Genomic DNA, 57,671 nt, shown 5'->3' with positions numbered 1-57,671 from the left:
AGCACCTGGCAGATACGTTCGGCGGAAGCCTGCGAAATAATGCACATCACGAAAATCATGGAAAGCATCATCATAGCCATGAGGATCTGCATGGCGTAGGTGACCAGTGCGGTCAGATCGCCGGTGGTCAAGCCTAGGGCTGCATTGTTGCCGGACGCCACGATCTGCCGGGCGCCCATCCATGCGATGAGCAGCATGGACACGTACACGCACAGCATCATAAGCGGATTGTTGAAGCTCATAATGCGTTCGGCCTTGGTGAAGTCCTTGAAGATGCGCTGCGAAATGCGGTTGAACTTTTCGGTTTCGTGGCTTTCGCGATTGTAGGACTTGACCACGCGGATGCCCTGCAGGTTCTCGTCGACCACGTTGTTGAGCTTGTCGTATGTGTGGAACACACGCTCGAACACCGGGTGCACCAGCACCGCCAGGCCACACAAGCCGATGGCGAGCACCGGAATGCAGGCGAGGAACACCAAAGAGATGGAGGGGCTGATGCGGAAGGAGAAGATCCACGCCACAATCACCATGATCGGAGCGCGCACACCCATGCGGATAATCATCGAATACGCGTTCTGCAGGTTGGTCACATCGGTGGTCAGTCGTGTGATGATCGAACCGGTGGAGAAACGGTCGATATTGGTGAAGCTGTAGCCTTGCACCTTCTCAAACTGATCGTGACGCAGATTCTTCGCGAATCCGGCACCTGCGATAGCCGAGAACTTTCCAGCCAAAAAGCCGGATGTCAGCGAAACTACCGAGCAAATCAACAGAATCAAGCCGAATTTCAAAATCGCCGGCATGCTGCCACCGCTGATGCCCTCATCAATCAGCGATGCCATGACAGTCGGAATAAGGATTTCCAGCACGCTTTCCACGGCTACAAATGCCGGGGAGAGCAGACTGACTTTTTTGTATTCGCGCAGGGATTTGCCCAGTGTGCGAATGACATGCTGCTTTGGTTTCGGCGTTGCGGACGCCGTTGCGTTTGCCGTTGTCACTACTTGCCCTTTCCTTTTATTTTTACCTATGACGTGTGTTACTTGCGATTGCGCGCGATCGCCATTTCCTGCGATATCCGCAGTACGTGCGAGACATACTCATCACGAGCATCGCGATTATTCGAGGCATAGTCATCGCATGTTTTTTGCGGAACCTGCGATTCTTGCGGAACTTGCGATTTGCTTGCGTCCTGTTCCTGTATTTCCAAACTTGGATATCGACTTTCGTCTCCGATCAAACCTGTTTTCACCAAATTCGTCTGCATGACGTCGAGCACGTGCATGAATTGGCGGATCTGATCGTCTTCAAGGCCTTCCAGCAGGATTCGTTCCATGTTCTTCGCATTGTCCCGCAAGACTTCGGCGATATGCCTCGATTTGTCCGTCAACACGATTTTTTTCAGTCGTGCGTCGCGTTTCACCGGTTCGCGCGCGATCAGGCCCTTCTGCTCCATCAGCCCCAGCACCCGGCATGATGTGGATCGGGTCACGCCAAAGCGTTGCTCAATGTCTTGAGGAAAGATTTCCTCGTTGTCATGCCGTGCGAGATACACGATGACGTCAACGTTGCCGTTGCTGATGTCTTCCGCCGCTTCAGGGCGGGTGACGCGCAGATACCGGTTGACCACGTTGTGCAGCGAGCGAATGGCCACGCTGGGGGGCTTTGCCAAGCCGCTTTCCCAGACTTCGAAGAGTCGTGAGCCAGTCGGTTCCTTGTATTGTTCGTTCGTCACTTCCGTCACAGCATATATAGTAAACCGTTGTATATACAACTGTTGCATATGCAACAATTGGCATGTCGTACGTATCCGTTTGCCTTGAAAATCGTCATAAAGCAACAATCCCAGAGCAACCTTCCAACAATGCAAAGGCCGAGGAATCAGGTCCGCACCGGTTCAGAGTAACGGATCAGATTCCCCGACCTTAAGTCTTGAATCCCGCGAAACTACTTGGTGAGTTCAGCGTATTCGGCAAGCATGTATTCGAAGATCTGCTTGCCATCGGCACCCATCAGCACCGACATGCTGTTGATCGGCATGGAGTCGAGGAACAGACGGGTCATGTCATTGTCGGGCACGATCGGCATACGGCCGGCTTCACCTTCGGCACGCAGCTTCTCGAGCACCTTGGAACCGAGCGGATCCTTACGCCATTCCATGAAGTTGGACCACTCGGTGAGCGGCTGGGCCTTACCGTCGCCATCGAGCTCCACTACCGCGGAACCGGCGATGTCACGGCTGGATGTGCCGACTTCGATGGCGTATTCGCCGCTCTCCACATGCCAGTCGTTGAACTTCTCAGACCAGTAGGCGAAGGCGCGATCGTCGAGATCGAAGGAGACTTCGGCGGATTCGCCGGCTTTGAGGAACACCTTCTTGAAGCCTTTGAGCTCGTGCTTCGGGCGGGCCACGTCAGCCTTGCCAGGAGCCACGTACACCTGCACGGTTTCGGCGGCGTCAACGTTCGAGGTGTTCTTGACCACTGCGCTGACGGTTGCGGTGCAGGCACCGGTCTTGACGGCCTTCACGTCGCTCACTTCGAACGTGGCGTAGCTCAAGCCGAAGCCGAACGGGTAGTCGACGGCCTTGTTGTAGGTGTCGTAATAGCGGTAGCCCACAAACACGCCTTCGCCATAATCGACATGCCCCTCTTCACCCGGCCAGTTGATGGTGCTCGGATCGTCGTTGATGTCGAAGGGAATGGTCTGCGCAAGCTTGCCGGACGGGCTCACCTTGCCGAACAGCACGTCGGCGAGCGCCGGACCGCCGGACTGTCCGAGCAGCCAGGATTCGAGGATGCCCTTGGCGTTCTTGGCCCATGGTGCCACGGTGACGACGGAGCCGTTGGAGAGTACGACCACAACGTTCTTGTTTTCGGCTGCGACGGCTTCGAGCAGTGCGATCTGCTTGGCCGGCATGTCGAGGGTCTCACGGTCGAAGCCTTCGGATTCGGCCGCTTCAGGGAGCCCTAGGAACATGAGCACCACGTCGGCGCCCTTGGCAGCTTCGACGGCTTCGGCTTCGAGTGCCGGATCGGCCGGTTCGAGGTCGAGGGTGAATCCTGGGGCGAACTTGGCATCCACGCCGCGTTCGGTGAGGGCGTCCAGGAAGCTGGTCATCTTGGTTGGGGTGATGTGCGAGGAACCACCGCCCTGGTAGCGCGGGGTACGTGCGAATTCGCCGATGACGGTGACCTTGGCATCGCCAGCGACTGGCAGAATGGCGTCATCGTTCTTGAGGAGCACCATGGATTCGACGGCGGCCTGATGTGCGACCTCATCGTGGGCTTCGATGTCGAAACGATAGTTTTCGACGCTCATGGCTGCGCGGGTCTTGTTGACCAAGTCGATCATGCCTTGTGCCATGCGGTCGAGCTGTGCCGGCTGGATGCGGCCGTCGCGTGCGGCGTAGACGATTTGGTCGTCGGTGTAGCTTGGCGGCATTTCGAGGTTGAGGCCCGCATTGAGGGAGGCCACGCGGTCGTGGTCTGCGCCCCAGTCGCTCATGACGATACCTTGGAAGCCCCATTCGTCGCGCAGCACGTCGGTGAGCAGCCAGCGATCCTGGGCGGCATGCACGCCGTTGATGCAGTTGTATGCGCACATGATGGTCCACGGCTGGGCTTCCTTGACGATGTGTTCGAATGCCGGGAAGTAGATTTCGCGCAGCGCACGCTGGGAGATGTTGGCGCTGATGCGCAGCCGGTCGGTCTCCTGGCTGTTGGCGGCGAAATGCTTGAGCGAAGTGCCCACGCCCTTGGACTGCACGCCTGCGACGATGCCGACCGCCTCATGACCCGCCAGATACGGGTCTTCGGACCAGTATTCGAAGCAGCGGCCGCCAAGCGGGTTGCGCTTGATGTTCACGCCGGGACCGAGGATTACGGCAACCTTCTCCTGAATGCATTCTTCGGCCATGGCTTCGCCGACCTGGTGGATGAGTTCCGGATTCCACGAGCTGGACAGGCCCGCGGCCGGCGGGAAGCAGGTGGCGGGCACGGAGTTGTTCAGATCGACTTCGCCGGTGGTGGCCGAGTTGGACTTGCGCAGACCGTGGGGTCCGTCGGTGATCATATAGCCGGGAATGCCCTTGGCTTCAACGCCTTGCAGATGCCAAGCGTCGCCGCCGGAAGTTAGGGATGCCTTTTCTTCAAGCGTCAGGTCATTGACGGAAGGATAGGTGTTTTCGCTCATACGTTCCTCTTTCGCATCGTTTTCTTGAGTTCGTATCGGTTAACCGGCCTATGGAATCTCAACCCCGAAATCTTTACTAACCGGTCGGTAGGTACTTTATCAAAATCAACATCACAACACGCCAATCTTCTTTGAAAAATCAGTTAACCGACCGTAAAGTAACTGCAAGTATTTACCACTTGAGAGAAATGGCGATTCATAAGCATTGCAGCGCACATGAATCGCCATTCATGGAAGGCAGGAGAGGGAATCATCATGGCCAACGAAGAAGTCGACCGAAGAGCGGAGATTCTCAATGCGGCCGTCGAACTGTTTGGAACGCTCGGCTATTACGGCACTTCCCTGCAGAAAATCGCCGATCGCGTAGGACTCACCAAGGCTGGCGTGCTGCATTATGTCGGCAGTAAGGAAGGACTGCTCACAGCCGCGCTGGACGAAGTCTACGATTCCGAAACGGAAGACATTCTTACCGACATAGTACGTGAGCCACGCCCGTTGATCGCCGACATGTGGCGCAGAATCGTGGCGGTGAACGCACGCAGACCGATTCAGGTGCACATGTTTTCCACGTTGAGCGCCGAAGCGATCGACCCGAACCACCCTGCGCACGAGTATTTCGCCAACCGTGAGCTGCATAATGCCGACACCGCACTCAACATCCGTTGGCAAGTGCCTGAAGGTGTTGATACGCGTCGGCTGCTTAATGCGGGATTCGCCATGATGGATGGCGTGCAGCTGCGTTGGCTGCGCACGCCCGGCCAGGATCTGAACGCCATGTGGGCGGAATGCGAAGACGCCCTGTTCCCCCTGCCCATGTGGGAGGGTTACCGCTAAGCCTCTGCCCCGGCACTGCATTAATGTATGGATGCAGACGTAAAAGGAGGCATGTATGCGGATTCTGCTGGCACCGGACTCGTTCAAGGAAGCCGCTTCGGCTGAAGCAATCGCACAGGCGATGGCTCGCGGCATTAAGCGTGGCAATCCGCAGGCGGAATGCCGGCTCATGCCTCTTTCCGATGGCGGCGAAGGATTGACGCAAGCCTTGGTTCATGCCACCGCCGGCACGTTGCACAATGTTGAGACAGTTGATGCGATCGGCCGCCCGATTACCGCTCAGTTTGGCTTTCTTGGCAATAATCGTGCTTCTTGTATTCTCCACACCGCCGTGGTCGAGTTGGCTTCGGCAAGCGGACTTGAACGGGTCTCCCCCGCCGACCGTAATGCGTTGTCTTCTTCCACGTTCGGCACCGGCTTGCTGATTCGTGCTGCGATTGACGCCGGCGCGAATCGTATTGTGCTTGGTTTGGGCGGCAGTGCCACTACGGATGGTGGCACGGGATTGGCTCGCGCGCTTGGATTTCGTTTTCTTGATACGGCAGGTCATGATATTCCGCTTGGTGGCGGTTCTCTTGTTGATTTGGAGAGGATTGACGATTCGGAAGTTCCCGATTTTGTAAAAAATGTTCCGATTGTTCTCGCCTGCGATGTCACCAATCCTTTGACCGGACCGGAAGGTGCTGCGCATGTGTTCGCTCCGCAAAAAGGCGCGAACACAGCACAGGTCGAACTCCTCGATCAGGGACTTGCGAATCTCGCACACGCGATCATGCAATACAATGGCCGCGATATTGAGCGCATTCCCGGTACAGGCGCCGCAGGCGGTACCGGCGGCGGGATGCTCGGCCTGTTCAATACAACAGTACGGCCGGGAATCGAACTTGTGCTCGATCTTACGCATGGTCGCGAAGCATGCGCATGGGCCGACGTCATCATCACCGGCGAAGGTTCCATCGACAGTCAGACACCGTACGGCAAAGTGCCGAGTGGCATTGCGAAACTGGCGCAATCGCAAGGAAAACCAACTATTGCCATTGGTGGAACGGTAACCCGCGATCCACACACCATCGAAGCGTTGAACGAGACCGGCATCGTCGCAACGTTCGGCATTGCGCCCGGGCCGGCGGATCTTGCGACGCTGATCGCCAACACGGAACGCAATGTCGAGATCACGTGTGCCGCAATCGCCGGCACACTGCGCGTTGCTTCGGCTACTGCAGTAACTGCAGCTACTTCACCTTGCGAATCAGCATGATGAACACCGTGCCCAGTAGCGCCGCAACCACAGCGATCGGGAACAAAGCCGTAAACCGCCAGTGGCAAGCACAATCGTGCCGGCAAGCTGCTGTATGGCGTTCATCACCGCGGAACAGTCGGCGTTCATTGACGATGGCAACTGGTTCAACGCATGCGTCTGATCAGGCACCAGTACGAATCCGGAAGCAGCCATAAACAACGCGTATGCCACGGCAATGGTCCATTCATGCGAGCCGCCCACGATCGGCATTTCGTAGGCGGCTCATATCAGACTAGCGTGTCGATTATTAGGTTCTGCGACACGGCTTATTTCGTTTCGCTTTTACGCGACGGTGAAGGTGGTGCGCTTCAAGTGTTCGCGACGGCTGGAATGGCCGATAAGCACTTCGAATTCGCCCGGTTCGACGATTCGGTTGGCTTCCGAATCGACGATGGTGCAATCGGAAACCGGAATGTCGAAGGCAACGGTCTTACTTTTGCCTGGTTCGAGTTCCACGCGCTGGAATGCTTTGAGTTCACGATCAGTCCAGCTGTAGGAGGTCACGATGTCGCCGATGTAGAGCTGCACTACTTCCGTGCCCTTGCGATCGCCCGTATTGGTGAGGGTGATTTCGGCATGCACGGTGTCGGTTTCGGTGAATATGCCGGATTCCGGAACGTTGGTGATGGTCGGATCTCCGTATTCGAACGTGGTGTAGCTCAGACCCTCGCCGAATGCGAATGCCGGATTCTGCGTGAGGTCGGCGTAACGGTTGCCGTGCTGGCCTCGAATCTGGTTGTAGTAGACCGGCAGCTGTCCTGCGTGACGCGGGAAGGTGATCGGCAGGCGTCCGCTCGGTTCGGTTTCGCCGAGAATGATTTCGGCGATGGCCTGGCCGCCCTTCATGCCCGGGCTTGGAGCCCACAGCAGAGCCGAAGTACCTTCGGCTGGAGTTTCGTCAACAATCACGCCGTTGGTGCCGATCACGGATGCCGGCAGCACTTGCGGCTTGGAGCTGACAAGCACCACCACGAACGGCTTGCCGGTTTCGCGAGCCACGTTCGACAGTGCATCGATCAGCGTATTCTGTCCGCCGAGCAGTTCAAGCGTGGCGGTGGAGCAGCCTTCGCCAATGGCCTGGATCACATCGCCCACCACGGCCACGATCAGGTCGCTTTTGCGTGCGTTTTCCACGGCTTCGTCAAGCAGTGCGCGATCAATCTTGGCGGAAACGCCGATCTTCGGGCGAGGCTGTCCATCCGGGTAGAACTCGCCTTCCGGATCGGGCACCAAATCCACGATGTTGGCACCGCGAGAGTACACGACCTCGCAACCTTCCGGAGCGAGCTGCTTGAAACCATCAAGCACGGTGGTGATCATTTCACGCGGGTGGCCGTCAGGCATCCAGTTGATCTGGCCGGAGCTGCCTGCCCAGTCGCCCAGCTGGGTCTGGGCGTCATCGGCGAGCGGGCCAACGACCGCGATACGCTTCGCACCGGCCACGTTGAACGGCAGTGAACCGTCGTTCTTCAGCAATGCCACGGCTTCGCGAGCCACTTCAAGGTTGAGCTGCTGATGCTCTTCGGAACCGATCACTGCATCGATACGCTTCTGGTCGGGCAAGCGTGGATCTTCGAACAGTCCAAGACGGAACTTCAGTGCGAGAATACGAGCCACGGCGGCATCGATCAACGATTCGTCAAGCAGACCGGTCTTCACGGCTTCGATCGCACCCTCGTAGAACTTTGGCGTGGTCATCACCAAGTCGTTGCCGGACTTGACCGCATCGGCAGCAGCCTGCACATAGTCAGGCTTGACCTTCTGCTCCCACACGGAACGGCCGACGTTGTCCCAGTCGGTGATGAGCGTGCCCTGATAGTTCCAAGCGCCACGCAGTTTGTCGGAAAGCAGCCACTTGTTGAAGGTGACCGGCACACCTTCGATGGATTCGTAGCCGAGCATGAAGGTGCCGCAGCCTTCCTTGGCCACGCGTTCAAACGGCGGCAGGAACCAGGATTCCAGCTTGCGGTGGCTCAGGTCGGCTTCGGAAGCGTCACGCCCTCCCTGTGTTTCGGAATAGCCTGCGAAATGCTTGGCGCATGCGAGGATCGCGTCTTTGGCGAGCGGCTCGCCCGCCTTAGCTCCACCTTGATAGCCCTTGACAATGGACGATGCCATTTCGCCAATCAGGTACGGATCTTCGCCAAAGGTTTCGCCCACGCGGCCCCAACGGGTGTCTCGCGCGATGCACAGCACCGGGGAGAACGTCCAATGCACGCCGGTGGCTGACACTTCCTCGGCGGTGGCACGGCCCGCGGCCTGTACCTTTTCAGAATCCCACGTGGTTGCCATGCCTAGCTGTTCCGGGAAAATGGTGGCTCCCGGCCAGAAGGAATAGCCGTGAATGCAGTCGTCGCCGATCACCAGCGGAATGCCGAGACGGGTTTTGGCGTTCACCGTTTCCACGGCTTTCGGCAGATCGGAAGGCGAGGTGTGCAGAATGGAACCAACGTGCTTGTCGACGATCAGATCGTCCAAATCGCCGCTTCGCGCGTCAAGCTGCATCATCTGTCCGACTTTTTCCTCAAGGGTCATTCGACCAAGCAGATCGGCGATGCGTTCCTCAGTAGGAAGTTCCGGATTCCTATAAGGCAGATTTACAGTATTTTCAGTGGTTTCGGTCATGGATTGCTCACTTTCCTCATTGAAGCGATTTTCTTTAATTACCAATTGGTAGTTTAGTATATCATGTGCACATCCGCAACTCGACATAAACCCGTCAACGCAAAAGGCGAGGGACCATCAGACCCTCGCCTTTTCGCACGCGCATGCAATGCCAATCTCAACAAGTATTCAAAATCAACGATATGCATCCCACAACGGGGATGGAAACAGCATGTTTTCCATCTGAGCCCACTCTTTGCATAAATCAACTTCAGGCTCGCGCAACCACCATAATTGCACACCATCCATGATTTCCATGGCCTTACGCACCACCGGTCGCATGCTCGACTTCCATGAACCCAATTGCGGAGGAATCAGCCAAGGATATTGCGAATAGTTCTCCCAAATATCGTCCATACGAGCAGTGAATTCATCGTGCAACGGATGTTCAGGATTCAACGATTCCACAGAAAGCACGGTAAACTTTGAAACAGACACCCCCAAGTATGCCAAAACCAAGCGTCACTATATGTGGACGCAGCAATGAACAATTCCCCTATGACAACTAGCATGGGGAGACATTATTTGTAAAGCATAAAAGAAGGTCCATTCAAATGGAGAAGCCGAACGATATTAAAAGAGACTCCATATCAGTGAATTACTTTTTGAATACTGCTGCGTACAGCGGTCTCTTCTCCCTTCTTTCGGTTATTCTCACCGGCCAAGTTTCTGCGGCGTCATCGCTATATGTTGGGCTGGCGCTCGGAATTTTATCTCTTTTTTCTAGAGGCAGTACTGTTTTTATAGGTAGCCTGATTGAGCGTTTCTCAACGGTATCCCTCACCGAGACCGGTTTCGGATTCATGGTTTTTTCACTTTTGCTGCTACAACCGGCAATGGGTGGTTTTATCGGCTTCCTTTTTGCGGATTTGGCTTTGCTGGGACTCGGTCTTTCATTGGTTAATTTTGCCCTACGAGGGCATATCATCGCTACAGTAAAGGATAAAAAAATTCAGGCTTCTTTGTTTGCTTTAGTGACCATGGCAGCCAATCTTGGATCCGCGATTGGACCTCTGGGTTCGAATTACATATATAAGGCTTTCGGACAAACGCTCTTTATTGCAATCATCGTCGGACTCTATGCTTTTTCTGCTTTACTAGCTCCAATAGCGCTGACTCATCATGTCTTCATACGCAATGAGAAAAGCGGCGAGGAAAACACTTCCTCCATCGTGAAGACCATTACAGACTCGCTGAAAAGTCCCGGTACGGTTCTTGCCATCCTGGCGGTGTTCGTGGGCAGTATCATGAATGGTCAGCTTTTTGCCGGAATGTCATTGGAATTCCACTCGTTATCCGATAGTCCAGTCATAAGAGGATTGTTCTATTCCATTGATGCCATATCGGTCATAGCACTGCAAATGCCGGTAAGTAAGATCATCTCGCGCAATATGACCAAAGAACATAATGCCACCTCATTCATAGTCAAAAGCCTGGGGATTTATGGAATTTCCTTCGCACTATTCGCCTGCGGAGTCTCGTCGTACTGGTGGATATGCATCATTTCCTTGGTTGTGTTCTCCATTGCAGAATGCATCTATGCGCCATTAATCAATATTGCTCTGGTAGAGGCACAGCCAGATAAGCCTTTGGTGGACATTCTGAACTATCGGCTGATAATTGCAGCCATTGGTGAATCGGCAGGCTCATTCCTTGGCGGTTGGATCGTTCCGGCACTACGTCCTGCAGGATTGACGGCTTGGTATTGGTGTGCACTGGCGTTAGTGGGAATAATGCCTGCAGTCGTCACTAATCAAATTAGAAAACGTGGACAAAGAGTCATTCGTCATTGAAAGAAAAAGTCTTGGTGAGTACACCGGAAGGGGAATGACATGAAAGTATTATTGCTGCAACAGCCCAAATCTTTCTCAAATTATCCTAAATGGATTGAGGAAATCCAAGAACGTTTCAATTGTTTAGAAGTTATGGTCTTCACCTCGAACGATCGAGCCGCACACCATAGTTGGCCGAGCTCCGTCATCAAGGAAATCGAGGTTTCCGATTATTCCTCTGATAGCGCTACCGCAAAATTCTTTGATATTGTCAGGAAATTTAAACCAGATAGGATAGTTTCCAGCTCAGAGGAAGACGTACTGAGGGTTGCAGAGGCGAGAAGTTTATTTGGAATTCCCGGTTTACAGCATGAACTGGCGTTAAGCTGTCGAGATAAAGTCACGATGAAACAATCGGCCCTTGATGCCGGATTAAAGATTATTCCCCATACCACCTGCCAAGGCTTTGGAGATATTATTTCGGCGTTCGATCGTTGGGAGACGGTTGTTCTCAAACCTCGATGGGGCGCAGGGTCTGCAGGCATTACGATATTGCATTCGAAAGATGACCTGCCCGCTTTAGCTACCAAGCCGGAATTCATACGAAACGTGCATTCAAACCAGTATTACTTAGAGGAATATTGTTCCGGTTCCGTCTACCATGTGGATGTAGTCTATATCAATTCCGGTTCGATTCTGATCTCACCATCACGGTATCTTGTCCCGCCACTGGATTTCGAGAAACAAAACACCGGTTCCGTGATGTTGGATGAGAACGGTGCCGACTATTCCGAGCTGCTCCGACTGACAAAGCAATTAATTGCATCTTTCAACGATCAGACGATTCCGAATGTGATGCATATCGAATTCTATAAGAATGAAACCGGTGATTTCGTATTCGGGGAAATGGCGGCACGCAGAGGAGGCGGTCTCATCAAGCAGGAGCTGGCAGCCGCCTATGGCATAGACCAAAGCAAGGCCAACTTCCTATTGGAACTTGGTCTTGTCGATGCGGATGCGAATATTACGCGATCATCTCAGTATGGCATACTGCTGGAAACCGCTGGATTGAACTGGCCAAAGGAAAAAGAAATCCCGGATTGGGCGGTTTTGGAATCTGTGGGCAAGAAAAAAGGTATCGCTCATAACTCTGTTGATTCTGACAGGAAATTTCTTATTTCCGGCAAGAATGAATCTGAGATTATTCAACGTTCTAATTATCTTATAAATAGTCAATATAATGAGTAAAATTAACTTTTTACAGAGGGACAATTGTAACTAATTCTGCAGCAGGTTCTATATATGACGAATTATTATGTAGAATTGGTAATTCTACTGAATCTAGACTCTTCCGTAAAATAATGATACTAGTATCGCTAGGGATGTTGGGAGCCAGCATTGGCGTCTATACGGGAAGCGCAGCAGGTAGTCTGACTGCATCAAAATGGTCGACATCTCAAGAAACCAGCATGTCTCTTTCAGCAAACTTTTCAGGCACTACCACAATAGAAGATAAGCAAAATGAGGGTGGCCGTCAGGTCACCCCCGAACGTATGCGGAACACACATAAAATCAGCGGCATGCATCCCAGAGGGGCGCGGGAAACAGCAGATTCTCCATTTCGGACCATTCCTCACACAAGTCCACTTCCGGTTCGCGCAGCCACCACAGCTGAATGCCATCCATGATTTCCATGGCTTTGCGCACCACTGGCCGCATGCTGCCGGCCCATGCGCCCAATTGCGGCGGAACCACCCACGGGTATTTCGAGTAGTGTTCCCAGATGTCCTCCATGCGTCCCATGAATTCGTCATGCAATGGGTGATCCGGGTTCAGGGATTCCACCGACAGCACGGTGAACAGCTGCACCATCATGCGGCGGCGCGAGTTGTGTTTCACCAGGTAGCGCAGATACGCAGGAAAATGCGGCGCGGACGGGTCGCTGCCCGGCATGCCCGAAGAGAAGAAGTCCTCCGGCGTGCCGGTCTGCCCGTAGTATTCGTCATATACCAGCGCCAGCATTTTGTCTTTGTTGTCGACGTATCGCAACACGCCTTGTTTGGAGATGCCGACCCTGTCGGCCACGTCTTGGATGGAAATGCCATTGAACCCACGCTCGCTAATCAGCTGGACAGCCGCATCCAGCACTTCCGCTCGACGCTCCTGTGGTGATTTTCGGATACGTTTCGAAGTCTCTTCCTCTGCCATGATTCCGAGTCTAATGCACCTTGCGTCGATTGCCGTTGATTGACTGCCTATGGCACGTCATCGTGAGGGGTATCCGCCAGAATCCATCCATGACGCCATACGCGAGTCAGATCCCACGCCTCAAGATTGCCGCCGTTGCGAGGGTCCCGCGGCGGTCTCCCTTCGCCACTGCCCGGTTTCGCGGAGCGCGCAAGCTGGTAGCTCCAATAGATCTGCCCCGCCGACACGTCCCATGCCGCGCGTTGCAATCGTGACACTTGGCGGTATGCAGCCGATCGGTTTTGGCTGTGTAGGGCCCACTGATTCTCCACACACCACTCGCCCACCAGCACGGGAATACGACGGGCCGCCGAACGGATGACGATGCCACTCGCACCCACCAGCATCCGGTACAGCCATGGCAGTTGCCGCGATCGCAGGTACAGCCGGCGTGCCGGTCCCGAGAACAGCGGATCCTCCATCGCGATGAGATATTGATGGGTGTCGAGTATGACGTTGCGCATGCCAGCACGACGAAACCAACCGCCCCAGCGAAGTAGTCGGAAACCGTCATGGAATACGATCACGGTTTCCGGACGCAGCACGGCGCGCAACCGGGCGTAAGCGTCGCGGTAGAAGCGCTTCAGAAACCGCAGTGAGACATACGTGCTACCGGAAGCCTCATGAGAGTCTTTCGCCGTGTTCGACGTGCTATGGAACACCGACCAGCTCACTGGTTCGTTGAGTACTTCGATGCTGTGCAGGGCCGGTTCGTCGCGGTATCGGCGAGCCAATCGCTCCAGCACGTTCAGCGTGTACTCCACCAAGTCCGTATTCTGCGCCCATTTGCACACACCCGTCAGACCGCCGTTGTCGAAACCATTCTGCGATTCGGGAACGGTATGCAGGTCAATCATAATCTTCAATCCCGTCTCCCGCGCCCAACGGAACGCGCGGTCGAGGTACGTGATGCAGCCCGGATGCCCGGGCCAGTCGCCGAAGATGAAATACGGTATGGGAATGCGTACGAGGTTGATTCCGTGACCGACGATAATACGGAAATCCTCCAGGGTGATGTAGGTTTCGCGGTGCCGGCGCAGTTCCTCGGCGAGATTCCGTTCGGACCAGAGGGATACGTGCGTGCGGTGCATCCAGATTTCATCGTCTTCGGCGCTGCGGGTGAACGGTTTCGGATCCATCCATTTCTCCAGCACCAGCCAGTTGCCGAGGTTCACGCCGTCGATTCGCTCATCGATGCCTAGCACCATGCGTCTCACCGCCCTTACGCTCGGGGGTTGCCCGACTTTTCGTTTCCGTCCATCACAACCCATGGCAAAACCCATTCGGCCCAATGGGCCAAGGAACCGTGCGTCATTCGCAACATTCCTTGGTCCATTGTATGTGCCCCGCGAGCGGCCACACGGCCGCTCGGAATCGGATCACGACCGGATCAGGGTCGTTGAATGATCGTGGTGGCCGCCCGGGCGGGATCAGTCGACAGGCTTCGTTTCGTCCGCCTCATAATCGAAGAAATCAAAATCGGCGGTCTTCTCATGCAGCGAAGCATCAGTGACGGCAATACCGACCATAGTGCCGGTGAACTCACCGAACTTGCAGTATTCGTCAGAGAACGTGGTGGTATCGAAATCCGGACCGATCTTGGTCCAATTCTCGCCATCATAACCCCATTCGAACCAAGTGCGACGGCCCTCAATGTTCAAACGGAAGTAAATCGGCTTATCTTCCACGGCAACACGAGTGTCAAGCATTTCCGTCTTTTCGCCGTTTTCGAGACGCACGATCGAAATCGCGCTGCCGCCAAGCGTCTGCGAATAATACTTGCGCAGGAAAATGTTATTCATGTTGTCGTAGTAGATGGTCAAGCCAGCGCTGTGCTGGTAGACTTCCGGCTCGAACTCCATCTTGGTGGTCACCGTGGCATACACGCTCGTCAGCTTGCGAGTAAGCAGGCTCGTACGATTCAGCGAGGCAAGCGATTCTTCACCGCGAGCACGCAGCCAGCCCGGGCGTTCCGTAGCATTCGCAAACGTGCTCGGCATCTGACGCGGCGAGTAATACCAGTTGCCCAATTCGCCGCCATCAAAGTCATCAAAGTTCGGAATCTCCGGCATCGGCACATCCGGCAGATTCGGTTCCTCAACCTCAATCTTCGCCAGATTGGAACCGTCAGCCATACGCAGCCAGCCATCAGGCGTCCACTGCATCTTCTGGATAGCGGTTTCACGGCCAAGCGTGCAACGCAATTCCGGCACAAACGGACGGCTCGTCAAATGCACCAGATAGGTTTCGCCATTCGGCAGGTCAACATACGAGCCATGCCCGGACTTTTGCAGCACGGAATCCGGGTTGAAATAGCGCGGCTTCAGATGATCGTCATCGGCACGCTCGTTCGACTCCTTCGGCTGTGACGTAACCAGCGGGCCATTCGGATCCGGCTCGTACGGACCCCACACATTGCGGGAACGCCCCATGGTCACGGAATGGTTGTAGCCAGTACCGCCCTCAGCGCACATAATGTAATACCAGCCGTCACGCTTGGTCAGATGCGGAGCCTCAATGCAGCCACGATCAGTAGCACCACGCCAAATACGCTTCGGATAGCCGACCACATGCTTGGTTTCCGGATCATATTCCACGCAGCAGATCACACCCGGCTTCTCATAGCCTTCGCGGGTCTCCCACTCCAAGCTGACGATGTACTTCTTGCCATCATCGTCATGCAGAATGGACGCATCGAAACCGGAGGAAGTCAAATACACCGGCTCGCTCCACGGGCCTTCAATCTTCTTCGACTTAATAAGATAATTATTCACGTCGAAATAGCGCGCATTCATGGAATTCATAACACCATAAATCACGTAGAACATGTCCTCTTCCTCACAATACGTGAGGCAAGGAGCCCAAATGCCCTTAGCGCTCGGCAGCTTGGTAAGGTTCGGATTCGTGTCATCGGTAAGCACATGGGTAAGCAGCTCCCAATGCTTCATATCCTTCGAATGGTAGATCGGAATGCCAGGGAACCATTCGAATGTGGAGACGGCAACGTAGTAATCGTCGCCTTTGCGGCAGATGACTGGATCAGGATTGAAGCCTTTAACAATAGGATTCTGCAGCATTATCTCTCCTTTGATTTCTGCTTTTCTTTTCTTACGTTTTTCTCATTGCTGAACGGGGAACCTGTTTTGCGCTATGCAGCGGCCGAGGTCCCAGGCGTCCCAGCCGATCCAGCCGGGGGTGTTGACCGTGTCGGTGAGCAGCTTGTAGTTCCAGTAGTAGAAACCGCTGCCGTTGCTCCATGCGTTCAACTGCGATTCGGCGACGCCCTGATAGAGCGCACGCTTTTCTTCAGCGCTGAGCGTTTCCGCATGAGCACCCTCTTCACCGTTCAGCACGCTTTGTCCGCCATGGGTATCCACACCGCAGCCAACAGAGTTGAACAGGCACCATTCGCCTACGATCACCGGGAAGTATTCGCTCATTTCGGCGATCATCGGCACATACGTGTTCTTGACGAAATCGTCGTAGCCTTCCACAGTTTGCGGGCAACCCATCATTTCGGCAGTCATCAAATACTGGTGGGTGTCAAGAATCACGTTTTCGAATTCCGGCGCAAGCCCACCGTCTTCGCCACGCATGAAATCCTTCCACTGATCGATGTCAAAACCGTCATGGAACACCACGGCCTTGCTTGTCGGCAATGCACCCTTATTCTCGTCGCGCAGACGATGGTATGCGGTGATATAGAAGTTCTTCAGCCAGTCGAATGCGATCGGACCAGTTCCTTCAGCCAGTTCAGGATCGACAGCCTTATATCGTTCGGTCACATTCATCATCGGCCACGACGTAGTAGTATTCGGCTCGTTGATGATTTCAATGCCCATCAGCGGTTGTTCCATCGAACAATGCCGGGTTCATCCACTTTTCCAGAACCAGCCAGTTACCCAGGTTCACGCCCTTGATGTAATTGAGGTCCATATGCACTCCTCCGTACGTTTTCGATCGCAGTTTCTATTACTTAGTAACCACTTAGTTAAATGATAATACATTTTTCTTCCTTACGCAACTCGACTACACGAAAAGCCCCTTTCTTGCGGGAAGAAAGAGGCTTTTTACAACCAGAGAGAAATAATTAGCTAGCAAAGCGTCACGCGAAGGGCATTCACCGAAGCGGCGGGCAGTGCCACCGTCAGCTCGGCGCCGCCAGCGGATTCACGCACGGTCACAGCAGTATCAACATCCGCAGTATGGGTGCGCACGAGATCCGGATACCCCACAGTATTGCAATCATGCGGATCTTCGGAAGCGAGCGTTTCCATCGATTCGACTTTGGCTCCGCACGGAAGCTGCAATCGTACTTCAGCAGCATCGTTCATGTGTGCATTAGTCAGATTGACCAGCAGCTGAGTGCCGTCTTCATTGCGTGACGCAAACGTATACACGGCGGAATCTTCGGAATCGTTGCGATTCACATCAAGTGCGATCATGCCACGATGCGCCCTGTACATCATGAATACGTCATAGTTAGGCGTAAGGATGGTCCGATCGCCTTCAGTCAAAATCAGCGAGTTGAGCACGTTGATGGTTTGCGCGTTGCACGCCATGGACACCTTGTCGCAGTTGCGCTGCAGCAGATCCAACGTAAGCGCGGTAGTGATGGCGTCACGCATGGTCACCTGCTGCTTAAGCGCCGGGCGCGCAAAGAACGCGGTCTTATGCCAATTGCCCCACTCACCGATAATCAGATCGACATGCGAAAGCTTGGAATCCATCGCCACTTCCGGCTCATGAATAAGCGCCAAACCATCGTTCATCAAACGCCACTGATCACACAGAATGTCTTCAAGCTCAAGGCAACCCTCAATCACCGTGTTCCAGCCGTCTTCATCGAACTCGGTCGGAGTATCAGCATCGTTATCCACATTCCAGTTGTAGAAATGCAGATCATAACCATCGATTTTCGGCTGACGATATTCGGCAAGACCACGGAAGAAGTCCTGGGTCCACTGCACGCGTTCGCGCGGCTTGTTACCGTCAGGACCGCTCGCGATGGCATACATTTCCGTCGGCGCGAACACATCGGCGGTGAAGCTTGGCATAGCGGATGCGAACCTGCGGTATTCGTCAAGGTAGGTTTGCGGCGTCATGGTACCGCCTCCAGCCCACACTTCGTTGCCAATGCCCCAATATTTCACACCGTACGGTGCTTTATGGCCGTTGGCCTCACGTTCCTTGGCCAGATCGGTGGGCTGCTCACGATTGCAGTATTCCATCCAATCCTTCATTTCGGCCACAGTACCGGAAAGCATGTTGATATTGATCCACGGTTCCGCGCCGAGCATTTCGCACAAACGCAGGAATTCGTCGGTGCCGAAGCTGTGATCGTCGAGTTCGTACGTGGCGAAGTTTTCATTAAAGGTGGTTTTACGTTCGCTTTGCGGCCCCACGCCGTCACGCCAATGGTAGGTGTCTGCGTAGCAACCGCCCGGCCAACGAATAACCGGCGGCTGCAATGCACGCAAAGCATCCAATGTGGCCTTGCGGTAGCCATGCTCGTTTTCAATCGGGGAATCCTCCCCTACCCACAGACCTTCATCAATGCATTCGCCAAGGAATTCAATGAATTGGCCATGCAGTTTCGGATCGATACGACCAATCGTACTGTTCGGGTCAATGCAGACAACCATGGTTTACTCCTTTGCAGTAGTACTCACATCTGCAGTGTTCGTAATTCGTACAGTTCCTGTAGTTATTGTGCCGCACAATATGTGCGAAATGGCCGAAGATCCCAGGAGAGATAATGAAAGGATCTCCGGCCAAGTTATTTCGGAAAATGCCGACGCTACTTCACCTTTTTAATCATCAGAATGAAGACGCAGGCGAGCGCCACCATCACGATTGCCGTCGGGAACACCATGGCATAGGAGCCGGTGGCCACCACGATGGCGGAAGTGACGATCGGGCCGACCATCTGACCGAGAGTGGTTGCGATGTTCAGAATGCCTAGATCCTTACCAGCCTCTTCTTCGTTCGGCAGCACGTCAACGTTGAGTGCCTGGTCAACAGAGCCGTACATGCCGTAGCCGAAGCCGCCGATGGCGGAGAAGAGAATCATACCCAGCGCATTATGCATGAGCCACGGCAGAGCATAACCGATGGCAAGCAGCACGCTTGCAGCCACAACCGGAATCTTACGGCGGCCGATTTTGTCGGAAATCGGACCTGCGGAAAGCGCGGAAATCAGGGAGACAACCATCAGCACCAAGCTCATGGTGGAAATGGTGGCTGCGGAATCTTCAACGCTTTGACCGATATAATCCTGCAGAATATACAGCTGGTAGTTGAGGATCATGTAGTAGCTGAACAGCAGCAGGGAACGACCAGCGAATGCCAGCCAGAAGTCACGAGCGCCCTTGGTCGGCGGACGGAAGCTCATGATGATGCCCTTGAAATCGACCTTTTCCTTAGGCATGTCCTTGCTGGACTTTTCCTTCGGCCAGAAGATCACGGCAAGCACACCGGAAAGCGCCATGGCCACACCAGCGACAATGAAGCCCGGGAGCTGCAGGGTGATGAACTGCGCACCAACAATCTGGCCGAGTGCGGAACCGAAAAGCGTACCTGCGGAGATGAATGCAGACATGGTGCCGCGCATATCTTCCGGAACACGGTCGGACAGGGATGCGATGACCGGCGCGATCATCATGTTCAGACCGACCATGGAAATGCAGTAGCTGACACCGATGCTCACACCGTCCGGCAAAATGCCGATGAGGAACAGCGAGATACCAGCGACAATGCCGCCCGATGCGATCCACGGCGTACGGCGGCCGAAGATCGAGCGCGTACGGTCAGACATGTTGCCGACCACCAGGTTGGAAATCAGCGAGGCGAGTGCCGTGGCCGAATTAAGCACACCAAAGATGGCGTCTTTGCTGTCGGGCGCGATATCGGCCAAACGCTGCGGAAGCAACACTGCAGCAACGATCTGCAATGCCAGCATCCACGCGAATGAGAACACGAAGAACGCTACGCAGAAACGCGTTTTGTCAATTTTGGAAAGCGTGCGAGTGCTTTCCGCGGACTGTGCGCCAGTCATGCTTATCTCCTTATCTTTCTTCTTCGAAATCAGCCCCACGTTTTTGCCGAATCTTCAACGATCGCACAAGCAAGAGAGGCGCTGATTGAAGTCGATGTCCATCGGCTTCGTCAGTTATCTTATATCTTAAAAGTATAAGATAACAAATCGGCGTGTCGAGCAACTACCTACTTTCAAACACATCAATCAATTACATAACCGCAATATCGAAACCATACGAAAACACACGTGGGCAGCGGCAATAGTATTCTTCAAAGCAGTATGGAATCACAGGAAAAAACATCAGCAAACAGCATCAAGAGCCGTCCAATCAACCAAAGAAAACGACTCTCCCCAGCACAGCGACGCAAACAGGTCGCACAAGAAGCGGTAACCCTGATCACGCAATACGGATCATATGGCTTCCCCATGCAAGCCTTGGCGGACGCGGTCGGAATGACACTGCCAGGACTCAACCATTACGTCAAAAACCGCGAAGAACTGCTCTCATTGGTCATCGAAACGTTCTACGACTCCGAAGAAAGCAATGCACCCACGACATTGGGCGCAACCATCAACCACTGCGACCAATCAGATTCTGCAACCAAAGAATGTCGACATTTGCCCAGCGCACTGCACGAAACCGTATGTTTCAACGCCAAACGTCCTGAACTCGTCGCACTATTCATGCGCCTCGCAATCGAAGCATCCGACCCGCAACACCCGGCACACGAGTTCTACCAAAACAGGCACGGATCAATCCTAACCGACATGACCAGCGTGGACTGGGAACTACCGGAAGAATACCGAGATCCAGAACGCCTGCACGACCTCATCGTCACCGCATTCTTCGCCATGGACGGCGTACAAATCCAGTCGCTGACCAACCCAAACGAATCCATGATGCAACTTTGGGAACGCGCCGAACGCATTCTGTTCCCCTCCCCCACCTGGGACGGCTACCGCTAAACAGAGCGCGACAAGCAAAAACACTGTAAAACAAGAGCACAGCAAACAAAAAAGGCGTCTGTCTGCGGCGACCAGTAACCAACCACCGCGGGCAAACGCCCTGCAACACAACACCGGCTTGCGAAGGTGGCAGGAAGAGAAGGGAAAACCCACCACCCGGCATTCAACAAACCGTTGCCACAGCCAAGCCAACGCGTTACGCACACATCCGCGTCAGCCGACAACTCCCCGTCAGTCCAACACGAACGTGTTGAACGAACGCGGAGCAAGCGTCACCTTGATACCACGATCGGCATTGCAAGGATCGGCAAACTCAAACGGACGCTCCTCATCAAGAGCGTTCTGAGCCACCACCACAATGGTGTCATCCGGATTACGGAAAGCAATAGCCATCGAATTGAAATGACCCGTCGTACCAAGCACATGCGCACCCGGCTTAACAAAATGCGAGAAATGACGCATCACATAATATTCCGGATTACGACGAACCTCATGCGTATCCGCAGTAATGGTGAACAGCGAATTCTGCCACCATCCCCACGTGGAATCCTGATCGTCAAGAATCATATTCCAATACGTGTAGGCAGTCGCGCCATTACGCAGATAATGGTTGATCAAGTGGAAAATATACTCCGCATATTCCCACGTATTATCGCCCATACCGCATTCGGATTCAGACTGAATCAGCTCAATCTCCGGCCAAGACTCATGCGTACGCGCAATACAATTCTGGCCAGCCCACTGATAGGCGATGCCCTTGATATACTTGCGAGCATTGTCGTCAAACAGAATATTGTCGACAAAACGGTTGTAATTGTTAAGCTTCATGCCGTAACCGCCGGTCCACGCCATATCTTCCGGACCATTCAACGTGCCCAGCCAAATATCGGTATCAAGACCAGCCTCGTCAAAAGCAGGTCCAAGATAATCGCGGATGAACACCTTGAGCGCTTCGGCATCCCACAATGCGCTCGGGAACTTCTGATCGGCGAACACCTCGTTCTGCACATGCAGCTGATTCACGGTAATGCCATGCTCGGCATAAGCCTGAATGTACTTGACGAAATACTTCGCATACGCCTTCAGATTCTCAGGAGTCTGCACCAAACGACCATAGTTATAAGCCTTCGGACGCTTCATCCACGTCGGCGGGCTCCACGGGCTGGAGAACAGCTGCATGTTCGGCTGCCATTCCTGCGCGCGATGAATATACGGAATCAGCGTCTGTTCATCATGCTCGACGGAGAAATGCTCCATCTCGTAATCGCCGTCGGTCTCGTTATAGCTATACCAATGATCGGCGAAATCATTGGCGCCGACCGGCGCACGATTGAAGGTGAAGTTCATCTCATCCGGGCTGAACAGTTCCTTGATGATCTGATCGCGTTCCTCTTCAGTGACCGTCTGCAGAGGAAGCCAGCCAAGCTCGTTGAAGCAGCCGCCGAAGCCGCGCAACGCCTGATATTCATTGCCGTCAAGCTGCAGATCGGCAGCGGAAGTGGCATGCGTGGATTCGATTTCTGATGATTTGTCGGCAAGCTTGTTGTCTTGCGTTGTTGCGATCCAAGTAGTCATGGAAAGTCCTTAGTATCGTCGTTGATTCTTTGGATAATGCATTGCGATTATTAAGTTATTTTTATCGTGCTTATTTAGATTCAGTTATTGAGATTATCGATATGACGTTACGTTGCATTGCTGTTCAGTTTTGGAAAAACTTCCCACCCCCTCTCTCTCCTCTCTCGAAATCGAGGGGAGGGAGGGAGGGGAGGGAGGTGTGGTTACTTGACCTTCTTGATGGCCATGATGAAGAAGCAGCCGATGATGGCCAGGGCGATGGCGGCCGGGAAGGCGAAGTTGTAGCCGAGGGACACCACGATGGTGGACATGATGACCGGGCCGCACATCTGGCCAAGGGTGGTGCCCATGTTCAGAATGCCCAGATCCTTGCCAGCTTCTTCCTTGTTCGGCAGCACGTCGACGAGCAGAGCCTGATCGACTGCGGAGTAGACGGCATAGCCGAGGCCAGCGATGCCTGCGAACAGGTACATGCCCAGGGTGGACGGGATCAGCCACGGCATGGCGATGCCGATGGCGAAGAGCACGGAAGCCACGACAACCGGAACTTTACGGCGGCCGATGAGATCGGAAACCGGGCCGGAGATGAAGGAGCCGACCAGAGACATGACCATCATGATCATGGAAACGACGGATACGGTGACGGCGGATTCCTTGACAGACTGGCCAATGTAGTTCTGGATGATGTAGAGCTGGTAGACGTTGATCATCTGGTAGCTCATGATCATGCAGAAACGGCCGGCGAATGCCTTGTAGAAGTCGTGGGCGCCAGCGAACTTCGGCGGACGGAAGGATACGAGAACGTCCTTGAAAGAGCCCTCTTCCTTCGGCAGGAAGTCAGCGGACTGTTCCTTCGGCAGGATGATTACGGCGACGACACCACCGAGGAACATGAGCACGCCCGCGACAGCGAAGCCGACAGTCAGGTTCTCGATGAAGAACGCACCGATCATAGTGCCGATCGGAGCGCCGATGGTGGAGCCTGCGCCATAGAAGGCGGACATGGTGCCGCGGATGCCGGACGGCACGCGGTCAGACAGCACTGCGACCAGCGGGGCAATCATACAGTTGAGGCCGAACATGCAGGCGCAGTAGAAGATGGTGAGCAGCACGGCGTTATGCGTGGTACCGGTCAGGAACAGGGTGACGCCACCGAGCACCGCACCGAAAACGATCCACGGAGTACGACGACCGAACCTGGAGCGGGAACGATCGGAGAAGTTGCCGAACATCAGATTGGCAACCAGAGATGCCACTGCGGTGAACGCATTGACGATGCCAACGAGAGCGTCCGGATCGGCACCCTCGATGGTCTTGTAGTGCATCGGCAGCAGCACGGCGGAGACGATGCCGAGACCCGACATCCACAGCACACCGAACAGCAGGAATCCAACACCGAAACGGATGGTGTTGACCTTGCTCAGCGGCTTGCCGGTTTCAGGCGACAGCTGCGGATCCTTGTCTGCAGCAGCGATATTGGCGTTATATGCAGCCAAACGCGCTTCTTTACTTGCGATTGCTTCACTCATGAAACTCTCTCCTTCGATTCATGTTTCAGTGGTGTTTTCTGTGGTATTCCTGTTTTCCGATAGGGCCTCTCTGCCCAGTCAGCTAACTACCACTTGGTAACTAGCTGGTTTTCATCATAGATGCTTTTTCGAAAGAACGCAAGTCAGACGCAAATTATCCGACGGCAGCATTTTCCAAATGACAATCCATGATGATTCGCCTTGTGCAGCAACTTCAGTTTTTATTACTTAGTAACTGCTTAGTTAAAGCGTATTACAATCTCTTATATCTGTCATTTTCCGGCGTGTCCCAACGTTTTCATCACACTTCCTCTCCCCCTTCTTGTAACTTGGTAAGCACAAGAAAGGAGAGCGCATGCGTCGCCGCACCGAAAGCAAACCCAAAAAACGAATGAGCGCAGAAGACCGTAAGAAAGCGATTCTCGAAACCACGGTATCCTTCATCTCACAATTCGGTTTCTGGGGCTTCACCATTCGTGACGTGGCACAAGCTCAGAACATCACCGAAGCAGGCCTCCTTTACTACTTCAGATCCAAAGAACAGCTCCTTGAAGAAACACTCAAATATGCCGATCGCACCAACCAAATCGCCATTGCGGAGCATCTTGGCGTTGAAGGCGTGACCGGCGAAGTCTTACAAGACGGCATCGCATACCATTGCGATCTCGGACTCAAGGCCATCTCCACGGGAACCGTGGAAACCAACGCAGACCGACCTGAAATGGTACGCCTCTACACCCTGCTCGAAAGCGAAGCCCTAAGCAAAGACCATCCGGTGCACGAGTATTTCGAACAGCGCGAAATCAATCTGCTGAAGGAATACACGTTCGCAGCCAAACGAGATGGCGTTGCCGACCCGGAACGCACCGCACTGCAGGTACTGTCCGCTATGGAAGGACTGCAATTGCGCTGGCTCAACGGAGCACACGATGTCGATTTCGTTGGGGAATGGAAGGCCATGATCGACCTTCTCATTCCCTAATCGTTCTCTTTTCGCCGATTTCAGCCGGCAATCACCGCAACATTCCAGCGACCGATTGTCAGCGGATCGCCCTGCTTGACAGCAGCACCTTCCTTCAGTACGACTTCAGCAGTCGCAGCCTCATCGACGTTGCCGTCGGTGGCGATGGCAACCGGGGCAACCACCACTTCACCTGCGACCGGGCTTGCAACAGTGACCTCATCAGCCGAATAGTTGAGCAAATAGGTCACGTTCTCGCCGCGAGCGTTCACGCCCTGACGAACTGCGATCTGACCTGCGAGCGCGGTTCCAGCACCGGCGACACCAGCATGCTCCACAGCTTCGCGCATGACCGCACGAATGGAATCGGCGTCAAGCAGGGTGGCGATCCACTCGGCGTCGCCCTTGCCGAACGCGTGACGGGTGACCGCGGCGTAATCCTCCCAAGCGTAGTGACCGTAGGACGCGAGCACCTCGGTATCGGCGTCGGCGTTCAGCAGTTCGATCAGCGCCTGGGCGTCGGTGGACGCGGTTTCGGCGAGCGCACCTGCGAATTCCACGGAAACATGACCGTTCGGGCGGGTGAACTGGTTGTAGGTCATGCCGAACACGTCGGTGAGATTGTGCGGAGCACGATCGGACCACACGGTCACTTCATCGTCGGAAACGAAGGAACGCATGGTGGAAACCAAGTGACCGCCGTTCTCAACGAACGCGCGCAGACGATCCGTGGTTTCTTGGGATGCGCAGTAGAGCGCCGGAGTCACGATCATCTCATACTTGGCGAGACGTTCGGACGGAGCGTCAGACGGCACGAAATCGCATTCGACGTTGAGCTCGAACAGCGCGTCGTACACGTTGCGCACCACGTCGTTGTACTTGAGGTTGCCGCCGAACGGGAAGCCCGCTTCGATGAGGAACCAGTCGAGCGCGGTGAGCGACTCGTTGCTGACCATGATGGCCACCTTGTTCCGCTTCTTCAGGTGAACGAGACGCTCCCCCACTTCCGGCTTGCCGACTTCACGTCCGAACACGCCGGCCTCACGGTAGGTCGGATTCGGCTCGAGGTCGTGGCTCAGCAGGCCCTTCCAGTAGGTTTCGAACGAATTGTGAATGGAATGCCAATGCCAGTACTCCACCATGTCAGCGCCGGAAGCCAAGTGCGAGTAAGCCTGCAGGCGAAGCTGTCCCGGGAACGGAACCCAGCCATGCTGACCCTGCGCTTCGGTTTCGAGCACGAGGAAGTTCTTGCCGTCCTTGGTGGAACGGGTCATATCGCCGCCGAATGCGATTTCCTTACCGGTCAGATCGTCTTCGGTCGGATGGTAGATGTCGACACCGGTGATGTCCACTGCGGTCGCGGCCTTGAAGTGGTCAACGGCCGGCTGCACGCCGAAGGAATAGCCACGCCATTCGAAATCGAAATTGTGGGTGATGAACTGGTCGTCATGAGCGTATTCGCGCACAATATCGGACTGCCACTGCAGGAAGGCACGCACCTGATCGCGACGGAACTTGTCGAATTCGCCGCCGAGGGACTCGTTAATCGTGGCGGTCACATCCGGGAAGTCCTCCCAAGAATTGATGCGGTTCGACCAGTAGTCAAGACCGAAGTGATGGTTCAGCTCGTTCAGATCGCCATCGAACTTCTCATACAGATACTTGATGAACAGGCGCTGCATGTCGTTGGACACGGAATCGTAGTACTTGGTTTCGTTATCGACCTGGTAGCCGATCACTGCCGGGTGGTCGGCAACGTGGGAGATCAGCTTGCGGATCACGCGTTCACCGTAGAAACGATAGGTGGCATTGACGATGTCCATGATCTGGCGTGCGCCATACTTGCCTTCACCGTTCGGGGTGACTGCGAGCACGCTCGGGTCAAGCTTGACGAGCCAGCTCGGCACTGCATAGGTCGGAGTGCCTACGATGACGTCGATGCCCGCGCGCTGTGCTGCGTCGAGTGCGCGGTCCACATACGTGAAATCGAACACACCCGGCTGCGGTTCGCAGGTGCTCCACGTGGATTCGGCGATGCGAATGACGTTCAGTCCCGCTTCCTTCATCATCCTCATGTCTTCATCGACGCGGTCGATGCCTTTCATCATGAGGTACTCGTCGTAATATGCGGCACCGAAAAGAATGTGATCTGCCTCGTAACGACTCACGGATCCTCCATCGTCTTCATTGACTTGTTACTGGTTACTACTTGTTGCTACATCTAAGGTTGTTTTCTTGCGATATCCCCGAGTTTTTTTCTCAAGTATCCATATCTAACAGCCATTAGATATAAGAAATATAAATCTTCCCGACTCAGTTGTCAAGAACCGCAAAATTTCAGGCGTGTCTTACCTAACAACCATTAGATATAACATTTTTCCCATGTTCCAAAGCTCAACTAATCGTAATAAAAAACCAATCAATCACCGCAATCCATACAAAACGCTATCCCAGCGGGCAAATCCCTCCAGCCACTGGAGCAATCTTCCCGCGAACACGCCTCCTAAACGTCCCGATCCCTCCAGTCACTGGAGGAATCCTCCCGCCCAAAACCTCCCCAGCGACCCAAAACATCCAGCGGGTGGAAGAATCCTCCCGCCCAAAATCCGATCAGCGACCCAAAACATCCAGTCACTGGAGGAAACAGGACAATCAACAGCGTTTCAGCAGACAAATCTCTCCAGTCACTGGAAGAATCACCCCGCTTACAGACCCCTTAGCACCCTGATTCTTCCAACGAGTGGAGGAATTGGGACGCAAAAGGCTATCCACCACAGCTCGCAAGAAAACTGCACACGGCTTAGCGGTAGCCGTCCCAGATGGGTGAGGGGAAGATCATCTTTTCGAAGGCAAGCCATTCATCGTAGAAATCGATGGGAGGCTTACGCATCCAACGCAGCTGAATGCCGTCCATGGCCTCCAAGCTTTGCCTCACGTACGCCCGCATATTCTCCCAACTGCCAATTTCCGGCGGCAGCTTCCAAGCGAAACTCGAATAATGCTCCCACACGTATTTCGGTCGATTCTCGAAATAGTCGTGCAACGGATGATCCTCACTGAACGACTCAGTTTCTAACACCATGTATAGCTGCAGCAAGCTGCGTCGGCTCGCATTGTAGCGAACCAAGAATCGCAAGTACGCGGGAAACAGCATGCCTTCCGGATCACTGCCGGGTAGTCCCGACGCAGCGAAATCAGCCGGAGTGCCCTCCTGATCGTAATTGTCGGTGACCAGCAGCGACAGCAACCGTTCCTTGTTGCCGATGTAATGCAGCAATCCAGGCTGGCTCATGCCAATCGCATCAGCAATATCTTTCAACGATGTACCGTAATACCCCTTTTCCCCGATAAGACGGCTCGCCGCAGCTATGATTTCCCTCTTACGTTCCTCAGGTGATTTCCGAACGCGCTTCTTCCCCTCATTACCCATACGGAACAGTGTACTATCTACCGTTCATTAGACAGGCGGAAATCATATCAAACCACAACATTCCCACTCGCCGCACAAAAACGGGCTGATCTTCAACAGACCAGCCCGAAATTACTTCGAAATTTCGAAAAACTCATTCAGGCAGCCGTAGCCAACCCAAATGCTCGAAAAACAGTTTTACTTCTGGAACACGTCAGGATGCTTCGGATCGCCAGGTTCGTCGGCAAGCACGCCCTCCAATCCTAAGAATTCCTGCCAGAATTCCAGCGAATTGCCATACGGAGCGGCCTGGTGGCCACGCGCCTGCAGGTTCGCTTTCGCCTCAAGCACATCTTCCTCGCGAATGCCGTCGAAATACGATTCGAGACGCTCACGGTTCGTCGGATCATAGAGCAGCGATCCGATGATTTCCGTCAGTCGTTCCGCACGCGCTACCGGCAGCGAATCCCAGTGACGGAATTCAATGAAGTTCTTCAAACGAATGTCATTGAAATGTGTGGAAATCACATGATTGATTTCGTATGCGTTGAGTTCACGATCAGGATACACGTCGTTTGCATTCTCGTAGAATGCAGGATGATGCAGATCAGTTCCGGGAGTTTCCAACGCTTCCGGAGTGTGCGTCAGATCAGCGAACATCATCGGCGTGCTCAACACGTCGATCGCATAATCTTCCCAACCGAAGCGAGGATCGAACAATCCTGGAATAACGTTCGTACGCTGGAAATCCAAATAATCCCACATGCGCTGGCGCAGCAGCGGATACGGATTCTCCCGCCCCTCGAAGTACGGAGTGTTACGGAAGAACCATGCAAGAATCGGACCGATCACCGTACCCAAACGCAACTTGGAAATCGCATCCTCTTCCGAAACATAGTCAATGCTGATCTGCGTCGAAGCAGAGCAGCGCATCATGCACGGACCAAACTGGCCGACACGACCCAAATACGCGGTCATCGCCTTGTAACGGTCCTTCGGATTCACAGGAATGTCGGCATAGCCGGACTTCGGCTGATACCCGTAATTAACCAAGCGGAAGCCGAGATCGTCAAGCACCGGATCGACTTCGCGGCGGAACGCTCCGTAAATCGTGCACAGATCCTCCGGCTTATGCAAAATACCCAGCGAACATTCCAGCTGGCCACCCGGCTCAAGCGACACGGAAATACCTTCGCGCCCAAGGCCAACAAGCCTGCCGTTCTCCCAGTATTCCTTGCTTTCGTCGTAATACGGGCGAATGCGATTCAGCAACGCCTCGATGCCGTTCTCCTCGTAATAGTTCACGGCGGTATCATCGCTGTTATGCACCGGCAGATGCTCGATTTCCACGCCGAAACCGCCGGTTCCGCGCTCTTGGCAGCCTGATTCGAAGAATTTGACCAGACTTTCCACATGCTTCGGATTCGGCTCGGTAAGCAGGTGTGCGTAAGAAATTCGTGGTGCTGTCATGTTGGCAATCCTACCGAAACTCATTGATGAGCACGGCGCGATTGCTATACGAAAAACTGATAGCCAACTCTTGCGTATCCCGAATCGAGTACACATTTTCAATTACAACAGACATGCTCTGCAAGACCGACCAATAATAATTAACAGCTGTCAATAAAGTCAGAAGCAATTACCACTATTTGGAGAATTGTTTGTATATATCAATAAAAATACCGACGCTGAAGATGTTGTCCGCGTCGGTATTTTGGTCAATTCCAGTCAGTGCTTATTGATTTATCTGCCTATGATCAGGCGACTTTTTTGCTTTGCGTCGTCTCACCCTGTTGCGCGGCCTTGTGAGCCTTCTTGGCGGCTGCGATCATCAGTTTGATGCGGTTGAGCTGGTTCGCTTCGGATGCTCCCGGATCGTAATCGATGGACACGATGTTGGCTTCCGGATGCAGTCGGCGGATCTTGCCGAACATGCCTCGGCCGGTCACGTGGTTCGGCAGGCAGGCGAACGGCTGCGCACAAATCACGTTCGGACAGCCGGATTCGATGAGCTCAAGGATTTCCGCAGTCAGCAGCCAGCCTTCACCAGCCTGCACACCCACGGAAGTGACCTCGTCGGCCTTCTTCACGAGTTCCGGCATCGGCAGGTCCTGGGAGAACTTGCCGTGCGCTAAATCGATCGCCTTGTGCACAGGAGCGTTGTACATGTCAAGCGCCTTGCGCATCAGCGCGTAGCCAAGCTTGTTGCCGCCCATGCCGAGGTAATGCTCGTTCCAGTCGGAAATGTATGGGCGGGTGGTCATGAATTCCATGATGCCCGGCACCACAGCCTCGCAATTCTGCGATTCAATCACGTCGACCACATGGTTGTTGGCGTCCGGCTGGTACTTGACGAGGATTTCGCCCACCACACCGACGCGCACCTTGCGCGGCTCGTCCTTCAACGGCAGCGCGTCGAAGGATTTCACAATCTCCTTAACGAGCGTCTGATACGGCAGATACCCCTTGCCGATGAACTTGCGTGCCGTCTTGGAATGGCCGTGGTGTTCGAGCGTTTCACGCACGATGGTGTCCCACGTGTGGTACAGCTGATTCGCACTGCCTGGCGTCACCTCGTACGGGCGTACGCGATACAGGCATTTCATCAGCAGATCACCGATAATCAGCGCCTTGATGACACGATGCAACAATGCCGGAGTGGCGGTGAAGCCCGGATTGTCTTCGATGCCCTGCGTGGAAATGGCGATCACTGGAATCTGCGGATAGCCAGCATCGACCAATGCCTTGCGGATCAGGCCGAAATAGTTTGTGGCTCGGCACATGCCGCCGGTCTGTGTGATGGCGAGCGCGGTGTGTTCCGGATCGTATTTGCCGTCCAAAATCGCGTCCACGAGCTGACCGATAACCATGATGGCCGGGTAGCAGGCGTCGTTGTTGACGTATTTCAGACCGGTTTCCACGTTTTCGCGGCTGGCGTGTTCGAGAATGTCGAACTTGTAACCGCCGGAACGGATCACGGATTCCACCAAGGAGAAGTGGATCGGGCTCATCTGCGGAGCCACGATGGTGTAGTCCTTCATGTCTTTGCCGAATGGCACGCGGTTGGCGTACTTCGACATGGTGGCGGAATTGTGCGCGGATTTCTTCGCTTCGCCGATGCCGTTTTCCGCGGCACGCCTGGATGCGGCTTTGACGGCTTCGGTAAGTTTCGGATTGGCTTTCATCACGGTGTCAAGCATGACTTGACGTCCCGGAGTCGGCGCCTCAGACCCGGTCTTGCGGAATTCGCCCTGCTTGTTAGGCGCACTGTCTTGCTTGTTGGGCATGACTGCGGCGATTCCGCGCTGCTTGTTGCGTTCGCGTTCTTCGACGGCTGCCTTGAGCGAGCGCAGTCGGATTTTTGCCGCTCCCAAGTTGGAGACTTCGTCGATCTTCAGCATGGTGTACACGTCGGCCTTGTCGGCGAGGATTTCGCCCACCTGGTCGGTGGTGATGGCGTCGAGACCGCAGCCGAAGGAGTTGAGCTGTACGAGTTCAAGTCCCGGATAGGAGGCCACGAAGTTTGCCGCCGAGTACAGGCGTGCGTGGTAGGCCCACTGATTGGTGACTCGCAACGGCATTTTGGTGACTTTGCGGTCTTCCACATGACGGAAGCCGTCCGCGTTCTTCTTGCGCGGATCGTCTTCGTCCGCGGCGAGGAAATCACTCAGGTTGAGCTTCTCCCCCGGCTGCAGTTCGCAGATCGAATCTTCAGACAATACCACCATGCCGAGCGAGCAGATGGTTTCCGGAATGCCATGGTTGACTTCCGGATCGATGTGGTACGGGCGGCCTGCGAGCACGATGCCTCGGCAGTCGTGTTCCTTCATGTAGGCGAGTGCCTTGAGGCCTTCCATCTGCACATCGTGCTTGAAGACTTCGTTTTCGGCATAGGCCGCTTTGACTGCGGTTTCGGCTTCTTCACGGGTCACGTTGGCCCAAGCGAATTCTTCGACGATACGGTCGACCATGAGTTCATGGTTGGCCATGTTGAAGTATGGGCGCATGTAACGGATGCCCTCTTCGCGCAGTTCCGGCATGTTTGCGCCGATGACCACGGGATAGTTGGCTACTACCGGGCAGTTGTAGTGGTTGTCGGTGTTGGGTACCAGGTTCTCTTCGTAGCTGACGCACGGATAGAAGATGGTTTTCACACCCTTGCTCAGCAGCCATTTGATGTGTCCGTGCACAAGTTTGGCCGGATAGCAGATGTTTTCGGATGCGATGGATTCGATGCCTGTTTCGAACAGTTCATGCGAGCTTCGTCCGGAAATCATCACTTTGAAGCCCAGCGAGGTGAGCAGTGTGAACCAGAACGGATAGTTTTCGTACATGTTGAGTACGCGCGGAATGCCGATTTCGCCGCGGGTTGCGTTTTTGTCGGTGAGTCTGCGGTAGGCGAAGCAACGCTTGTACTTGTAATCGTAGAGGTTCGGGCGATCGGAACGCTTCTTTTTCGCGTCTCCGCCTCGTTCGCAGCGGTTGCCGGTCACGTAACGGGATCCGTCTTGGAAGGTGGTGATGGTGAGCTTGCAGTGGTTTTGGCACAGCTTGCACACGTCTCGTTCGGAGGTCATCGACAGGTTATCGAGTTCTTCGCCGCTCAAAATGTTCGACGCGGTGTGGCGTACGCCTGCGATCACCGCTTCTTTGGTGTCGGTGGTATCGACGTCTTCGTCTTCCGCTTCGTCGGCATAGTGCATGCGTGCGGTCAGTGCGGCACCGTATGCGCCCATGAGTCCTGCGATGTTCGGTCGGGTCACTTCACGTTCTGTGAGCAGTTCGAATGCGCGAAGCACGGCGTCGTTGAGGAACGTGCCGCCCTGCACTACCACGGTGTCGCCAAGTTCGCCGGAATCACGCAGCTTGATTACCTTGTAGAGGGCGTTGCGCACTACGGAATAGCACAGGCCTGCGGCGATGTCTTCGATGGACGCGCCTTCCTTTTGCGCCTGCTTCACGGACGAGTTCATGAACACGGTGCATCGGGAGCCCAAATCGACCGGATGGGTGGAGTTGAGCGCCGCTTGGGTGAATTCCTGAATGGTCAGGCCCATGGAAATGGCGAACGTTTGCAGGAACGATCCGCAGCCGGACGAGCATGCTTCGTTCACTGCGATGGAGTCGATCACGCCATCGTTGATGGCGAGATATTTCATGTCTTGGCCGCCGATATCGATGACGGCGGTAACGCCCGGGCTTACCATTTCGGCACCGCGATAGTGAGCCATGGTTTCCACTACGCCTTCGTCGAGGTGCAGGCCGGTGGTGATGAGGCCTTCGCCGTAGCCGGTCGCACAGGATCGTGCGATCCATGCGCCTTCAGGTAGTTCGGCTTGGATTTTTTTAACGATTTGTACGGCTGCCGTCAGAGGGCTGCCTTCGTTGGTCGCATAAGAGGACCATACGATTTCTCGATCGTCGTTCACCAACGTCGCTTTGATGGTGGTGGAACCGGCATCTATGCCCAGGAAGTGCGGTCCTTGGGCTCCTTCGAGCGTGCCTTGATGGATATGCTCGCGATGATGTCGTTCGTTGAATGCGGTGCGATCCGCTTCGGTAGCGAACAGCGGAGGCATGGTCGGAGTGTTGGACGGCAGGTTTTCCAGTTCGTCCAGTCGTGCCAGAAGGTCGGCGCAGGTTCGTGCTTCGTAATGCTTAGTCAAGGTCGTCACCATCCTGATCGGCCTGCAATGCGGCACCGTATGCCACATACAGGTGAGCGTCGGTCGGAACAATGAATTCGTCCACTTTGCCGTCGAGCGCCCGCTTGAACGCGGCTCTCAGTTCGGACATGAAGAACAACGGACCACCCAGGAAGATCACGGTTCCGTGAATCGGGCGTCCGGAGGCAAGGCCTGCAATGGTCTGCGTGGCCACTGCGGTGAAGATCGATGCAGCCAGATCCGGCTTGGCCGCACCATCGTTGATAAGCGGCTGCAAATCGGTTTTGGCGAACACGCCGCAACGTGATGCGATCGGATATAGGGTTTCGTATTGCGTGGCCATTTCGTTCAGGCCAGCGGCGTCGGTGTCGAGCAGTGTTGCCATCTGGTCGATGAATGCGCCGGTACCGCCTGCGCAGGAACCGTTCATACGCTGTTCCGGAGTCGGCTTGAGATACGTGATTTTCGCATCCTCGCCACCAAGTTCGATGATCACGTCAGCCTGCGGATATCCCTTGTCGATGGCTTCGGTTTCGGCGATGACTTCCTGAACGAAGGGCACGTCGAGGCTGTCTGCGAGGGCAAGACCGCCTGAACCGGTGATGGCCAGGCGAATCGGCTCGTCGCCTCGGCCAAGCTTTTCCAGCTCCTGGTGGATGTCGGCCAATAGTCCGGCCACGGTGGCGCGCACGTTCGCGTGGTGACGCCGATAATCGGAGAACAGCGCGTCCGCGAGCGCGTCGGACTGATCGAGCACCACCGCCTTCACAGTAGTGGAACCGATATCAAGACCTACACGCAACGGCTTTGTGCCGTGCGTTTCGGTCACGGCTTCTGCTGCTTCAACCATGTCTCAACCTCTATCGTTCTATCCGCCGGGCTGCATTCCATGGCAGGCATGGAAGCCCCTACCCCGGGTTATCCAATCATGTAATCGTAGTCTGTGCCCACGCCTAAGTGCTTTGTAAATGCTCGCAATCAGCATAAAATGCACGACACAGCGCACAAATTAGACAACTAATCCAGTCAACGTGCCTAATTATGTATCTGGACGCTCGACGAATGTCGAGATCGCAAACCCTTCCAAGCATTTCCATGTCAGGATGCGCTGCCTTCCCCTGCAGAACGGTCTTTGCCGTATATTTCGGGAATGAATCGTGTTTGATCATGTAGTTTCGGCCAAATCACCACTTGTCCGCTTTCCAGTGATTTCGGTACGTCGATGATGCGTTGGTTGCTGCTTCCGCGGAATTGCAGCAGGGAATCATGTAATTCTTTGATATAACGGCCATCCACGAGAATGTCGATCAGTTCGAGCAGCTCGCGCTTGTCGGGGCTTTCGCCTTCGCGCATGAGCTCTTCCCACGTGTAGCCGGTCCAGCACCAAATATCTTTGGTATTACCGAACCGTTCGCGTATTTTGCGCGCAAGGGGCAACAGCACGCCCGTGTTGAGCAATGGTTCGCCTCCGAGGAAGGTGATGCCTTGCACATACGATTGGCTTAAGTCATCCATGATTTGCGCTTCGAGCTTGTCGTTGTATTCGTGGCCGGCTTGGAAATCCCAGATTGACGTGTTGTAGCATTCCTCGCAATGGAACGGGCAGCCGGACACGTACAGCGAGCATCGGATGCCTTCTCCATCGGTCATGAGGAACCGTTTGTAGTCGGCGATCATATTGCGGCTCATGCGGTTGGTCCATTGCCCTGCTTTGGGATTGTTGGAACGAGTTGTGGGGATGAAAGGTCCGCGATTGGTTTCGTCCGCCGCAAAGTCACGACGTTGAATTGCTGGATTCGCGCTGCTGATCATACGTTGCCCCTTCACGTTTTGCCGTTACGTCGCGTTTTTGCGATTGCTGCTTGCCTCATGATTGTCACAGAATGAAAGAGGGTGGAAACCCACCCTCTTTCATATTTCGTTTATGTTTGCTACCGACGCGGCCCTTACTTGGCTTCCTCGAACCATTCACGTTCGGAACCGTCACTCAAGGTGACATGACCGGTTTCGCCGCTCATATGCTTGACGCGGTGCGCGATCTCCTCGTGACGTCCATGCACCATCGGGCGCTGCACCGGGTTGCCCAAGTAGCCGCAGGTGCGCTTGGTCACGTTGCAGTGGTCCGGGTCGGAGTTGCCGCACTCCGGGCACTTGAAACCTTCCTCAGTGGGCTCGAAGTCGCCTTGGAATCCGCAATCGTAGCAGCGGTCGATCGGCGTGTTCGTGCCCAGGTAGCCGATGCCGATGTTGTAGGCGTAATCCCACACCGCTTCGAGTGCCTTGGGGTTGGACTGCAGGCACGGGAACTCGCAGTAGTTGATGAAGCCGCCGGACGCGTAGTACGGGAAGTCCTTCTCGTAGTTGAGCTTTTCCATTGGGGTCGGCTGCAGCCAGACCGGGTAGTGGAAGGAGTTGGTGTAGAAGTCGTGGTCGGTCACGCCTTCCACTTCGCCGAACTTCTCGTGGTCCATACGGTTGAAGCGGTCGGTGAGGGATTCGGCCGGCGTGGAGTACACGGAATAGTGGTAGCCTTCCGCGTCGCTCCATTCCTTGCACAGCTCGTTCATGCGCTTGACGATGGACAGTGCGAATTCCTTGCCTTGCGGATCCCAGCCGTGATCGCGCATCCAGTTCTTGCCGTAGAACACGCTGGTCGCCTCATACAGGCCAATGTAGCCCAGGGAAACGGTGGCACGTTCGTTGCGGAACAGCTGGTCGACGCTGTCGTTGGCGCCGAGTCGACCGAAAGCTCCGAAACGGAACAGGGTCGGCGCATTGACCGGCGCGGCCTGCTTGCAACGCATGATACGGAATTGCAATGCCTGATGAGCCACGGCCATACGCTCGTCGAAGATCTTCCAGAAGCGATCCTTGTCGCCGTGGGATTCCAGTGCGATGCGCGGAACGTTCACGGTGACGACGCCAAGGTTCATGCGTCCGTCTTCCACGTCCTTGCCGGTCGCCGGATCAATCCAACCCTGCAAGAAGGAACGGCAGCCCATCGGGGCTTTGAAGGAGCCGGTGATCTTCACGATGTTCTCGTAGAAGATCACGTCCGGATACATGCGCTTGGTGGCGCATTCGAGGGCGAGCTGCTTCAAATCGTAGTTCGGATCGCCCGGATCGGCGTTCACACCATGCTTGATGGTGAACACGAGCTTCGGGAAAATGGCGGTGTGATGTTCGGAACCGAGGCCGCGGATACGGTTCAGGAAGATGGCACGCTGAATTTCGCGGGCGAACCAGTCGGTACCCAAACCGAAGCCAACGGTCACGAACGGGGTCTGGCCGTTCGACACACGATTGGAGTTGATCTGGTATTCCATGGTCTGCATGGCGTCGTAGATGGCCTTGCGGGTCTGGATCTTCGCCCACACCTCACGCAACTGCTGCAAACGGCTGGCATCCTTGTTGAACGGCTCGTCCATCGGCAGGGCCGGACGGTCCTTTTCGAAATGCAGACGCTTCGGTTCGACATCCTTGGCCAAGCGCACCTGACGTTCGGCGATTTCGATCGGCAGGTCGTCAGGCATGATCTCATGGGCCTGCTCAAGGAACTTGTCGTAATCCTTGCGCGCGTATTCGACGAAGTGCTCGTCGGCACGGTTGGCGGTCTGGCCACCATATTGGCTGGAAGCCACGTCCTTCATGATCTGGGTAATCTGCGTGGCAGCGATGGAAATGCTGTTCGGCGATCCCATCGGCGCGTTGCCCAGAGTGAAACCGTTGGCGAGCATATCCCAGTAGTTCGGCAGAGAGCAGTTGGATTGTGCGGTGAACGGCGAGTAGTCGGCGTCGTGGAAGTGGATGTCACCCTTCATATGGGCGTTGGAAACCGCGTCCGGCAGCATGGAGAAGGCGGACGCCTTGGACACCGCACCCGCCAGCAGATCGCGCTGGGTGGAGTAGACGTTGGAATCCTTGTTGGCGTTCTCACGCACCAGAGCCTCGTCACGGTTCACCAGACGCTTGACGGCTTCGTTGATGTCGGTGGCCTTGGCACGTTCGATGTCTTTGTTCAGACGGTAGTTGGTGTACGTGCGCGCCACATCGTACAGGTGGTCTTCGATCAGGCCGTGTTCAACGAGATTCTGGATGTCTTCGATCTTGGCGGGACCGTTGTAACGATCCTTGATTTCAGCTTCGACCTGATTGGCGATATCACGGATCAGCTGTTCCTCCTGCGGCCCGATCTTCTTATCAAGGTCGGCGAAGGCTGACTTCACCGCGCTGATGATGTTGATCGGATCGAAGTCGACCACACGACCGTCGCGCTTCTCGACGAGCACCTTACCGGTTCCCGTTTTAACGGTTGCGGAGACGGCATTCAGAGCCTGCGTTTCCATTCATCATCCTTTCCGGGTCGAATCCCATCCGACCAGGTTTTCATGCTTTGTTTCGCATGCCATACGTTTTCTACGTCCATAGACTCTACGCCATAGCCAGCACTAAATGTAGTAGAGGCGCGCCGGCAGTAAAACTATATATTCCATTTTTGGCTTGATTCCGCCATTCCTTAACTTGTGTGACAAAGGTAACGATTTCACCTCGGAGTGTCGCCCGAGTGTCGATTTGACGCACCCGCCGAAGAGGGACTATACAAGGCGGGGTACCCTCACGCGATTCGAACATGTGTTTCATTTGTCCGCAAGATGATGGAATCTTGAACCATGACTTGGAACCAGGATTACACACCCCCGGCGGCGCAGCCGAACAGCAAACCGCTGCCGCGACTGGCCGGCGAAACCACTGCTGACAACCCCTGGCCGGTAAGTCTGCTCAGCGAGAAATTCCATATGGCCGTTGAACGGTGGCCATCGGTTTGGGTAGCCGGGCAGATCACACAGATCAACACCAGACGCCAAGGCAGCGCCTACATCACGTTGCGCGACGATTATCAAGACATTGCGTTGGAGGTCAACGGCTTCGGACAGTTCGCCGCAGCGGCCACGCCTTTTGTACAGGGTGATCGCGTCATCATCCATGGCAAACCGAATCTGTGGATGAAACGCACGTCACTGTCTTTACGTGGCGACGCCATTATCGCAGCCGGCGCGGGTGGCAGTCTGAAGGCCATGATCGACGAATTACGCAAGAAGCTTAAAGGCGAAGGATTGTTCGATGCCGACCGCAAGCAGCCTCTGCCGGAGTTTCCGCATTGCATCGGTCTGATTTGCGCTCCGCAGGCCCGCGCGGAAGGCGATGTCATCACCAACGTGAGATTGCGTTGGCCTGTCGTCGACTTCAAAGTAACGCATGTGCACGTGCAGGGTGAGCAGTGCCCTTCCGATGTGACCAAAGCGATCGCACAGATGGACGCCGATCCCGACGTCGATGTAATCATTGTGGCCCGTGGCGGCGGTGCTTTTGAGGATCTGATCGGATTTTCCGACGAAGACGTGGTACGTGCCGCGGCAGCCGCTCATACGCCTCTGATTTCCGCGATCGGCCATGAAGATGATTGGACATTGCTTGATTTGGTCGCCGACTTGCGAGCATCCACTCCAACGGATGCGGCAAAGAAAGTCGTGCCAGACGTTCGTGAGCAGATGCAACTCATCAATGTGAACATCGAGCGCATGCGCATGCGCATCGACGCCACCGTCAACAATGAAACAAGACTGATTGAAGGCTATGCGAACCGTCCAAGTCTCACACAGCCACTCACCATGCTGGAACCGCATCAGCGTCTTATCGACGATGCAAGGACCCGCATGAGAATCGGCTTGACACGCATTCTCGACGACGCAAGTCTCACCATCGAAAAAACGCACGCCTCACTGACCGCGCTCAGCCCGCAATCCACCCTCAACCGAGGCTATGCCGTGGTGCAGGGAGCGGACGGTCACGTAATCGACGATGCGAATGCCGTAAACACCGGCGATCAGCTCACCATGACATTGAAGCACGGCGTGATCGTGTCCGAAGTCACCACCGTAACGAAGGAGTAGCAATGACCAACGAAACCACCCCCGCATCCAGCCTGACCGACAAGGAACGCGAAGCCATCGCACAAATGCCTTATGAAGAGGCTCGAGATCAACTCATTCAGGCAGTGCAGGCGCTTGAAGCCGGCGGACTCAACCTTGACCAGTCCATGCGCCAGTGGGAGCTTGGAGAAGCCCTCGCCAAGCGCGCCCAAAGTTTGCTCGGTGAAGTGCGCGCCAAGCTTGACGCAGCACAGGCGGAACAAGCCACTGCGGCCAATACTGCTGGAACGCAAGACAATCTGGCCTGAGCATCTCAAAAATACCGCCAATATATCGTTTTCCATGACTGTGCGCCACACGTTTTACAAGGCATTATGTGGCGTACAGCCATGCGTAAATTTCGGATTTCTTCATTTCGGCACCACACTCGTCCGGAATGTGTGTAGAATGAAGATTCGTTGCCTCAGTAGCTCAGTGGATAGAGCACTTCTCTCCTAAAGAAGGTGTCGTAGGTTCGATTCCTATCTGGGGCACTTTGTTTTATGCAGATACGCAGCCGATACGTAGTCGCGCCGGCACTCTTCTCACACGTTGAATTGCACGGTTGCCAGCAACGCCTTGTGATCACTTCCGTCGATTTTCAACGATTTGACCTGACCTGCCAACATGCCGGAATCCAATACGATATGGTCAATGCCCGCGAACGTCGGCACATAATCGATATTCGCAGGCCACGTGAACACCAATCCCCCAGCCGCCTGTTTGGCCGCGTCCGTAAATCGCGTTCCCAAGAAATTACGGAACGGCGTATGATCGTCGGTCGCATTGAAATCGCCCATGAACACGTACCTACGAGACGTATCGTACCGGAGTCGACCAAGCTCATCCAACGAACGCTTCCACTGCTGCCAATACCCATCGGTCGGAGACGTGGTGTGCACTGAAACAAAACGAATCTGCGTCTGACCATCATTGAACGCAACCGTCGCACCCGGCATGAACGACGCGCTCGAATCAACATCATCATCAGCTGGATCAACAAGCGGACTTGCCGACCACAAACCATTGCCATACATGCCGTCTGAACTCGCAACCTGCGCATACGGCAGCAAATCGCCAATACCAGCCCTGTTCAACTCGTCCACGAAAGCATCGGTCGTTTCCTGTAGCGCCAACACTTCCACACGCTCGCTACGCACCACATCGACAATTTCCTGCGCGTCGGCACGACCCTTAAACACATTGCATGTCATCAAACGAGCATAATCATCCTGCGTATTGGCGGACGCTCCCGAAACCGCTGCAATCGCGGCACGCGGAAGCTTCGTCTCATTGTAGAAAAACGGATACTGCCACCATACTTGCAACGCGATCGCCGCAATCGCCAGCAATACCGACATTGTTCGCTTCGAAACAATGCCGCAAATCAGCGCAATCACCGCAAGAATCGCAAACCAAGGCACCAACGAAACGATAATGGGAACATACGGCCACGCCTGAATCTCAGCAGGCAGTATGTGCGAAACAGTGCCCAACAAAGCCGCAATCGACAGAATGCCAGCCAGAAAACCGCATATAAGATTGCGCGCACGATGCGACTTAGTTTTCTTCAACGCGCGAATAGGCTTAACAGCCTTCGCCTTCGCCGTACGCGGTTTCGTAGGCGTACCAGACCGTGCCATACATCCTCCAACATGAGCATTGCGTTCCATCAGTCAATACATCAATCATCAAATCAGCCATCAAAACCGAGTTCATGACGAACGCCATCGGCAATAGTGCGGCTTCATAGTACCCCAACTTCCACATTCGCTGGCAAATAGTCGCAATCGTCTCCATAAATTTAACGAAAAACAATCGAAACACAAAAATCACCATCTTGCCCCAACCATTAAATACTATTACGCTAGGCACATAAGAAATCGTAACTAATGGGGGTACGACGCCTTACGCAAGAGCAATGGATGCTCATGTATACCGAGAGGGGGCTATTCCATGCTGGAACTTGACCACGTGGGGTTTTCGTATGGAAAACGTCTGATTTTAGACAATGCGAGCGCATTATTCAAAGAAGGTTCGACAACGGCAATAATGGGACCTTCCGGCTCAGGAAAGACCACTTTGCTGCGTTTGATGGACGGTTCTTTACAACCAGACACTGGCTCCGTCACCATTGATGGCACAAATGTCAATTCCATTGATCGAAAAAAACTTCTCGGATCTTTATGCATGCGCATATTTCAGGATTACAGGCTCATTCCATATCTTGACGTGCGAGAAAACATCATGTTGGCGTTTGAAGCGACGCATAAGAACCTCGGACAAACCAAGATTAAGGAAACTTCCCGCACTGAAAACAACACAATCGATAACTTGCTTGAAGAAGTGCATTTAGCAGGCTATACAAACCATTTGGCTGACCAATTGTCAGGAGGAGAGCAGCAACGTGTGGCCATCGCACGCGCGATCGCCATGAAACCACGTGTGATTCTCGCGGATGAACCCACCGGCGCGCTTGATGAGGAAAATACGCAGGCAATTGCAACATTGCTTTCAGATATTGCCCACAAAGAGCGATCCATTGTCATAATCGCAACGCATGACACTACGGTCGCGCAGCACAGTGACCGCATTGTTCGCATTCAGGATCACAAGTTGGTGGAGCAATGAATGGCATGCCTTACCACAGCACTGGAATCACGAGGCACGTTACCTCTGGATATTTGAGATTCCATCCGATGCTCACCATCTCACTCTTTGTGGTGGCATTATTGTCGGCGATGCTACCCGTGGTGGCCTTGAACAGCTTGAATCTATACGTACAGGCCGCCAAAGAAGGCGCAGCAGGTCAATCCGGAGGGTACACGTACCAAATTTCAGGAGGCAGCAACGATGTAGCCGAAGAACTCAGGCAACAAGTCCAAAACGGTAAGGCCATCGGCGTCAAATCCACACAAGGATCAGTAGGCCTCACCTCCGCCAGCGGCTCTTCACGAAACACCATCGCAGACATAACTTTCCTAACAGGCCCCTCACGATATGGCACGCTCATCGAAGGGCATCAGCCGTCGCAAAAAAACGAAATCTCCCTGTCTCGGGCCGCAGCCGAACAAATTGACGCCCAGCTGGGAGATATAGTCACCGTGCAATGTGACGATTCCGCATTATCAAGCGACTATAAGCTCATTGGCATCACCGTCGATGCTGCGAACACCAACACCGTGTACGCAACAGCAGTGTCTTCCAAAGACAATCTCCAAAACATACAAATGTGGCTCACCGACGATGACGCTACTGTAAATCAGGGAGAAGTCGCAAAAGAGAGCGTAACCAAAAATGTCAATATCGGATACATCAAATCGACAATACGAAATGCCGAAGAAACGGTTCGTACTCGCGATCTACCAGGATGCCAATGGTACGGAATAGTTCTGTTCCTTTGCTTGCTGTGCGTACATATCGCAGTAATGACGGCATTCTTCCGAGCAGGTCAGTGTTCCGGAGATGCTGTGGTAGAAGCTCTGGTAGCTTGCGGATTTCCCCTCACCACCAGCAGATGGACAGTGTTTCGAGGATTGCTTATTTGCACAATACCCGGAGCCGCAATTGGCATCGCGGCCGGATATGCGGTATTCGGTCTTAGTTACAGGACCATAGGCAACATATTCGCCCAATATTGGGAATGGCAACCATCAGCAACTTCCCTGCTGTCCATCTTTTTTGTCGCAGCGATTTTGCTGTGCTCGCTATGCTTGACATGGTTGGTTTTGTTCTTCCGCATGTCCTTTAAGCATGACATCACAACCAGAAACGCATTATGGTACATCATTCTTTCCTCGGCCGTTCTGATGTTTTCTTGTGTGGCGATAGAACGTTATCATGCAGCCGCATGGCCGTTTGGCGGATCAGTGGGCTCGGTCATGGGGGCTTGTGCTCTGGGACCGCTGCTCCTTTCACTGCCTTGGCTTTTCCGCACGCCAGCACAATGCAATGCGATAGAACGTACACGAAGTTTGTCTGCCCCAGTATGCGCATTGGCACTCTTATTGTTAGGTGCCAGCTCATTGTTCAGCGGGCAAATGATGATAGCGACAGGCAATCCGGATAATGGGCTGTTCATCGCCGATTATTTGACTCAGGATGACTTGAACTATCTTGTCGGCAAATATCCCGAAACTCTAGACAAAGCCATCGTGCTTACGGCACCGGATGAATCCCGGCATCTGGTCCGTGCCGCGACTTCCCATGCTTACGATTGCGTCATTCAACATGGTTCCGACGATGCGGATTGCTACTCAGATTCCGATAATGAAACCACTGTCATGCTTGTTGATAGCAACTCATCTTTAGCCGGTAAAACCAACGACGTTCATATTGCCGAAGGCGGCAACACTGGCATCATTCTCATCGATCCCGCAACCCAAAAAATAACTCAGGCAGCACAAGTTCCCACCGAGGGCACCGACTCGCTGCTCAATGATTACACCATGCCCGGCGTGGTTCTTGGAATCGACTCACCGCAGGCAAAGACGCTTGGACTTGCACCGAGCAACCGGCATACTCTCGTTATTACTGATTTCCCGTCAATCGCTTCCGGCGTTCGCGATTCGATTCGATCCGACATCATTAACCGTTGTGGGTATGCATTCATTACCGAACACGACACCACCTCTTACCGCTCCTACATGGCACGCGCCATTGCCATACCAGCTTTGGCCACAATTATCAGCGGCCTGACATTCGCCGCATTGGCCATATCAACACGTCAAACGCAGTCAACATTACGCTGGATGCTTCAAGAATTCGGTGCATCACGATTCCAGCTCATGCGTTTGTTCAGACCTTTAGGAATAACCATGTCGTTGGGATCAACCATAGCCGTATTCTTGGGGTGGCTGGGCTCGCATCCTTGGATTGTTGCGCCCGCGAACGAATTCGGCACCACAGGCTGGTGGTGGCTCATACCGCTACCCATCATTTTTGTTGAAACGGCATTGTTCTGTTGGTGGTTTTCGCTGCCTGAGCGCCGCCATCAGTGATCGCCGGATTCGCCTTCGCACATAATTGGACTTGTGCGAATCGCATAATGAAAAATCCCGAGGAGCGACGCTCAACTCGGGATTCAAAAAAGTTTAAGTGCGGCGACTTGCTACTCTCCCACACCCTCTCGAGTGCAGTACCATCGCCGTGCTAGGCCTTAGCTTCCGGGTTCGGAATGGGACCGGGCGTCTCACCTAGGCTCTGATCACCGCAAGATGAAATAATACGCACACATGCCTCAATCACCAAATCACGGCGTGTCGCAACACGTTTGGCCACACCATCACACCATGCTTTTGGCGCTTATCTCAGGTTCAGAACGAGTTCCGGGAGCCACGCCGACGATGAGCATGTGTACAGTTATTCGAACCAATATCAAGCACGCCGAGTCGCATGGCATGCGAATGCAAACCGACCATGATTCAACAGCATAGTTACTGAAGCGTTTAACATGTTGCGCGACATACCATTGACAACCTTTGCATTTTTCTTATCTCAAGTCAGGAAGAAAGGGGTGCTTACCCCTCTTATAGGGCGGAAACAACGATTGCAATCAACAGAAAAAACATATACAAAAAACGGTTCCACACGATGTTTCCATCGCACGGAACCGTCTTCACCGCAAAACAACAGTCTCAACAAGTCATGCAGGAATCAGCCACGAAGCTTGCTAACAAAATCGCCAAGCCGCTTCAAACCTTCACGCAATGCCTCGCGCGAGGCCGCATACGACAGTCGCACATGCGTGTCCGCGGTCGCCTCGCCGAAATCACGACCAGGCGTCAACGCAACATGCGCTTCCTTCAACGCACGCTCACAGAACGTCCACGCGTCAAGACCAGTGCTGGAAATATTGAAATACGCATAGAACGCGCCATTCGGCTCAACCTCCAGCGGCAGACCGATCTCAGCCAATCCGTCGACCACAATGCGACGACGATCCAGCAACTCCTGACGACGTTCCTCGCACACGGCCAACGTTTCCGGAGTGAAGCACGCGAGCGCCGCATGCTGGGTGGGAGTATGCGCGCATAGGAAGAAGTTGGTGGCGAGGTCGTCCATGGCTTCGAGCGCGTATTCAGGCACGACCATCCAACCGAGGCGCCAGCCGGTCATGCCGAAGAACTTGGAGAAGCTGGAGCATACGATGGCGTCCGGATCGCAGGCGAGCACGGATTTCACGTCGGAGCCGTCCGGTTCGCGGTCGGCTAGGTCAAGGTAGGTTTCGTCGACGATGCGCCATGCGCCGCGTTCTTTCGCCAGATCGCACACGGATTTCAGGGTGTCGAAGGCGATGGTGGTACCGGTCGGGTTCGACGGCGAGGTGATCATCACCGCTTTGGTGCGATCCGACCAGTATTCGCGGCATAGTTCCGGTGTGAGATGGAATCGGGTGTCCGCGTTCGTTGGCACGTCCACGACTTTGCCTCCGAATGCGCGGACCAGTTCGCGATTGCATGGGTACGACGGGTCGGCGATCAGCACTTCGTCACCCTCGTTCACCGTCAATGCGGCGGCAAGCAGCAGTGCCGTGGAACCTCCGGCCGTGATTGCAATACGTTTCGGATCGACGCTCACATGGTGGCGTTCCTTGTAGAAATCGGAAATCGCCTGACGTAATTCCGGCAAGCCCATTGCAGCGGTATAGGGCAATGGACGGCCATCATACTGTTCGCGCATCGCATCACGCACTGCAGGTGGAGCGCCGAAATCCGGCTCCCCCAAGCTCAACTTGACCACATCGGCGCCTGCGGCGATCATCTCGTCGGCCATCGCGCCAAACACCATGGCACGGAACGGATTAGCAATCTGGGCGCGGTGCGACATCTGCGGCAGCGCGCTGTTCTCAGCATTTCCCATAGTTCGTTTGTATTCTTCAGACGCGACAAATCGCAAGTACCGTCCCACCGCCGTTGCGTATCGTTTCGAAAACAGAAAATCACATGTCATGTGTAAAGCTGGAACCACGAGCATCATGCGCCAGCGGCAAGAATCACGCTTCGACGATGTCGCAGTACAGTCTCTCCAACCGTTCCTCACGCACTTTTTTGGCGAGCTCGCATTCCCACACCACGATCACTTTCCAGCCCATCGCTTCAAGTTCGGCATGCTGTCTGACATCTCGTTCGTGGTTGCGCAGCAGTTTCGCACTCCAGAATTCCACATTCGATTTCGGTACGCGTGTGGCTTTCGGGCAGTTTTCATGCATATGCCAGAAACAGCCGTTAATGAACACCATCGTACGGTATTTCGGCAACACCACGTCGGGATGCCCCGGATACCGCTTGTCGTTTTTGCGGAATCGCAGGCCTTTCGAAAAAAGAAAACTGCGTACTATCATTTCGATGGAGGTGTCTTTGCCTCGGATATGCGACATGATATAGCTTCTCGTGCCACGCTCGTATTTCTCTTTTTTTGCGGATTTCCGAGGTTTTCCGGTCTTCTTAACGTGTTCCTGCGCTACCACAGCACACCATTATGGCAAGATCCGGCAAAATACGGCAAATCAGAAAAGCATCCGGACAAAACGCAATGCAAGTGCGATACGGATCAACGCGCGTTGCGATCACGCATGGCGTACGCTGGAACTTGCAACGCAGCAATATAAATGAATCAACACTATTCAGGCAGCTTACGAAAGATGGGAGTTGATATGGCTCGTATTCATGTCGCGATTCTCGGCGCAGGCCGGATCGCGCAACATATGGCTGACACGCTGGTGAAAATGGCCGAAGACGTTCGTTATGCGGATTTGGTGGAACCGTATGCTGTCGCCGCACGAAATGCGGTGCGTGCGGCCGATTTCGCCGCGAAATACGGTTTTCCAGTTTCATACGGTTCATATGAGGAACTTGTGGCCGATCCGAACGTGGACTTGGTGTACATCGCTACGCCGCACAATCTGCATGCGGAACAGGCGATATTGTGCATGAAAGCCGGCAAGGGTGTGCTGGTGGAGAAAGCATTCGGCGCGAATGCGGCACAGACCCGTGAGATGTTAGCCGTTGCAAAAGAAACCGGCATGCTATGCGCGGAAGCGATTTGGACGCGATACATGCCGTCCCGCGCCATTATCGATAAGATTCTCGCCTCCGGTGCGATTGGTGAAATACAGGCGATCGATGCGAACCTGTGTTACCCCACCACCGCGAAGGCGCGAATCACTGATCCCGCGCTTGCCGGTGGCGCATTGTTGGATGTTGGCGTATATCCGATCAATTTCATCGACATGATCATGCATAATGCGCCGATCGCTCGCATTGAATCGTCGATGCGAGCGTACGAAACCGGCGTGGATGCGCATAATTCCATGACGTTCTATTACGAGAACGGTGTGATGGCGACCGCGCAAAGTTCGATTCTGTGCCATAGCGACCGCACGGGATCCGTGTGGGGAACCGATGGTTATATGGTGTGCCAGAACATTAATAATGTTGAGGCGATTGACGTGTATGACGGCAATCATACGGTTGTTGCACATTACGATGTTCCCGCCCAGCTCACCGGCTACGAATACGAGGTGGCGGCCGCCGCACAGGCCGTAATCGACGGTCGCACCGAATGCGAGGAAATGCCCCACGCAGACACCCTGCGCATCATGGAACTCATGGACTCCCTGCGCCGCGACTGGAACCTCACCTATCCCTTCGAACGTTAAGCTCCAATATTAGTTTCAGCGTCGGCGAATTGCGATTCCGTTCACACAGCCGACGCTGAAGCATTCATTGGCAGCACATATAATTTCTCCTTGCACTGGTTGAGGAGGAACATTATGGGATTGCTGAGCAAGTTCATGAACGCGCTTATTGGAGAACCGCCCGTCTCCAAAACGGCGACTCAGCCCGGGCCCAAGCTTGCGCGGCAAAACGTTCCCAATCCCACGCAACAGCAGACGACGCAACGCAAGTCCACTGTACAATCACGTCAAACGCAACAGCTTACGCAACCATCCCAATCATCACAGTTGGCGCGATCGTCATACCGCGCGCAAACACAAACCACAGCTCGCAATACTTCTGTCACAACGAATCGTTCGCGAGCGCAATCTCATGCCAATTCACAACCGGCTCAGAAGCTTATGCCGCAACCAATGCTCCCTGCCGAGCAGATCGAACGGGCGCGAAATATCATCGGCAAAATCGAAAAGCATGAGTTAAGCGACGAGCAGATCAGCGCCATCGCCGGAGCTGGTCACAATACGCTAGTGCTCGCAGGTGCGGGAACCGGCAAAACCACTACCATCGTCGGCTATATCGCATGGCTGCTGAACACAGGAACCGCCACTCCCGAAGAGATTCTGGTGCTATCGTTCACCAAAGCTTCCGCCGACGAAATGTCGAGCCGCATCACGCAAAGCACCGGCAAAGTCATTCGCGCATGCACATTCCATAGTCTCGGACTGGAAATCTGCCGTTCCTCCACCATTGCCAATCGTCCAATTATTGACGGGCACACGTCAAACAATGTGGTGCGTAACGCATTTGAATACCTGCTTGAACACAATGTTTCCTATCGTCTTCTGGCATTTAAACTTATGTCGCAACAGTTGCTTGATAAATATTCCACAGCTGCACGACTTGAGAATTTCCAGCTTCCAACAGACGATTATGCATTCAATCAATATCGTCAGAATCTTATCGATACCACACAAACTATTATTCAGCACATGCGATCAAACAATATTGACATTGCCGGAATGCAAACCCTTAACGAACGTTATGGCGGTAAAAACATCGGTCGCAATCGTGAGATGCTGCAGCTCATAGAACCGCTTTATCACGCCTATGTGCAGAATTTCGCAACCAATAATGGTATTGATTTTCCGGGAATGATCGTTGATGCCATCAGTTGCGTCAATAATGGCTCGTACCGTCATCCATATAAATATGTGCTGATTGACGAATATCAGGACATGTCACGACCGCGTTATGAGCTAATCCGCGCGCTTCGCTTGCAACATGATTTCTCATTGTTCTGCGTTGGCGACGATTGGCAGTCGATTTATCGTTTCGCAGGCAGCGACATTCATCTCATTCTCGATTTCGACCGAATTTGGCGCGACTGGGGTCCGACCCGCATGTTCCAAATCACCACCACACGGCGCTTCCGACAGAGTCTCATCGACGCAAGCGGAACATTCGTGATGCGCGACACCAATCTGTATGTCAAACACTTGCATAATCCCAGCGATAAGAAGGATTATTCGCTGAAAGCACTTGGCGGGCATACTGCGGAAGAACGATTCAATGTGATTGTCGAACAGTTGCGTAAACTACCGAAAACCGCGTCCGTATTGCTGCTTGGCCGGTATCGCAGTGACATCAATCTCATGATTCGTTGCGATAAAGACGGTCTGTTCTCCATTGACCAGAGCATTGGGAATATTCGTTTTCTTGAAAAACCGGATATGGATATTCGTTTCATGACCGCTCATGCTTCCAAAGGATTGCAACGCGATTTCGTATTTCTGCTGTGCTGTTCCGGTGGATTGAAAGGTTTTCCAAGCACGATTCCCGAAGAGCCGCTGCTTGGTCTGCTACTGCCGGAAGTGGAGAGATGCCCACATGCGGAGGAACGGCGACTGTTTTACGTGGCGATGACCCGATGCAAGAAGAAACTGTTCTTCATCGTGGATCAGACCCGCCCGTCGCGATTCATGTATGAATTGCATAGCAAGATCTGCCCGAACATTTTCCGAGGAGTCAAACTTCCTCCACAATGCCCGAATTGCGGCGAAGCCCTAAGTTTGCGGCACAATCGCAACGATCCGAACCGCTCATTCTACGGATGCACCGGCTTCCCGAACTGCCGCTACACCCAACAAGCAAAATAAGCGTGACATACGTGATGTGAAAGTTTTTGCTTCCAAAGATCATCTCCAGCTCTTCGCCAATGTCTGCATGCCCTATACTGTGCGCGTAACGCACGTTGCTTCATTGGTTGAGGTTAAGGAAAGGTAATGATCAGGTTTGCCGATTTCGAGGATCTGCCCGAGTCCTGAAGGTTCTATTCCGGCAACACCGGTCGAAAGGCCGTAGTCCGCTGGAGGGACGCTGACTGGATCCTGAAATTCCCTGGCCCGACGGGAAAGCTCTAAAGCTCCGCACCCTCTTACGCCACGGCCCCCATATCGGAGTTCTTGGGATCGCAAATATACGGACTGAAGTACATCCCCTCCGGACAGGACAGCGATTGCATCGCAGCCTCACTCCACTTCATGGACCGGTTCAGCTTGGAAGCTTGTTGTGATTTCGTGGATTCCACCCGGACCAGGCTCTTGGGATCCTGGTTCTTCCGGAAGGATTCCGCGAATATCACAAAGCAGTGCTCTCCTATCGGCACGAGCATGCATTCATGCCCGTCTGGAAGGAGCTCTACTGATTTCTTGAGCCCCGCTTTGCGTGATGAACCTCCCGACCTCACGATTCACCCATTTTGTGAGGTCGGATCATGACCATTCTTTACTGTAGTGGCTTTTGGCGGAGAGAATGGTGATGCCATCATCGTCGATTGTGTAGACGAGCCTGTTCGCCGAGTCGATTCTACGTGACCATGCTCCTTGAAGAGCCCATTTAAGAGGTTCGGGTTTGCCGATGCCCTCAGCAGGCGATCGCATGGCATCTTTTATCAGCAAGTTGATTCGCTTGAAAGTTTTGGGATCCTGCCTCTGCCAGTACAGATAGTCATCCCATGCGTCTTCCGTCCACGAGAGAATCACTATTCCCCCTCTTGCTCGATCAGGTCATGACGAATAGTCTGCCTTGACTTAACTTGAGCCAATCCCCTTTGTACCTTGTCCATAAGGTAAGGATTCTCATAGATATGCAGCGTCTCCATAAGGGAGTCGTAGTCACTAGCACTCATTACGACGATATTGTCTTTCGGGTCTGAATTCGTAACGAGGATCGCGTCGGCATCCTCGTTTGCCTTCCTCATGTAGGACTTAAGTTCCTTGCGAAAATTACTGTATGCGATTGCTGTAACCATTACCCATAACCTCCTATGATTGTACAAGATATTGTACCACTTTATTTGTTACCGAAAAATTCACAACACCAAGAAACTTCGCCACCTTTTATGTTGTTTCAATCTTTTGGGCCTGGCGCGATCGCCCCCCGTTGTATCCTGGATCTGATTTTTGACAAGGGAGGTAACCCAATGCCACGTAAGATCATCAATGTTGTAGGTGCGGCCATCATCAAAGATGGCATGGTATTGTGCGCACGCCGTGGCGAAGGCAAGACGCTGGCTGGATATTGGGAATTTCCCGGCGGCAAAATCGAACTTCACGAAAGCGCACGTCAGGCGTTGCACCGCGAAATCGAAGAGGAATTGCTGTGCGAAGTCGAAATCGGCAGCGAGGTGTGCACCGCTTCATATGATTACGACTTCGGCACTGTTGTACTCACAACGTTCATCTGCCACTTACTTAACGGCGCTCCCCGACTGACCGAGCATCAGGAAATCCGCTGGCTGAATCCCCAAGATATGCCGACTCTGGATTGGGCTCCCGCCGACCGCGATGCCGTTCAACGCATTTCCATCATGGACTTGAGAAAACCCGATTTTTCTTCAACCAAACCGACCATCTCGTGAAAGCACCGAATTTCACAACGCATTGCGATACGAAAAACACGTGACTTGCATGAAAACAAGGAAGTGATTTACATGGCCGATTCCTCTCTGGTCGAAGCCGTCATATCGGGTTTTGTTGAGAAAAAAGAGAACGCGAATTCCGAATATGAGCCGACGTTGATCGTCAATCATGATGGACGAACCATGGAAAAGGCTCTCAAGGAGGAGCTGGAACGCAGTCAGGATTTTGACATGTCGGTCGCGTTCGTCAGCCAGGGTGCGGTACAGACATTAAAACAGCATTTTCTTGATTTTGCAGATAACAACAATCATGAGTCAGGTCGCATTATTACATCGACATTCAACTATTTTAATTCTCCGAAAGCATTCAAAGAACTGCTGAAATTACAGCAGGATACCGGCATTCAAGTGCAGATCTGGCAGCCGGGACAGCAGGAAGCAATCACGGAAGCCTCAGAAACCATAGAAGGAACAGACATACAAGCAAGTAGTGCAACGGCGGATTATCCTTACCATCCGAAAGGCTATGTATTCCGCCATTCCGCAGGCAATGAGCCGCTGTATGCCACGTATATCGGCAGCTCGAATCTCACCATTAACGCGTTGAATTCCAATCGCGAGTGGAACTTGAAAGTCGCCACCGCAGACAATAGCGGTCTCGCGGAGCAGCTCGCAGCGGAAATCGATTTGCAAATCAGCGAATCCAAGCCGCTCACCGACGCTTGGCTTGCATTATACGAGGAAGATTTCAAGAAATACGCACCGCCTCGTCAGCCGAATCGCAGGCAGAACAACGATTCCGACGCAGCCATCACCCCGAATGCCATGCAGGTCGAAGCGTTGATGAATCTTGTGCAACTGCGCAAACAGGGCGAAAGCCGTGCGATTATTATTTCGGCAACGGGCACCGGCAAAACGTATCTGTCCGCATTCGACGTGCGCCAATATAAGCCGAATCGCATGCTGTACATCGCCCAGCAGGAACAAATTCTCAAAAAAGCGCGGGAATCATATCAGAAAGTGCTTCGTTGCACCGATGCTGAGCTTGGATTATTTTCCGGAACAAGTAAAGAGCATGATCGTAAATATGTGTTTGCCACTGTGCAAACCATGTCTCGTCCGGAAATTCTTGCACAATTCAGCAAAAACGATTTCGATTATATTTTGATCGACGAAGTTCACCATACCGCCGCGGATTCATATAAGAGAATTATTGATTATTTCACTCCTGATTTCATGCTTGGTATGACGGCAACGCCGGAACGTACTGACGGTGCGAATATTTTTGAATTATTTGGCAATAACGTTGCGTATGAGATTCGCTTGCAGAAGGCGCTTGAAGAGGATATGCTCTGCCCGTTCCACTATTACGGGGTTGGCGAATATATCAAGGAAGCGCCGGACGGCAAGTTTATGGGGCAGCAGGTTTCCGCTAATTCCATGACAGACAAGGATCGCACTGAGTTTTCCCGTTGGCTCGAACAGCTCACCGACCCTAATCGCGTGCGCTATATCATCGACAAAATCCAGATTTACAGCGAAGCCGGAACCGATGTGCGCGGTTTGGTGTTCTGTTCTCGCCGTGATGAGGCGAAACGTCTGTCCGCCATGTTCAACGAGCAGGTGAATCAGCAGGCGGAACGACCGTATCGCACGAAAGCCATTACCGGCGAAAACTCGCAAGCTGAACGTGACGAAGCTGTCAAACAGCTGGAAAATGGCGAACTTGACTATATCTTCACCGTTGATTTATTCAATGAAGGTGTGGACATTCCTCATATCAACCAAATTGTTATGCTTCGTCAAACGCAGTCGAGCATTATTTTCACACAGCAGCTCGGCCGAGGTTTACGTAAGGCAAGCGGTAAAGATTCGGTTGTAGTGATTGATTTTATTGGCAATTACGCCAATAATTATTTGATTCCGATCGCATTGTATGGCAATACTGGCGATCGTGATGTGGCCCGTAAGAATCTTCAACGCGAGTCCATCGGCATTTCTTCGATCAGTTTCGATAAAATCGCCCGCGAGCGCGTGCTCGCTTCACTCGATACCGCTGATTTGTCGGATATGAAGCTGCTGAGCAAGCAGTATCAGCAGATGCGCTATGAGTTGGGTCGTATTCCGATGCTGATGGATTTCGCGCATCGCGATGCGTCTTTAGTGTTCACGTTGGCTTCGAAGAATAACGATTATCTGTCGTTCGTGGTCTCTCGTGAGAAGAGTCTGTCGCGCGGCAAGCATGCGTCGGCTTCGTATGTGGAGCAGCTTGAACCGGTGTCAAACGCGCAGTCTGGTGTGCTGAAAATGTTGACTGCGACTCAGTTGCGTGGTTTGCGCCCGCATGAGTCGCTGATTCTTGCGGTGTTGTGCGATTTGGATTGGCGTCGCATCAATCCGGATTGCTCCGACGATGATGCGTCACTGTTTGAACGTTTTTCCACACAGCACAGCTTGAGTTTGTTTGATTTGCAAACATTATTGTCTACGCTGTTTCCGTATGTCGATAATAATATTCAGCAGTGCGGTTCTGCTTTTTCCACGTTGAATTATTCGTATTTCACAAGTGCGAATCGCACTCGTTTCGGCAATACTTCTTTGGTTTGTATGTGCGACAATGAATCGTATGCATTGACCCAGGAATGCGAGTCAATGCTGCATCACGCAACATTCCGAACGTTCTTTACAGATACCATCGAAGCCAGCTTGTTCAATGCGCTTGCACTGTCAAGGGAAGCTCGCAAGCGTCGCATCATGCCGGATCATGGGTTCATATATGGCGAGAAATATAGTCTTGCCGATGTCATGCGATTGTGCGCGTGGAAGGATGAGCAGATTCCGCAGAATGTGGGCGGATATAAGCTTGACACCGACACGAATTCTTTGCCGATCTTCATTAAATATGAGGCAAGCCAGTATGGCGATCGTTTCTTGAATCCTGGAGAAATTGAATGGTTCAGCAAAAACAATCGTTCTTTGCAATCTCCGGAATTCAAATGGCTGCTTGATGGAACCGAGCATACGTCGGAATGGAAGAATCGTCATTTTGTTCCCATTTTTATTCGACGTAAGGCCGAGGAAAAGGAGAAATCCTACTATTATGTCGGTTCCGCAGTGGCCGTCAACGATGCGCACGAATCAGTGAATATTGCGGATGATGGCACCCAATCGAAAATTGTGATCTCCACACTGAAACTCATAAAACCGGTTGATCCCGAACTCTACCGTCACCTCACCGGCAATGCCGCGTTCTAAGCTGTATCACTTCGACACGTGCAAAAAGAGCATTCGCAACAACGGCAGCATGATATAGGCTGAATAAGGATATGTCTTGTTCCGCGAAGCGTCATCGCCAACACGGCACATGCAATCCACGTTTTGAGGAAAGGCATGCAATGAGCAACGAACACGGTAGGATCAATCGTCTGCAGGAAGTCGAAGATCTCACCGAGTACATCAACAATGGCTGGCTGCATTCCGGCGAATTCGACGGTCCCACGTTCCTATGGAACCATATGATCCGTGAAGCTAGTCAGGAAGACGCCGAAAACCGCAATAATGTGCCCGTAGCACAGCTTTCCGACGCGGACATGGTAATCAGTATGCCCATGCAGTGGTATTTCGATTCCATCGCCGCCATGGTGCCCACAGCCGAACGCACCGATACCGGTGTGGAAATTCCAAGAATTGACATGCCAACGTTCCATCTTGATTCGCAGGCGCTTTCCGGCGTGGACGCGGTGGTCGGCAATGCCATCGTAAGCACACGCTGGCTGGATGCTGTCGGCAATCTCGCCAAGGCCGTGGAAATGACGGCTCGTTTCGTTGGCAATGTGGCCGACCGTGATAATGAGGGTTTCGACTATTTGAAGGATCTGATTCAGACCGTGCGCGTGTACATGGATGCGGTGGCATGCAATGCAGATCCCATGACCGGCGAGCAGGCGCTGAATATCATCACGCAAGTGGCTTGCAATGAGGATTTTCGACTCAACGCCATGCAAATGGTTGAACTACTCTCGTGCGGATTATCGTTCGCTCAGTGGGATGATACGCGCATGTTCGCTTACGACGCGTTGAATAAGGGCATTGCCACGATGAGTGATTTCGCCTCGTCTGCTTTGACGTTGTCAAACTCGGCCGATGATTCTGACAGCCGCGACATGCAAACTGATTCGCAGTCTGTTGCGCAAATGAAAAACGATTCGAGTTTGTTTGAAGATGCGGATGCTTTGTCTGCCGAAGATTTGAATAATCTTGCGATGCTTGATCCTGCTTTGCTTTCGGAAAAGGAGATTGCGCAGGCCGCGCAGAATCAGTTCGATCATGCCGTGCAGTTTTTGCGGCATGACTTGCTGCGAATTAGTGGTGATGTTGATGAGGCTGATCGTTTCCTGCGTGACAACCATACTTCCGAACCGCTCGCCGATGCGTATGCGGCACGTCTGATTGCTGCCGAGCGTTGGCAGGATCTGCTCAATTTTGTCGATCTGGTATTGCGAGACAAACCTAATCAGGTCACGATGATGTTCCCCGAAGAGGTAGTGCCCTACGAGTGGGAGACGATTCGAGAGGCCGCTTTGGAAGCACTAGGACGCCGCGACGAATTGATAGCGATGTATCAGGGACGTTTAGATGACACATATGACCCCAACACCGCACTCAATCATCTGAAATTGCATGCTTGGTTGGATAAGCAGTAGTCCGGATTCTTCCAGCGGGTGGTGGAAAACGCCCGCCAGCTAGCCTCCCCGCGTCCCGTTCCGTCCACCCGGTGGAGGAATCCTCCCGCCGGGAAGGCCCGTAACCCCACGGATACGAAAAGATCCCCGGGAGCCAAGCTCCACCGGGGATCCTCATATTCCTAAATTCAATGCGGCGGCGCGCTACTCTCCCACACCCTCTCGAGTGCAGTACCATCGCCGCAGCCAGGCCTTAGCTTCCGGGTT

The 57,671-nt window shown here is 53.7% G+C and carries 40 protein-coding genes, 1 tRNA gene, 1 rRNA gene and 1 pseudogene (1 of these 43 running past the window's edge); 16 read left to right on the top strand and 27 right to left on the bottom strand.

What is annotated here, in order from left to right; translation table 11 throughout:
* From WMO36_RS05590 to WMO36_RS05580, 3 genes are all read right to left on the bottom strand, one after another.
* Positions 1 to 1,001 carry the 5' portion of an ABC transporter ATP-binding protein gene (locus tag WMO36_RS05590; protein WP_195327618.1) on the bottom strand. Its footprint begins 811 nt before the window's first position, so only the first 1,001 of its 1,812 coding nucleotides appear in the window; the start codon lies at positions 999 to 1,001; the stop codon falls past the left edge of the window.
* 38 nt (positions 1,002 to 1,039) lie between these two features.
* Positions 1,040 to 1,744 carry a MarR family winged helix-turn-helix transcriptional regulator gene (locus WMO36_RS05585; RefSeq protein WP_302146499.1) on the bottom strand — a complete coding sequence of 235 codons (705 nt, stop codon included), beginning with the start codon at positions 1,742 to 1,744 and terminating at the stop codon, positions 1,040 to 1,042.
* A gap of 203 nt (positions 1,745 to 1,947) precedes the next feature.
* Complete coding sequence (locus tag WMO36_RS05580) at positions 1,948 to 4,194, bottom strand: exo-alpha-(1->6)-L-arabinopyranosidase (RefSeq protein WP_195327620.1); 2,247 nt, start codon at positions 4,192 to 4,194, stop codon at positions 1,948 to 1,950.
* 255 nt (positions 4,195 to 4,449) lie between these two features.
* On the opposite strand from WMO36_RS05580, the gene WMO36_RS05575 reads away from it, so the two are divergent.
* Together WMO36_RS05575 and WMO36_RS05570 are read left to right on the top strand one after the other, a co-directional pair.
* Positions 4,450 to 5,028: a TetR/AcrR family transcriptional regulator gene (locus WMO36_RS05575; protein WP_195327621.1), complete on the top strand. Its 579-nt coding sequence runs from the start codon at positions 4,450 to 4,452 to the stop codon at positions 5,026 to 5,028.
* 55 nt (positions 5,029 to 5,083) lie between these two features.
* Positions 5,084 to 6,286 (top strand): glycerate kinase family protein, encoded by a 1,203-nt coding sequence (locus WMO36_RS05570; RefSeq protein WP_302146495.1) that lies wholly within the window; start codon positions 5,084 to 5,086, stop codon positions 6,284 to 6,286.
* Here the strand turns inward: WMO36_RS05570 and WMO36_RS05565 are convergent.
* The 3 genes and pseudogenes from WMO36_RS05565 to WMO36_RS05555 form a co-directional block, all read right to left on the bottom strand.
* The gene (locus WMO36_RS05565) at positions 6,278 to 6,529 is read right to left on the bottom strand and encodes a hypothetical protein (RefSeq protein ID WP_281676374.1); all 252 of its coding nucleotides are present in this window, start codon (positions 6,527 to 6,529) and stop codon (positions 6,278 to 6,280) included. The two genes, WMO36_RS05570 and WMO36_RS05565, sit on opposite strands and share 9 nt — an antisense overlap.
* Before the next feature lie 81 nt (positions 6,530 to 6,610).
* Entirely contained in the window at positions 6,611 to 8,953 is a 2,343-nt protein-coding gene (locus tag WMO36_RS05560) for a glycoside hydrolase family 3 N-terminal domain-containing protein (RefSeq protein ID WP_302146494.1), read from the bottom strand.
* Between the two features lie 174 nt (positions 8,954 to 9,127).
* Positions 9,128 to 9,424 (bottom strand): annotated as a pseudogene (locus WMO36_RS05555) (TetR family transcriptional regulator); the annotation flags it as partial.
* A gap of 122 nt (positions 9,425 to 9,546) precedes the next feature.
* Between WMO36_RS05555 and WMO36_RS05550 the strand changes: the two are divergent.
* Positions 9,547 to 10,785 carry an MFS transporter gene (locus tag WMO36_RS05550; protein WP_349077096.1) on the top strand — a complete coding sequence of 413 codons (1,239 nt, stop codon included), beginning with the start codon at positions 9,547 to 9,549 and terminating at the stop codon, positions 10,783 to 10,785.
* 39 nt (positions 10,786 to 10,824) lie between these two features.
* Positions 10,825 to 12,012 (top strand): ATP-grasp domain-containing protein, encoded by a 1,188-nt coding sequence (locus WMO36_RS05545; RefSeq protein ID WP_271740927.1) that lies wholly within the window; start codon positions 10,825 to 10,827, stop codon positions 12,010 to 12,012.
* Positions 12,013 to 12,336: 324 nt separating this feature from the next.
* On the opposite strand, the gene WMO36_RS05540 is transcribed toward WMO36_RS05545, so the two are convergent.
* The 6 genes from WMO36_RS05540 to WMO36_RS05515 form a co-directional block, all read right to left on the bottom strand.
* Positions 12,337 to 12,972 carry a TetR/AcrR family transcriptional regulator gene (locus WMO36_RS05540; RefSeq protein WP_003834147.1) on the bottom strand — a complete coding sequence of 212 codons (636 nt, stop codon included), beginning with the start codon at positions 12,970 to 12,972 and terminating at the stop codon, positions 12,337 to 12,339.
* 47 nt (positions 12,973 to 13,019) lie between these two features.
* On the bottom strand, positions 13,020 to 14,219 hold the full coding sequence (locus WMO36_RS05535) for a glycoside hydrolase family 5 protein (RefSeq protein ID WP_349077095.1): 1,200 nt from the start codon (positions 14,217 to 14,219) through the stop codon (positions 13,020 to 13,022).
* Positions 14,220 to 14,441: 222 nt separating this feature from the next.
* Complete coding sequence (locus WMO36_RS05530) at positions 14,442 to 16,088, bottom strand: glycoside hydrolase family 43 protein (protein WP_349077094.1); 1,647 nt, start codon at positions 16,086 to 16,088, stop codon at positions 14,442 to 14,444.
* 42 nt (positions 16,089 to 16,130) lie between these two features.
* A complete protein-coding gene (locus tag WMO36_RS05525; RefSeq protein WP_259325915.1) occupies positions 16,131 to 16,853 on the bottom strand; it encodes a hypothetical protein in 723 nt (240 codons plus the stop codon).
* A gap of 252 nt (positions 16,854 to 17,105) precedes the next feature.
* On the bottom strand, positions 17,106 to 18,656 hold the full coding sequence (locus tag WMO36_RS05520) for an alpha-N-arabinofuranosidase (RefSeq protein ID WP_349077092.1): 1,551 nt from the start codon (positions 18,654 to 18,656) through the stop codon (positions 17,106 to 17,108).
* 155 nt (positions 18,657 to 18,811) lie between these two features.
* Positions 18,812 to 20,068, bottom strand: coding sequence for an MFS transporter (locus tag WMO36_RS05515; protein ID WP_270560128.1), 1,257 nt, complete (start codon positions 20,066 to 20,068; stop codon positions 18,812 to 18,814).
* Between the two features lie 261 nt (positions 20,069 to 20,329).
* On the opposite strand from WMO36_RS05515, the gene WMO36_RS05510 reads away from it, so the two are divergent.
* Complete coding sequence (locus tag WMO36_RS05510) at positions 20,330 to 21,016, top strand: TetR/AcrR family transcriptional regulator (protein ID WP_291801686.1); 687 nt, start codon at positions 20,330 to 20,332, stop codon at positions 21,014 to 21,016.
* Between the two features lie 231 nt (positions 21,017 to 21,247).
* Here the strand turns inward: WMO36_RS05510 and WMO36_RS05505 are convergent, their stop codons facing one another.
* Both WMO36_RS05505 and WMO36_RS05500 read right to left on the bottom strand, forming a co-directional pair.
* Positions 21,248 to 22,591, bottom strand: coding sequence for a glycoside hydrolase family 30 protein (locus WMO36_RS05505; protein WP_270560127.1), 1,344 nt, complete (start codon positions 22,589 to 22,591; stop codon positions 21,248 to 21,250).
* Positions 22,592 to 22,794: 203 nt separating this feature from the next.
* The gene (locus WMO36_RS05500; RefSeq protein WP_349077090.1) at positions 22,795 to 24,120 is read right to left on the bottom strand and encodes an MFS transporter; all 1,326 of its coding nucleotides are present in this window, start codon (positions 24,118 to 24,120) and stop codon (positions 22,795 to 22,797) included.
* Between the two features lie 355 nt (positions 24,121 to 24,475).
* Between WMO36_RS05500 and WMO36_RS05495 the strand changes: the two genes are divergently transcribed.
* The gene (locus WMO36_RS05495) at positions 24,476 to 25,102 is read left to right on the top strand and encodes a TetR/AcrR family transcriptional regulator (protein ID WP_333563158.1); all 627 of its coding nucleotides are present in this window, start codon (positions 24,476 to 24,478) and stop codon (positions 25,100 to 25,102) included.
* Positions 25,103 to 25,122: 20 nt separating this feature from the next.
* Here WMO36_RS05495 and WMO36_RS05490 read toward each other — a convergent pair whose 3' ends face one another.
* The 7 genes from WMO36_RS05490 to nrdD all read right to left on the bottom strand — a co-directional run bounded on the left by WMO36_RS05490 (position 25,123) and on the right by nrdD (position 38,502).
* The gene (locus WMO36_RS05490) at positions 25,123 to 27,249 is read right to left on the bottom strand and encodes a beta-galactosidase (protein WP_118239820.1); all 2,127 of its coding nucleotides are present in this window, start codon (positions 27,247 to 27,249) and stop codon (positions 25,123 to 25,125) included.
* A 632-nt stretch (positions 27,250 to 27,881) separates the two neighbouring features.
* Complete coding sequence (locus WMO36_RS05485; RefSeq protein WP_349077087.1) at positions 27,882 to 28,511, bottom strand: TetR/AcrR family transcriptional regulator; 630 nt, start codon at positions 28,509 to 28,511, stop codon at positions 27,882 to 27,884.
* Positions 28,512 to 28,688: 177 nt separating this feature from the next.
* The gene (locus WMO36_RS05480) at positions 28,689 to 29,960 is read right to left on the bottom strand and encodes a glutamate-cysteine ligase family protein (protein ID WP_349077085.1); all 1,272 of its coding nucleotides are present in this window, start codon (positions 29,958 to 29,960) and stop codon (positions 28,689 to 28,691) included.
* A gap of 287 nt (positions 29,961 to 30,247) precedes the next feature.
* The gene (locus WMO36_RS05475; protein ID WP_435374689.1) at positions 30,248 to 34,069 is read right to left on the bottom strand and encodes an acyl-CoA dehydratase activase-related protein; all 3,822 of its coding nucleotides are present in this window, start codon (positions 34,067 to 34,069) and stop codon (positions 30,248 to 30,250) included.
* 79 nt (positions 34,070 to 34,148) lie between these two features.
* Positions 34,149 to 35,006 (bottom strand): BadF/BadG/BcrA/BcrD ATPase family protein, encoded by an 858-nt coding sequence (locus WMO36_RS08360; RefSeq protein WP_435374665.1) that lies wholly within the window; start codon positions 35,004 to 35,006, stop codon positions 34,149 to 34,151.
* A gap of 248 nt (positions 35,007 to 35,254) precedes the next feature.
* Positions 35,255 to 35,968 carry an anaerobic ribonucleoside-triphosphate reductase activating protein gene (gene nrdG / locus WMO36_RS05470; RefSeq protein WP_004220883.1) on the bottom strand — a complete coding sequence of 238 codons (714 nt, stop codon included), beginning with the start codon at positions 35,966 to 35,968 and terminating at the stop codon, positions 35,255 to 35,257.
* Between the two features lie 134 nt (positions 35,969 to 36,102).
* Positions 36,103 to 38,502 (bottom strand): anaerobic ribonucleoside-triphosphate reductase, encoded by a 2,400-nt coding sequence (gene nrdD / locus WMO36_RS05465; RefSeq protein ID WP_099571425.1) that lies wholly within the window; start codon positions 38,500 to 38,502, stop codon positions 36,103 to 36,105.
* 324 nt (positions 38,503 to 38,826) lie between these two features.
* Here nrdD and xseA point away from each other — a divergent pair, with 324 nt between their 5' ends.
* The 3 genes from xseA (at position 38,827) to WMO36_RS05450 (ending at position 40,619) form a co-directional block, all read left to right on the top strand.
* Positions 38,827 to 40,107: an exodeoxyribonuclease VII large subunit gene (gene xseA / locus WMO36_RS05460; protein WP_118240328.1), complete on the top strand. Its 1,281-nt coding sequence runs from the start codon at positions 38,827 to 38,829 to the stop codon at positions 40,105 to 40,107.
* 2 nt (positions 40,108 to 40,109) lie between these two features.
* Positions 40,110 to 40,394, top strand: coding sequence for an exodeoxyribonuclease VII small subunit (locus WMO36_RS05455; protein WP_003834114.1), 285 nt, complete (start codon positions 40,110 to 40,112; stop codon positions 40,392 to 40,394).
* A 152-nt stretch (positions 40,395 to 40,546) separates the two neighbouring features.
* A tRNA-Arg gene (locus WMO36_RS05450) sits at positions 40,547 to 40,619 on the top strand.
* 51 nt (positions 40,620 to 40,670) lie between these two features.
* On the opposite strand, the gene WMO36_RS05445 is transcribed toward WMO36_RS05450, so the two are convergent.
* A complete protein-coding gene (locus tag WMO36_RS05445; protein ID WP_349077084.1) occupies positions 40,671 to 41,768 on the bottom strand; it encodes an endonuclease/exonuclease/phosphatase family protein in 1,098 nt (365 codons plus the stop codon).
* A gap of 313 nt (positions 41,769 to 42,081) precedes the next feature.
* On the opposite strand from WMO36_RS05445, the gene WMO36_RS05440 reads away from it, so the two are divergent.
* Both WMO36_RS05440 and WMO36_RS05435 read left to right on the top strand, forming a co-directional pair.
* A complete protein-coding gene (locus tag WMO36_RS05440; RefSeq protein WP_349077082.1) occupies positions 42,082 to 42,756 on the top strand; it encodes an ABC transporter ATP-binding protein in 675 nt (224 codons plus the stop codon).
* Positions 42,757 to 42,824: 68 nt separating this feature from the next.
* The gene (locus tag WMO36_RS05435; RefSeq protein WP_349077081.1) at positions 42,825 to 45,125 is read left to right on the top strand and encodes a hypothetical protein; all 2,301 of its coding nucleotides are present in this window, start codon (positions 42,825 to 42,827) and stop codon (positions 45,123 to 45,125) included.
* A 97-nt stretch (positions 45,126 to 45,222) separates the two neighbouring features.
* Here WMO36_RS05435 and rrf read toward each other — a convergent pair.
* The 3 genes from rrf to WMO36_RS05420 form a co-directional block, all read right to left on the bottom strand.
* Positions 45,223 to 45,339 (bottom strand): 5S ribosomal RNA (gene rrf / locus WMO36_RS05430).
* A gap of 441 nt (positions 45,340 to 45,780) precedes the next feature.
* Positions 45,781 to 46,986, bottom strand: a complete 1,206-nt coding sequence (locus WMO36_RS05425; RefSeq protein ID WP_349077080.1) for a pyridoxal phosphate-dependent aminotransferase — start codon at positions 46,984 to 46,986, stop codon at positions 45,781 to 45,783.
* 133 nt (positions 46,987 to 47,119) lie between these two features.
* Entirely contained in the window at positions 47,120 to 47,593 is a 474-nt protein-coding gene (locus tag WMO36_RS05420; protein WP_349077078.1) for a very short patch repair endonuclease, read from the bottom strand.
* A gap of 186 nt (positions 47,594 to 47,779) precedes the next feature.
* Between WMO36_RS05420 and WMO36_RS05415 the strand changes: the two genes are divergently transcribed.
* The gene (locus WMO36_RS05415; RefSeq protein WP_065440022.1) at positions 47,780 to 48,784 is read left to right on the top strand and encodes a Gfo/Idh/MocA family protein; all 1,005 of its coding nucleotides are present in this window, start codon (positions 47,780 to 47,782) and stop codon (positions 48,782 to 48,784) included.
* 420 nt (positions 48,785 to 49,204) lie between these two features.
* Positions 49,205 to 50,959, top strand: a complete 1,755-nt coding sequence (locus WMO36_RS05410; RefSeq protein ID WP_349077077.1) for a UvrD-helicase domain-containing protein — start codon at positions 49,205 to 49,207, stop codon at positions 50,957 to 50,959.
* Between the two features lie 615 nt (positions 50,960 to 51,574).
* On the opposite strand, the gene WMO36_RS05405 is transcribed toward WMO36_RS05410, so the two are convergent.
* A complete protein-coding gene (locus WMO36_RS05405; RefSeq protein ID WP_065440024.1) occupies positions 51,575 to 51,844 on the bottom strand; it encodes a Txe/YoeB family addiction module toxin in 270 nt (89 codons plus the stop codon).
* Complete coding sequence (locus WMO36_RS05400; protein WP_065440025.1) at positions 51,844 to 52,113, bottom strand: type II toxin-antitoxin system Phd/YefM family antitoxin; 270 nt, start codon at positions 52,111 to 52,113, stop codon at positions 51,844 to 51,846. The genes WMO36_RS05405 and WMO36_RS05400 overlap by 1 nt, the downstream gene beginning before the upstream one ends.
* Positions 52,114 to 52,284: 171 nt before the next feature.
* Between WMO36_RS05400 and WMO36_RS05395 the strand changes: the two genes are divergently transcribed.
* The 3 genes from WMO36_RS05395 to WMO36_RS05385 all read left to right on the top strand — a co-directional run bounded on the left by WMO36_RS05395 (position 52,285) and on the right by WMO36_RS05385 (position 57,425).
* Complete coding sequence (locus WMO36_RS05395) at positions 52,285 to 52,722, top strand: (deoxy)nucleoside triphosphate pyrophosphohydrolase (RefSeq protein ID WP_065440026.1); 438 nt, start codon at positions 52,285 to 52,287, stop codon at positions 52,720 to 52,722.
* A gap of 72 nt (positions 52,723 to 52,794) precedes the next feature.
* The gene (locus tag WMO36_RS05390) at positions 52,795 to 55,977 is read left to right on the top strand and encodes a DEAD/DEAH box helicase (protein ID WP_349077074.1); all 3,183 of its coding nucleotides are present in this window, start codon (positions 52,795 to 52,797) and stop codon (positions 55,975 to 55,977) included.
* 140 nt (positions 55,978 to 56,117) lie between these two features.
* Positions 56,118 to 57,425, top strand: a complete 1,308-nt coding sequence (locus WMO36_RS05385; RefSeq protein ID WP_349077072.1) for a DUF6880 family protein — start codon at positions 56,118 to 56,120, stop codon at positions 57,423 to 57,425.
* Positions 57,426 to 57,671: the final 246 nt, after the last annotated feature.

Origin of the sequence: Bifidobacterium hominis, assembly GCF_040095915.1 — a bacterium.
Taxonomy (GTDB): domain Bacteria; phylum Actinomycetota; class Actinomycetes; order Actinomycetales; family Bifidobacteriaceae; genus Bifidobacterium; species Bifidobacterium hominis.
The sequence above is the reverse complement of the archived record's forward strand: the minus strand, read 5'-3'. Positions and strand labels throughout refer to the sequence as shown.

Bases quoted from the DNA above. Each gene is read 5' to 3' on its own strand.
- WMO36_RS05570 (WP_302146495.1), top strand. From the start codon at position 5,084: ATGCGGATTCTGCTGGCACCGGACTCGTTCAAGGAAGCCGCTTCGGCT.
- WMO36_RS05475 (WP_435374689.1), bottom strand. From the start codon at position 34,069: ATGCCTCCGCTGTTCGCTACCGAAGCGGATCGCACCGCATTCAACGAA.
- WMO36_RS05575 (WP_195327621.1), top strand. From the start codon at position 4,450: ATGGCCAACGAAGAAGTCGACCGAAGAGCGGAGATTCTCAATGCGGCC.
- WMO36_RS05515 (WP_270560128.1), bottom strand. From the start codon at position 20,068: ATGACTGGCGCACAGTCCGCGGAAAGCACTCGCACGCTTTCCAAAATT.
- WMO36_RS05485 (WP_349077087.1), bottom strand. From the start codon at position 28,511: ATGGGTAATGAGGGGAAGAAGCGCGTTCGGAAATCACCTGAGGAACGT.
- WMO36_RS05390 (WP_349077074.1), top strand. From the start codon at position 52,795: ATGGCCGATTCCTCTCTGGTCGAAGCCGTCATATCGGGTTTTGTTGAG.
- WMO36_RS05580 (WP_195327620.1), bottom strand. From the start codon at position 4,194: ATGAGCGAAAACACCTATCCTTCCGTCAATGACCTGACGCTTGAAGAA.
- WMO36_RS05500 (WP_349077090.1), bottom strand. From the start codon at position 24,120: ATGAGTGAAGCAATCGCAAGTAAAGAAGCGCGTTTGGCTGCATATAAC.
- WMO36_RS05455 (WP_003834114.1), top strand. From the start codon at position 40,110: ATGACCAACGAAACCACCCCCGCATCCAGCCTGACCGACAAGGAACGC.
- WMO36_RS05385 (WP_349077072.1), top strand. From the start codon at position 56,118: ATGAGCAACGAACACGGTAGGATCAATCGTCTGCAGGAAGTCGAAGAT.
- WMO36_RS05530 (WP_349077094.1), bottom strand. From the start codon at position 16,088: ATGCTGCAGAATCCTATTGTTAAAGGCTTCAATCCTGATCCAGTCATC.
- WMO36_RS05480 (WP_349077085.1), bottom strand. From the start codon at position 29,960: ATGACAGCACCACGAATTTCTTACGCACACCTGCTTACCGAGCCGAAT.
- WMO36_RS05415 (WP_065440022.1), top strand. From the start codon at position 47,780: ATGGCTCGTATTCATGTCGCGATTCTCGGCGCAGGCCGGATCGCGCAA.
- WMO36_RS05445 (WP_349077084.1), bottom strand. From the start codon at position 41,768: ATGGCACGGTCTGGTACGCCTACGAAACCGCGTACGGCGAAGGCGAAG.
- WMO36_RS05550 (WP_349077096.1), top strand. From the start codon at position 9,547: ATGGAGAAGCCGAACGATATTAAAAGAGACTCCATATCAGTGAATTAC.
- WMO36_RS05560 (WP_302146494.1), bottom strand. From the start codon at position 8,953: ATGACCGAAACCACTGAAAATACTGTAAATCTGCCTTATAGGAATCCG.
- WMO36_RS05410 (WP_349077077.1), top strand. From the start codon at position 49,205: ATGCCGCAACCAATGCTCCCTGCCGAGCAGATCGAACGGGCGCGAAAT.
- WMO36_RS05400 (WP_065440025.1), bottom strand. From the start codon at position 52,113: ATGGTTACAGCAATCGCATACAGTAATTTTCGCAAGGAACTTAAGTCC.
- WMO36_RS05525 (WP_259325915.1), bottom strand. From the start codon at position 16,853: ATGGGCATTGAAATCATCAACGAGCCGAATACTACTACGTCGTGGCCG.
- WMO36_RS05535 (WP_349077095.1), bottom strand. From the start codon at position 14,219: ATGGTGCTAGGCATCGATGAGCGAATCGACGGCGTGAACCTCGGCAAC.
- WMO36_RS05425 (WP_349077080.1), bottom strand. From the start codon at position 46,986: ATGGGAAATGCTGAGAACAGCGCGCTGCCGCAGATGTCGCACCGCGCC.
- nrdD (WP_099571425.1), bottom strand. From the start codon at position 38,502: ATGGAAACGCAGGCTCTGAATGCCGTCTCCGCAACCGTTAAAACGGGA.
- WMO36_RS05545 (WP_271740927.1), top strand. From the start codon at position 10,825: ATGAAAGTATTATTGCTGCAACAGCCCAAATCTTTCTCAAATTATCCT.
- WMO36_RS05440 (WP_349077082.1), top strand. From the start codon at position 42,082: ATGCTGGAACTTGACCACGTGGGGTTTTCGTATGGAAAACGTCTGATT.
- WMO36_RS05395 (WP_065440026.1), top strand. From the start codon at position 52,285: ATGCCACGTAAGATCATCAATGTTGTAGGTGCGGCCATCATCAAAGAT.
- WMO36_RS05510 (WP_291801686.1), top strand. From the start codon at position 20,330: ATGGAATCACAGGAAAAAACATCAGCAAACAGCATCAAGAGCCGTCCA.
- WMO36_RS05520 (WP_349077092.1), bottom strand. From the start codon at position 18,656: ATGGTTGTCTGCATTGACCCGAACAGTACGATTGGTCGTATCGATCCG.
- WMO36_RS05505 (WP_270560127.1), bottom strand. From the start codon at position 22,591: ATGACTACTTGGATCGCAACAACGCAAGACAACAAGCTTGCCGACAAA.
- WMO36_RS05495 (WP_333563158.1), top strand. From the start codon at position 24,476: ATGCGTCGCCGCACCGAAAGCAAACCCAAAAAACGAATGAGCGCAGAA.
- xseA (WP_118240328.1), top strand. From the start codon at position 38,827: ATGACTTGGAACCAGGATTACACACCCCCGGCGGCGCAGCCGAACAGC.
- WMO36_RS08360 (WP_435374665.1), bottom strand. From the start codon at position 35,006: ATGGTTGAAGCAGCAGAAGCCGTGACCGAAACGCACGGCACAAAGCCG.
- nrdG (WP_004220883.1), bottom strand. From the start codon at position 35,968: ATGATCAGCAGCGCGAATCCAGCAATTCAACGTCGTGACTTTGCGGCG.
- WMO36_RS05540 (WP_003834147.1), bottom strand. From the start codon at position 12,972: ATGGCAGAGGAAGAGACTTCGAAACGTATCCGAAAATCACCACAGGAG.
- WMO36_RS05435 (WP_349077081.1), top strand. From the start codon at position 42,825: ATGCTCACCATCTCACTCTTTGTGGTGGCATTATTGTCGGCGATGCTA.